Raw genomic sequence first — 57,671 nt, 5'->3', positions numbered from 1 at the left:
GTGACCTCGGCGACGCTGCCGACCGGCGATTCGTTGCCGGATCCGGACTGTTGGGTATTGCGTGCCGCGGCGGAACCAGTGGATACGGTCGGGCACAAGTTATCCAGGTGGGCCCCGGCCGATGTGGCGCTGGTGGTCGAGGTCTCCGACGAGACGGTCATGCACGATCTCGGAGTCAAAGCTCGCTTGTACGGGCGTGCGGGCTACCCCGTGTACTGGGTGGTGACCAAGGACGTCATCTACGAACACACGCAGCCCACTGCGGACGGTTACCGTACGCGCACAGAATATCGTGCGGGCGAAGCGATTCCGGTCGGTTATGCCGGGGAGACGCTGGCTGTCGACGAGCTGCTCCTCGGCCGGTAGCGGCCTAACCTTCCATTTTCTTCACCACCCGCTGCACCGTGAGCCAGGTGCGGGTGGTGATGTCCTTGCCGTAGGTCTTTTCCAGGCGTGCCATGAAGTCGGGGGTTTTGCCGGTGCTGTTGTCGATGACGGTGAGGAAGGCGCGGACTTCGCGGTCGTAGCCGATGACCCGGGTGAAGGGGTCGTCGTCGAAGGCTTTCGTATCCGCTTCGCGCATAGCGTTTTTGAAGAAGGTGACGGTGAGGTACGAGCCGCGTTCGTGGGGTAGGCCTTCGAAAGGGTCGCGGTCGAGCAGGGCGCGCAGTTCGGGGTGGCTGCGGATGATGGTGCCGCCGGGGATGCCGAGTTCGGTGTTGAGCGCGGTTTGGATGCGGTCTTCCAGGTCGGCGGGGTTGTCGGCGGTACGGAACACGATATTGCCGCTGGACAGCACCGACGCGACCTTTTCGAAGCCGAGCCCTTCGAACACCCCGCGCAACTTCTCGTTGCGCATGTTCGGGTTGGACGGCATGATCCCGCGCAGCAGCGCCGCATAGCTCTCCACGTCGCCGACGATACCGATCGCCACCGACAGAAACCATCGCATCCGTTCGCCACGTCAGCCCTATGCAGCGCCGACCAGAGGTGGCTGTCAGCTCTGTGCCGCGGCGTTCTTCTTCCGTTCGATGTCGGCCAGCGCCGCCATGTACGCCTCGCGCTCCTGCGCGCTCGCATCCCACGCCACCTTGCGGTTCTTCACGACCTTGGCGGGCGCCCCGACCGCGATGCTGTAGTCGGGGACATCCCCACGCACCACCGCGTGCGCGCCGAGCACACAGCCACGCCCCACACGGGTGTCGCGCAGGACTGTCACCTTGGCGGCGATCCAGGTGTCGGGGCCGATCCGGACGGGGCTCTTGACGATGCCCTGGTCTTTGATCGGCATGTTGATGTCGTCCATGCGGTGGTCGAAGTCGCAGATGTAGCACCAGTCCGCGACCAGCGTCGATTCGCCGATTTCGATGTCGAGGTAGGTGTTGACGACGTTGTCCTTGCCGAACACCACCTTGTCGCCGATGCGCAGCGAGCCCTCGTGGCAGCGCAGGGCGTTGCCGTCGCCGATGTGCACCCAGCGGCCGATTTCCATGCGGGCGAATTCGGGGGTCGCGTGGATTTCCACATTGCGGCCCAGGAACACCATGCCGCGCAGCACGATGTGCGGGTTGGCCAGGCGGAACTTGGCCAGACGGTAGTAACGGACCAGGTACCAGGGGGTGTAGGCGCGGTTGGCGAGCACCCAGCGCAGCGAATCCCTGGTCAGGAATCGGGCTTGCTGCGGATCGCGGCGGCGTGATCCACGCCAGCGCGCACTCAGCGGCGCGCCCCACATGCTCGTCACGAACTACTCCCTCACCAACCAAGGACAGTGATCCGCCGGGCCAGCCCCGGGGATTCGGTCATCGGCTACACAGAGTACTTTCGCAGGGCACACTTACCGTGCCATACCCCGATCAAACAGGGAGATCAGCAGGTGCGAACACGGACTCGCGTCGTCGCCTCGCTCGCTGCCGCCGGTGTGGTGGCGCTGGCAGGGTGCGGCACCGATGTGGACGACATCACCGTCGGGGCCGGAAAGGGTTGGCCCGCAGCGCATCACGACAGCGGCAATGCCGGCACCAGCCCGGTGTCGGGCGCGGATTCGATGTCGCTGAGCTGGTCACGTCCGGTGGGCGGCCCGATCGCCCAGCCGTTGACGATCGGCGCCGACGGTCAGATGTTCGTCACCACCAGCACCGGCAACTGCGCGATCTTCTCCTTCCAGATGCGCACCGGCCGCAAACGCTTCTGCAACCAACTGGGACCGTCGACGATCGAAGCGCCGACCGTGCTCGACGGGGTCAGCAACGTGTACGTCGGCGACGACGGCGCGGTGAACTCGTTCAACTACCTCGGTCAGCCGCGCTGGCGCACTCCCGTGGCGGGCGTGCCCGTGGCGATCCAGTTCACCGGCGACGGCAATGTGCTCACGGTGACCCAATCCGGCCAGGTCGACGTGCTCAGCAGGCAGACCGGCGGTCGCGAAGTGCCGACGGTGCAGTTGCTGGGCGAACCCGATTTTTTGAAGTACCCCGGTCTGACCCGGCCCGCGTCCGGTGACGGTCTCGACGACTGCCAGACCGGCGGGCCGCGCTGCGCGGTGGCCAACACGACCGCTGTCGACCCGTCGACCGGCCGGTTCTTCGTCACCGTGTGGGAGCCGGGCAAGCAGGCCGCCGCCCTGCGCGCGATGCGTTATGCCGACGGGGCGGTGACGCAGGAGTGGAATGCCGAGGTTCTCACCGGCGGCAGCGCGACCAGTCCGTCGCTGTCGGCCGACGGTGACACCGTCTACATCGGCGACAACAGCAAGCGACTGATCGCGCTGAACGCCGCCGATGGCGCTACCCGCTGGGTTCAGTCGCTGCCGTGGGCTCCGCGCGGTGGGATCTCGGTGGCGGGCGATCTGATCATTCCGGCGGGTGATGACGGGTATCTGACCGCTCTGCGCGACAGCGATGACAAGGCTGAAATCGTCTGGGAGCGTAAGGATCTCGCTCTGCGTGGCAGTCCCGCTCAGGCCGCTGGGGATATCGGTTACACCGTGGCCGCGATCGGCGCGGGTCTGAATCTGATCACCTTCGACACGACCAACGGCAACACCATCGACTCCGATCCGCTCCCGGCTGCCACCGGCTCGACCACGGGCACTTCGATCGGGCCCCAGGGTGAAGTGGTTGTCGCTACCCGGCTCGGCGAAATCTTCGCCTTCACGCCGGACGCCTGAGGTCAGTACGGGTTGGCTCGGTCCTGCCAGCGTGCGGCGAGTTCCGTCGCGTGCTGCGCGGTGAAGGAGATGCGCGTCGGGTCGCCGTCGGCGGTGTAGCGCTGGTCGGGGTTGGCGGCCAGCCAGTCCAGCCAGTGGGCCGAATCGAACGGGACCGCGCCCCGGCCCGATCGAATGCGCGGCACACCGCCGGGGTCCACCGCACCGAACGGTGACAGGGCCGGGTTGGAGCCCACCAGCATCACGGCGTCGAAGCGGTACGCGAAACCGTCCCAATTGCCAGCCGTGGCCAGCGCGTGATCGCGGGGGTAGATGCCCAGCGGCAACGCCATGGTGCGCACGGGTACGGCTTGGGCCACCGCGCGCACGTTCTGCACCAGCTCGCGTTGCACACCCTCGGCGTCCAGGCTCGCGAGATTCGCGTGATCGGCTGTGTGTGCGCCTATTTCGTGGCCGTTGGCGGCCAACCAGGGCAACGCGCGTGGGTCGCCACCGAAGGGTTCGTTGTTGACGTAGAACGTGGCCACGGGCCGGAAGTCCGGGTGGCGGGTGCCGAATTCGGCGAGGATGCCCGTGGCGCTGTCCGGGGTGACGGTGCCGGTGTCGGTGAAGCTGAGTTGGCTGCTGGTCGAATCGTCGAAGGTGAGCACGACCGGGTGGGTGCCCGCGGGGAGGTTCACGTCGCCTGCGATGTACTGGGCGGCGGTCACCGGGCGGTAGCCCTCGCGGTAGAGGCGTTCCAGTTCGTCGCGGAATTCCGTTGGGGTCTGGTCGTATTCGCCGGCGGGGTTCGGGGTGATCTGGTGGTACATCAGCACCGGGACCAGACCCAGTTCATTGGCACCGATGTCGGCCGGGTTCGGCGGCGTCGGTGTGGATGTTGTTGGGGGAGAGGCTGGTTGAGGGCTCGGTTCGTCTGCCGGTGTGCAAGCCGTGAGCGTTATCAGCGCCACCGCCGAAACGAGTCGCGACATCGTCTTCGAACCGCCCATCATCGCGCCGATATTACGGTGCGACAACCGTTTTCAGTTGATCTTGTCGATAACCCAGCAGGCCCGGCTCTGCCTGCGCGATAGTGGGCGGGACAACGGTGTGGAAGTTGGTGTGGGCGTTGGTATTGCGACTGCGGTCGTTCGGTTGGCAGCGAGTGGTGGGGATCGCCGTCGGTGCGTTGCTGATTGTCGGACTACTGGCCGGATTCGCGTTGAACGGCTCCGATGAACCGCCGGTGGTCGACACTGCGCCGCCGACATTGCAGGTGTCACCCATCGATCCTGTGACCTCCTACCGCAAGCCAGTTCTGGTGCGCGGCACAGCTGTTGACGCCGTGAAGGTATCGATCGGTTCGGACACGGTGACTCCCGCTGCGGACGGAACCTTCGAGCTGTCGGTGCGGTGGGGCCCCGCGTATGAGGTCGTCGCGGTGGATGCCGTCGGCAATCAGGCCAGCACCATCGCGGTCACGGCGATCACCCTGCCTCGTATGCGTACCGTGCACGTCACCGCTCACGCCTGGTCGCACGACGGGCTGCGCGAATCGATCCTGGACCTCGCTCGCGAAAAGCGTATCGACACCGTCCAGCTCGACATCAAGGACGAGGACGGTGTCGTCGGCTACGACTCGCAGGTGCCCCTCGCACGTGAATCCGGCGCTGCCACCGCGATTTACGATGCGCGCACGGCGCTGACCCAATTGCACGACATGGGCCTGCAGGTAGTAGGCCGCATCGTCGCCTTCCGCGACCCCACCCTGGCCACCTGGGCTTGGCACAACGGCCGACCCGACTGGGTTGTTCAAAACCCTTCGGGCCAGCCCTATTCCAGCCACTACGGCCCCGTCGCCTTCACCAACTTCGCGAACCCTGAAGTGCGCCAATACAATATCGACCTCGCCGTCGAAGCCGCACACCTCGGTTTCGACGGCGTCATGTACGACTACGTCCGCCGCCCCGACGGCAGCCTGTCCAGCATGCACTTCGCCGGTCTCACCGGCACACCCACCGAGGCGGTCGCCGCCTTCCTCGCCCAGAGCCGCTACCCGCTGCACGAAGCAGGCGCGCACCTCAGCGCCGCCGTCTACGGCATCGCGTCCACCCGCCCCGACGAGATCGCCCAGAACATCACCCTCATCGCCGGCAGCGTCGACTTCGTGGCCCCCATGATCTACCCGTCCCACTGGAACCCCGGCGAATACGGCGTCCCCAACCCCAACGCCCAGCCCTACGACATCGTCTACCGCTCCCTCCAGGACTTCCTCACCGCCACCGCAGGCACCGGCGCCACCGTCATCCCCTGGCTACAAGACTTCAGCCTCGGCGTCCCCTACGGCGACGCCGAAATCCGAGCCCAAATCGACGCCACCCGAGACGCAGGCATCCCCAGCTTCTTCCTCTGGAACGCCGCCACCCGCTACCACACCGGCGGAATCCACCCCGCCTGATATGCGCACTGCTATGACTCTCTAACAGTTTGTCGCACAACTCATTTCGTGATCGAATGAGCGGTTCGAATCGATCGGATCTCGAACCTCGAAGACATGGAGGAGTTGGCATGATGAGCGCCCGTGGAATCGGAACCGCAGTGGGGATCGTCGTCTGGGCAGGTGCGGCCGTAGTCGGAGCGGGCAACGCGACGGCGGCGCACAGCTTCCGTCTGGATCCGGCCGCAGGGGTGTTCGGAGCGAACCTGACGCACGAGGAGACGGTCGCGTTGGCGGGAACACCGATCCTGCAGTGGCTGGACGCGACGATCGACCCGGGCGCCGGCCTAATTCAGCTGGCACCGTATTCGCAGACCGAGCCATACCTGGCCGACGACGGGAAATGGCGGGTTCACATCACGCTGCACCAGGCCGCCGACGAGGCCGCCGCCCAGTCGGACGGCGGCGTCGCCATCTGGTTCACCAACCCGGTCGCCTTCGACGGCAAGATGGTCCACCTCTTGCAGACCCCTCGGTAACCCGCATGACCCCGGGCGGGGTTACTCGGCGGCCTCCGGTTTGGTGATGTCGGTTTGTTTCGGGGCCGACGCCTGCTCAGACGCGAGCACAGGTCGAACCGACTACTTCGGATCCCGTTCCGGCAGTGGGCGTTCCACGATGTCGGGGCGGCCCAGTGATGTGCGGACTCGGCGTTTGGCTGCCGAGTAGACCTGGGCGGTTTCGGCGGCTACTACGTCCCATGCGAAGTCGGCGGTGAGGCGTTCGCGGGCGGTGTGGGCTCGGGATTGGGCGGTGGTGGGGTCGTCCAGGACTGCTCGGGTGGCGTCGACGAGGCCGTCGATGTCGGCGGGGGCGAAGGAGGCGCCGGTGACGCCGTCGATGACGGCTTCGCCCAAACCGCCTGCGGTGGAAGCGATCAGAGGCACACCGGCGGCGGCGGCTTCCAGGGCGACGATGCCGAAGGGTTCGTAGCGGCTGGGCAGGACGATCGCGTCGGCGCCGTGCAGCCAGCCCAGCAGTTCGGCGTGGCCGAGGCTGCCGACGAAGTTCACCGCGCGGGCCACGCGGTGCACGCGGGCGCGTTCGCGCAACCATTCGAATTGGGTGCCAACGCCCGCGACGGTGAGGGTGGTGCCGGGGTGGGCGCGGCGGATACGGGGCAGCGCGGCGATCGCGTCCTGCACGCCCTTCTCGTATTCGAGGCGGCCGACATACAGCAGACGCGGGGGACCGGTGCGGGGTGCGCGGGGCCGGAAGGTCCAGGAGCCGACGTCAATACCGTTGCGTATCACGGTGATCGGGGCAAGCTCGGGTCCGTAGAGCCGTTCGACTTCGTCCTGCATGGAGGTCGAGCAGGTGATGAGCTGATCGGATTCGTTGGTCAGCCACCACTCCACCGAGTGGACCTGTTTGTTGACCCGGCCCGACACCCAGCCGCTGTGTCGCCCGGCCTCGGTGGCGTGGATGGTCGACACCAGCGGCACGTCGTAGAACTCCGCGAGCATGATCGACGGGTGCGCCACGAGCCAGTCGTGCGCGTGCACCACATCGGGCGTCCAGCCTTCGCCGACGCCGGGCTTGCCGAGCGCGACGCCGGCCCGCGCCATCGCGTGTCCCATAGCGAGGGTCCAGGCGAGCATGTCCTCGCCGAAGTCGAAGCACGGCGGATCTTCGGCCACCGCGACGACGAGCACGCCGTCGGCGATGTAGGAGTGGGTGGGGTGGGTGACCGAATCGGTCCCCGTCGGGCGGCGGGCCAGCACGACGACCTCGTGACCGGCCGCGGCCAGTTCCACGGCCAGGTGATGCACATGCCGACCGAGCCCACCGACCACGACCGGCGGGTACTCCCACGACACCATCAAAATCTTCATCGAAATCCTTCAGCACCGGCCGACGGGACAGCGGTCGGCAACCGCCGTGCGTCCAGACCAGGGAAGAATCCGTCGGCCGCGTTCCATCCTGCCGCTACACGTGCCGCTTTGGCGAACTGTCCGGCGCCGATGGCCTCGGCTAGTTCGCGCACGGCGTGCGCGTGTTCGTGGGCGCGATCGCGGGCGTATCCGGCGGCGGAGTCCTTGCTGACCATGAACGCCCAGTCGCTGGAGACGGTGAGAATCGCCTCACGCAGCAACTGGTCGGCGACCGGGTCGCGCAGGGAGCCGTCGCGCCGCGACTTGTCGAGGGTGTCCAGGGCCAGGCGGACGATGTCGGCATTGAGCTCGACGAGGTCGGCCACCTGGTCGCCCGCCCACACCCGCCAGTCCTTGCCCGAACCCCACGACGAGTCGTTGAGCTGCACGGGTTCGCCGACATAGCCGTTGTCGCGGGCGTCGGCGAGGGTGCCGACGTTCACGCCCGCCTCGGGCAGCGCGCGCAGAACTTGTTCGAGCCACTGCGGACCCTCGTGCCACCAATGGCCGAAAAGTTCGGTGTCGAACGCGGCCACCACCAGCGCGGGCCTGCCGATCCGCTCGGACTCCTCGATCAACCGTGCGCGGACCGTTTCGACGAAGTCCGCGACGTCGCGGGTGACCGCTTCGGCCGCCAAATCCGGATCGTAAGGGGCCTTGTCAGGACCGTCGACGGTCTTGCCGGTCACGCGGGACGGCTTGAGCCCGGTGGCGTGGTCGTAATGGTGGAAATCGCGGTACGCGCTCTGACCGGGGTAGCCCTGTTTCGGCGACCAGACCCGGTAGCTCACCGCCAGGTCGCGCCCGAACGCGACCACGTCGGATTCGCGCACGGGCCTGCCCAGGGAGGTGTCACCACGCAGGGACGGTCCGTCGACCATGAAGTGGGTGATGCCCGCGGCGTCGTAGCCGCGTTCCATGCCGGGCGTGTAGCCGCATTCGGGCGCCCAGATGCCCGTGGGCGTGCTGCCCCAGCGCAGGCGCGCGTCGGCCAGACCCTCGGTGAGCTGGAACTGGCGCATGCGCGGATCCAGCAGCGGTTGGAAGGGGTGCGCGAGCGGGCCACCGAGCAGTTCGATGGCGTCGGCGTCGATCAGTGAACGCCATACCGGCGAACCGCCGTGCTGCCAGTTCTGTTCGAAATCGGCCAAAGCCGTTGCGGCCAGGCGATGTTCGTGACGGCCCAGCGCGACATTGCCCGACATCGACGCTTCGTCGGCACGCAACTGCCAGTTGCCCAGCCAGTGGTGCATGCCCGCCAGGCAGTGCGGATCGTCGAGCTGCGCGGCGAGCACCGGCGTGATGCCCAAGCTCAACAGATGCGAACGCCCATCGGCGGCAAGGTTTTTCAGCACCCGAACCAGCGGCAGATACGAGGCGGCCCAGGACTGGTAGAGCCATTCCTCGCCGACCGGCCAACGCCCGTGATGGGCCAGCCACGGCAGGTGGGAGTGCAGGACCAGCGTGAACTGGCCCGGCACGGCGGAGCGGGAAACGGTCAACGACTTGCCTTTTCAGCGATCGCGACCAGGTCCAGGCTCGCGTCGATATCGCCTTCGCGCAGGTCGAAATCGTCGATGGTGACCGCGGCGACGTCGGCCGTGAGGTCGGCAGGCCACGGTTGCCCGGCCAGTGCCCGTTCGATCTGCGCGTCGATGAACGACCCACCGTGCTTGGCGTCCAACGCTTTCAGGCTCTCACCGTGATGCACGCCGAGCATCTCCGACACGGTGAAACCGGCTTCGACCAGCAGTTCGGTCAGTTCCGCGGCATTGAGCTCGCGCGTGTGGAACGGGTTGAGGGGAGTGTCGCGACCGGGGGAGAAGGTGATCCGATTCGGGGTGCTGATCAGCAGTTGACCGCCGGGGCGCAGCACGCGCAGGCATTCGCGCAGGAACTGGCCCTGGTCCCAAAGATGTTCGATCACTTGGAAATTCACCACGACATCGACGGATTCGTCATCCAGCGGCAGTGCTGCGAGGTTGCCCTGGATCATCTCCACCCGCGGGTAACGCGCCCGCACATGCGCGACGGCGCCCTCGTCGTAATCCAGCCCGGTGACACTGCGTGCCACACCCGCGATCATGTCGGCGCCGTAGCCCTCGCCCGAGCCCGCTTCGAGCACGACCTTGTCGGCGCAGCGGTGCAGTAGCCGGGCATAGGCGATCTCGTGCCGACGGAACCAGTAGTTCTCCTCGGCGATGCCGGGCACGGTCCGCTCGCCGGTCAACGGCAGTGGTTCATGTGTGGCGGCCACCGGTGCGGCAGGGATCACAGCCTCGCTCATTGCTCCGAGGTTACTGGTACCGCCGGTCCGCGCAGGAGTCAGGGACCTCTTGCGCAAGTAGGTTACCCACGGGTAACTTAGCGTAGGGTAGTGTTCCGAACTGAGCTAGATATCTCACCTGGACGTACGGCGCCAGCTCGTGCGGCCCCACCACACACGTGTCCCCAGAAGGAGGTCGACGAAGACCGATGCCGAACATCGTCGTACTCATCAAGCAGGTCCCCGACACCTGGTCCGAGCGCAAGCTGACCGATGGTGACTACACCCTCGACCGGGAAGCCGCCGACGCGGTGCTCGACGAGATCAACGAGCGCGCCGTCGAGGAAGCGCTGCTGATCAAGGAGGCACAGGGCGGTGAGGTCACCGTGCTGGCCGCCGGTCCCGACCGCGCCAACGAGGCCATCCGCAAGGCGCTGTCCATGGGCGCCGACAAGGCCATCCACATCAACGACCCGGCGATCCACGGCTCCGACGCCGTGCAGACCGCCTACGTGCTGGCCGCCGCGCTCGGCCAGGTCGAGGGCGTCGAGCTGGTCATCGCCGGTAACGAGGCCACCGACGGCCGCGCCGGTGCCGTGCCCGCGATCATCGCGGAGTACATCGGCATCCCGCAGCTGACGCACCTGCGCAAGCTCACCGTCGACGGCGACAAGATCACCGGCGAGCGCGAGACCGACGAGGGTGTCTTCAAGCTCGAGGCCTCCCTGCCCGCGATCGTCTCGGTCAACGAGAAGATCAACGAGCCGCGCTTCCCCTCCTTCAAGGGCATCATGGCCGCGAAGAAGAAGGAAGTTCTGGTCTTCACCCTGGCCGATCTGGGCGTCGACCCGGCGACCGTGGGTGTGGCCAACGCCGGCACCCAGGTCACCAGTGCCACCCCGAAGCCGGCTCGCACCGCGGGCGAGAAGATCGCGGACGAGGGCGAGGGCGGCAACCAGATCGCGTCCTACCTCATCGGTCAGAAGATCATCTGATCCGGCACCGTCCGAGACTTCGAAGGAGAAAGAACTAATGGCTGAAGTACTTGTGCTCGTTGAGCACGCCGACGGTGCTGTCAAGAAGGTCACCACCGAACTGCTCACCGCCGCCCGCGCACTGGGCGAGCCCGCCGCCGTCGTCACCGGCCCGGCCGGTACCGCCGACAAGCTGGCCGCCGCGCTGGCCGCCGCGGGCGCCGAGAAGATCTATGTCGCCGAGTCCGACGACATCGAAGGCTTCCTGGTCACCCCGAAGGTCGACGTGCTCGCCGGTCTGGCCGAGTCCGCCGCACCCGCCGCCGTGATCGTCGCCGCCACCGCCGAGGGCAAGGAGGTGTCGGGCCGCCTTGCCGCGCGCATCGGCTCCGGTCTGCTCGTCGACGTCATCGGCGTCAACGCCGACGGCTCCGCTGTGCACTCCATCTTCGGTGGCGCGTTCACCGTCGAGGCCAAGGCCACCGGCGACCTGCCGGTGATCTCGGTCCGTCCCGGCGCCATCGAGTCCGCTCCGCAGGCCGGTGCCGGCGAGCAGGTCGTGGTCGAGGTTCCGGCGCAGGAAGACGGCGTCGTGAAGGTCATCTCGCGTGACCCGATCGTCGGTGGCGACCGCCCCGATCTCGCCGAAGCGAGCATCGTTGTCTCCGGTGGTCGCGGTGTCGGTTCCGCCGACAACTTCGCGGTCGTCGAGGCCCTCGCGGACTCGCTGGGTGCCGCTGTCGGCGCCTCGCGTGCCGCCGTCGACTCGGGCTACTACCCGGGCCAGTTCCAGGTGGGCCAGACCGGCAAGACCGTCTCCCCGCAGCTCTACATCGCCCTCGGCATCTCCGGCGCCATCCAGCACCGCGCCGGCATGCAGACCTCGAAGACCATCGTCGCTGTCAACAAGGACGAGGAAGCACCCATCTTCGAGATCGCCGACTACGGCATCGTGGGCGACCTGTTCAACGTCTCCCCGCAGCTGACCGAAGCGGTGAAGGCCCACAAGGGCTGATCTCCTCGCGGTTGAGTTGACCTCGGCCCGCGAAACCTGTTTCTGCGCACGCGCAGCCAGGTTTCGCGGGCCGTTGGCATTCGTGCCTCGATCGTGAGCCTGAATTGTGGCCCTGCGACGTTTGACCTGCACCGTCGGTGTCGGCAGGCTGGGCTGATGTCGTTGGGACGAGTTGTATTGCCGGTCGAGGTCGAGGGAACGGTCCGGGCGAATTTCGGGCAGGCCGGAGCGCGGTGGATCGATGAATTGCCCGGTGTGGTGGCGGGTCTGGCGGCGCGTTGGGGGTTGGTGGAGTTGTCCGCGCCGTTTCGGGGCGGGACGCATGCGTATGTTGCTGCCGCGCGGCGCACGGATGGGTCGTGGGTGGTGTTGAAGGTGCCGGTGGTGGACGAGGAGAATGTCGCCGAGGCGACCGCGCTGCATGTGTACGCAGGTGACGGCGCTGTCCGGTTGCTCGACTTCGATGCCGCCAGCGGTGCCTTATTGCTCGAATGGGCGCGTCCTGGGACGGAATTGCTGAACCAGCCGGGGTTTCCGAGTCTCGAGGGGCTGCCGGAGAACGCGGCGAAGGTCGCCTTCGCGTGCGGGCTGTATCGCCGACTGCGGCGGCCCGCCGACACGATCCCCGCAGGCTTGCCGCCGTTTCCCCTCGCTACCGAGATCGTCACCGGTCTTCGCGAGCGGCTCGCCGTGCCCAATTCTGCACTGTCCGAACTACTTTCGGACCAGCTGCGTGATGCTGTCGACAGCTGGTGCGGTGAACTGTCCGCGCCCGACGGTCCCTTGCTGATCGTCAACCGTGACACCCACCTCGGCAATATCGTTGCCGCCGAACGGGAACCGTGGCTGCTGATCGACCCCAAACCCTGCCTCGGCGAGGCGGCCTTCGACGCGGGCTTCCTGCTGATGATCCAGATCCAGTCGAACCCGACGCGAGAACACGCGGATACCGTCATCGCGGCCACCGCGGCGGCTCTGGACGTCGACCCCGAACGTGCCCGTGGCTGGGCTCTGGTCCGAGTCGTGGCAGAGCTGGGGTGGGCGATCGAGGACGAGGACCACGACATGCTCACGTTGCACAGCTCTGTGGCGAATACGCTGGTAGGAGCGCCGCTGCACCGGTCCGCTGAGTCCTGACCGGGTCCCGGCTCGGGCGTCGACCGTTCGATCGCCCGTCGACTACCGCTCGGTGGCATCAGCCGTATGGTCCAAAGCTGTGCACACGGGTAGCGTGCGAGGCTGCTAACGGGACAGTGAGGAGTGGTCGTGCTGCAGGCGGGGGTGGATTTCACTGGGTACCAGGTGGAAGGTGTGCTGGGGCAGGGCGGGATGGGAACGGTCTACCTCGCCAGGCATCCTCGGCTGCCGCGCAGCGTCGCGTTGAAGCTGTTGAATCGGGAGTTCTCGGCTGATCAGGAGTTGCAGCGGCGGTTCGAGCGGGAAGCCGATGTTGTTGCGCAGCTGGATCATCCGGGCATTGTGGGGGTGTACGACCGCGGTAGCGATGACGGGTATTTGTGGATCGCGATGCAGTTTGTTCGTGGAACCGATGCTGCCGCTTGGGATTCGCGGGCACACGAGCCTGGAGTTACCGCTCGGCTGATCGGTGAGACCGCTTCCGCGCTCGACTACGCGAACCAGCACGGGGTGCTGCATCGTGACGTCAAGCCGGGCAACATTTTGATCGCCGATGCCGAGCATGGACGCGAAATCCGTGCGGTACTCACTGATTTCGGGATCGCCCGGGTCGCGAGCGCCAACACTCAGCTCACTGCCACCGGTACGTTCACCGCCACTCTCGCCTACGCCTCGCCTGAGCAGCTCTCCGGTGAGGTAGTCGACCATCGCAGCGACCAGTATTCGCTGGCCTGCACGCTTTTCGCGATGTACGCCGGGCATCCGCCCTACACCGCAACCAATCCCGGCCAGGTCGTCGCGGGGCACTTGTCGCAGCCGGTGCCGCGGCTCACGAGCATCAGACCTGACTTGCCACCAGCGGTCGACAGTGTGATCGCGCGGGCGATGGCCAAGCGGCGCGGTGAGAGATTCGGTAGTGCAACGGAATTCGCTGATGCGATGCGGGGGGCGCTCGAGGGCAGGCACGTCGCCGAGCCGACCGTGCGTCAGCCGTGGACCGATCCCGCGCAGCAGCGGCCGGGCTCCGGCGAGCACGCACAACGACCGTGGGCCGATCCCGCGCAGCAGTGGCGCGGGTCCGGCGGGCACCCGCAGCAGCCGTGGAGCGATCCCGCGCAACCGGTGCACGGTTCTGGCGATCACCGGCAGCAGCCAGTCTGGAGGAGTCTGGAACAACCTGTGCCCGTTGGTGATTCGGCGATGGCGGCCGGGAGTCAGTGGCCGATGCATGGTGCCCGGCCGCCGAAGGGCGCTGCGGTATTCGCAGGTGTCGTGTCGTTGCTCATCAGCTCGGCGATCTGGGCCTTTCTGATCTACGGAATCACCCAGGTGATCGCTGAGGCCCAGGAGGGGCAGGATCCTGGCGAATCGTTCATCGTGATCGCGGTCATCACCGGCATCGGCGCCTTCACCGGAGGTGGCGGTGTTCTGTTGCTGTGCGCTCGTACCGCCGGTCGCGTCATGTCGATCATCACCGGGGTGTTCGTTGTGGCAGTCATGATGGCGGCGATTTTCGGGGCCGCGACCTCGTCCTCGAGTAACGTCGGTCTTTCGGTCGCGGCCTGCAGTCCGGTTCTCCTTCTCGCGGCGGCACTGATCGGCTGCGCGGCCTCTCCGTCGACCGGACGATGGATCCGCTATCGCAAGGCCGTGCGCGCGAACCGGTGGTGATGGCTGGATTGCTCAGCGTTCGTGCAGTGCATCCAGCAGGGTCTGCACGATCGGGTTTTCGCGAGCGTCCTCGCGCAGCACCGCTGACACCGGGATTCGCAGGCGATGGTCGGTGAGGTCGAGGGTGAGCAAACCTTTGGTGGGTCCCTCGTAGAGGATCGTCCAGGATTCTGGGCGGTTGAGCAGTTCCATGGTGGCGGTGTGGTCGGGGGGGATCGGGGGGCCGAAGGTGGGGCCGGTGGGGAGGTCGGCGAAGGCTGTGCGGATGAGTGTGTGCAACAACACCTGCTCTTGTTCGGGGGGCAGCAGTAGGGGGTAGGGGCTCAGGTCGGCGAGGGTGACGGCTCCTCGTTCGGCCAGGGGGTGGTTGCTGGAGATGGCGATCACGAGGTCTTCGACCCACAGCTGTTCTACGGCCAGGCCGGGTTGGTTGACGCTGCCGCGGATCAGGGCCAGATCGCAGTCGCCGTCAGCTACCGCGGTGATGCGTTGGCGGAAGGGTTTGATCACGTATTCGATCTCGGCGTCGGGGTGCGCGGCGCGGGCGGTGGCGATCGCCGACAGTGACGGTGCGGCGAAAGACATGTTGGCGGCCAAGCGAATTCGCGGTCCAGTGGTGCGCACGGCGGCGCGGATCGCGGATTCGAGACTGAGCATCTGCTTGGCCAGGGGGAGCAGGCGCAGGGTGGCGTCGGTGGGCACGACGGCGCGGGTGGTGCGTTCGAACAGTTGCGCGCCGAGGTCGCGTTCCAGGCGGGCGATCTGGTGGCTGATCGCGGACTGGGAGATGAAGCAGCGGTTGGCCGCGCGGCTGAAACTGAGCTCCTCGCACACCGCTACGAAGTAGGCCATCTGACGAAGTTCCACCAGGTATCTCCCATTGATTAGTTATGCAGATAAGAGTCATCTTCATTATGCGCCCAGGCAGTGGAAACATCTACGTTCCGCATCGCGTTTACTCATAGGAAAGGATTCATTACCGATCTAGAACGCGATCTTGGAGTCAGCGATCATGGAACACACAGATGTCGTCATCGTCGGTTCGGGCTTCGGTGGCCTGGCGGCCGCCAAGCAACTGGCCAAGTCCCACGTGCGTGTCGTGCTGATCTCGAGCACGCCCGAGCATCTGTTCCAGCCGCTGCTCTACCAGGTGGCCACCGGCGTGCTCGCCCCCGAGGAGATCGCGCCGCCGATCAAGAACGTCCTGCGCCGCCACCCCGAGATCGACGTGCGTCTGGGCAAGGTCACCGGCATCGACGCGGCCAACGCCGTGCTGACCTACGAGACCGCCGACGGCCCCCGCGAGATCGCCTACGCCTCGCTGATCGCCGCCACCGGCGCCAGCCAGAGCTACTTCGGCCGCGACGACTTCGCCGAGAAGACCTTTTCGCTCAAGACCATCGACGACGCCCAGCGCCTGCGCGACCAGATCGCGCACGTGTTCGCCCTGGCCGAGAACGCCGACGAGGTGACCAGGCACAAGCTGCTCAGCTTCGTGGTGGTCGGCGCGGGCGCCACCGGTGTCGAGGTCGCGGGCCAGATCAAGGAACTCGCGAAAAGGCACTTCCACCAGCAGGTTTCGGTGACGCTGGTCGAGGGTGCGAACGCGGTGCTGCCGCCCTTCGGCGGTGGGCTGTCGGAATACGCGAAGAACTCGCTCACCGACAGCGGCGTGGAGGTGCTGCTCGGCACCTTCGTCACCGATATCGAAGAGGGCAAGGTGACGGTCAAGGACTCCGACGGCATCGAGCGTCGGATCGCCGCGGAGACCGTGGTGTGGTCGGCGGGTGTGCAGGTCGGTGGCTTCGCGACGCTGTTGGCGCAGGCCACCGGCGCGGAGACCGATCGCGCGGGCCGCATCCTGATCAACCCCGACCTGACCGTGGGCGGGCACGCCGACATCTACGCCATCGGCGACATGACCTCGCTCAACGGCTACCCCGGCCAGTCGCCGGTGGCCATGCAGGAGGGCCGCCACGCCGCCGACATCATCCGTCGCAAGAAGGCCGCCGGCACGCCGTTCGTGTACTGGGACAAGGGCAGCATGGCCGTGATCAGCCGGTTCAGCGCGGTGGTGAAGCTCAACGACCGCATCACGTTCCAGGGCACGATCGCCTGGGGGATGTGGTTGGCGGTGCACCTGATGTACCTGGTCGGGTTCCGCAATCGCTTTGCCGCGGTGGCGGGCTGGTTGGTCGCGTTCATCGGTACCGCGCGTCCGGGCTTCGACGAAGCCGCTGCGCCGGAAACGGCGAACGTGGCTGCGGACGTACCGCCGGTCGTGGAGAAGCCGCGCACCCCTGTCTCGGTCTGAGACAACGAGGACGCCCGCCGCGATCGGCGGCGGGCGAGAAGCGCAGTGTGTCAAGGCGATAACAACGCCCTGACCTGGTAACGATTGCGCAGGAACGGTAACGTGCCGTCGGCTGCTCGGCGAACTGGGATGAACAATATTCCAGCTGGGGAGCACACCATGCGGCACAACATCTTCCAACACTCCTTCCGTCGAATCGGCGTCGGCGTCGGCATCGTCTCGGTGCTGGCAGCCGGCCTGCTGCCACTGTCGACCGGCACGGCATCGGCCCAATACGGCTGGCCCCGATGCGCGGTGACGTCCTCACCGCACACCTTCGCCGCCGGTTCGGCCATCGACGACCGGTATGCCAGTGACCAAGCGCTGCGCAATCTGCTCGGCGCCCCGACCGGTCCCGAACGCGAAAGCGAGGAGGGCGGGGTGTTCCTGCGCAACTACGCGGGCCCGCCGGAAGGACCGGGAATCCTGTACTCGCGCGGCGACACCGGTGTCCACGAGGTGCACGGGCTGATCAAGCAGACGATGTGGAACGCGGGCGGGCACCGCGCGACCGGTGTCCCGATCACCGACGAGTGCCCCACGGCCGGATTCGGTGGCCGCTACAACCATTTCAGCCGCGGCGGCACCACCCCCGAATCCTCGATCTACTGGCGGCCGGGACAGTGGGCCTACTGGGTGCACGACTACGGGCAGGGCGGCTACGGCATCCACCGCAAGTGGGCCGAATCCGGTTGGGAGAACGGCCGTTACGGCTGGCCGACCACGAACACGATGGGCCTGGAGAGCGGGTGGTACAACCACTTCGCCGGCGACGACTGGCAGGGCGCGTCGATCTACTGGAGCCCGCAGACCGGCCCGCACGGCGTGAACGGCCGCATTCGGGACCGGTGGGCGTCGCTGGGCTGGGAGCGTTCGTACCTGGGCTACCCGGTCTCCGACGAGTACGACATCCCCGGCGGCAAGCGCAGCGATTTCGTCGGCGGCTGCGTCACGTGGGACCGCGCCACCGGGGTGGTCACCGATTCGGGCGGCTGCTGACACCGGCATTTCGCAACGCTCGAAATACCCGACCGTGAACCGGGTTCTCCGCCGGAAATCGGTCGTGTTCGGCTAGAAACCCGCAGGTGGGCGAACGATGGGCAGCGGATCGGTGAACGTGCGGTGTGACCCCCATCTCGTTCACCGAGCTGGCATCGACACGACACTGACGCGTCGCTCCGATGCCAGCTCGGTCAGGCTTCATCAGCAGTATGACTATTACGTCCGTGTTGACCGCCCCGGCGCCGGACTCCGGGGTGGGGAAATCTCGGTACTCCTTGGTCGTCGCCTCCGACGCGCAGCACCGGGAAGCCGCCCAGCGCCTGCGCTACCAGGTGTTCGCCTCCGAGCCCGGTTTCCAGATGCCGGAGAACGCCACCGGCCTGGACGCCGACAAGTTCGACGAGCACTGCGACCACCTGCTGGTGCGCGACGAGTTCTCCGAACAGTTCGTCGGCTGCTACCGCATGCTGCCGCCGGACAAGGTCGACGCGGCGGGCGGCTACTACACCGCCACCGAGTTCGACCTGACTCAGCTCGACCCCCGAGGTAACCGGATCGTCGAAATGGGCCGGGCGTGCGTGGTGCCCGATCACCGCAACGGCTCGGTGCTCACCCTGATGTGGGCGGGCATCCTGCACTACATCCAGCTCACCGGCTACGACTGGGTGATGGGGTGTGTGTCGGTGCCGATGCAGGACTCGCCCGAAGATCCCGCCGGGGTGAACGTGCGCGGCGTGCGCGACCAGCTGCTGGGCCGGCACGCGTGCGACCCCGAACGTCGCGTGCACCCGTACAACCCGGTTGTCGTCGACGGACTCACCCTCGACCAGATGACCCCGCCCAGCCGTCCCAAGATGCCGCCGCTGATGCGCGGATACCTGCGCCTGGGTGCCGAGATCTGTGGCGAACCCGCCCACGACCCCGATTTCGCCGTCGCCGACTTCGTCGCGCTGCTCGGCATGGAAACCATCAACACCCGGTACCTGGAGCGGCTGCAGAGCGCGGCCGCCAATTTCGACGGGAAGTAAAACCATGGTGTTCGACGCGCCGTTAGCCACTCACTCACACTCGTGGATGCCGTGCAGCCCTTGCGGTTCCGGCTGCATCGAGCCGATCGACGAGGTCGGCACCGCAACGATGATCGCCCGCCTGGCAGGTATCGCGGGGCTGGTCCTGAGCTTCCCGATCGTGACCGTGGCGACCCCGAAGGCGCGGCGCGAACAGGTGCAGCGTCGTTACGCCAGGGCGGCGCTGAGCTGCCTCGGAATGCGGTTGCGCATCATCGACAACCGCACTCCCGCACAGACTTCCGACGAGGGCTTCGCCGATACGGGCAGTCCGGTGATGATCGTGGCCGGGCACATCGGCTGGGCGGATGTGGTGGCGTTGGCGGCGGTGCAGCCGGTCAGTTTCGTGGCACGCGCGGACATGGTGCAGTGGCCGCTGCTGGGCAAGTTGGCGCAGCTCACGCGGGTCATTCCGATCGAGCGGGCGCGGCTGCGTGAGTTGCCGGGGGTCGTCGGGCAGGTGGCGGAGCGGTTGGCTTCGGGTAATCGGATCGTGGTCTTCCCGGAGGGCACCACGTGGTGCGGCCGGGCCTACGGTTCGATGCGGCCCGCGATGTTCCAGGCGGCCATCGACACCGTGACGCCGGTGCAGCCGGTTCGCCTGCGGTACCTCGACAGCGACGGAATGCCTTGTACCGTGCCGGGTTTCGTCGGTAACGACACGTTCGCCGATTCCGCGAAGCGAGTGCTGCGGAGTAAGGGCATGGTCGCGGAGATCGTGCTCGAACCGCTGGAACATCCGGGTCTGGATCGCCGCGATCTGGCTCGGCGCTGTGAGACCGCGGTGCGTGGGACGGATCGTTCGCGGCACGGCGTGGCCGATACGCAGTGGATCGAAGCGGGCAATACCCGCGTGCAGGATCCCTCGATGGGGGAGCAGGAGCAGATTCGTCGACCGGCCGGAGCTACTGTCCGGTAGCCACCTCGGTGCAACGGAAACCGGAGGCCGCGTTTGCGACCTCCGGTTTCGTCGTTCCTCGAGTCTGGCCCCACGCTGAGCGCCCACTCTTCGCCCGAATGGTCGAAAAATCGACGAAAAGTGCGATCAGTGGGCGCTCAGCGTGGTCACATCACTTGGCGTAGTCGTAGAACCCGCGGCCGGTCTTGCGGCCCAGGCGGCCCGCGTCGACCATCCGGCGCAGCAGCGCGGGCGGGGCCAGGTGCGGCTCGGCGAACTCGGCGTACAGCGACTCCGACGCCGCCAGGGCGATGTCGAGGCCGACGGTGTCGAGTAGGGTGAGCGGGCCCATCGGGTAGCCGCAGCCGCCCTTCATGGCCGCGTCGATGTCCTCGGCGGTGGCGTAGCCCGACTCGAGCATGCGGATCGCCGAACACAGGTACGGGATGAGCAGCGCGTTGACGATGAACCCGGAGCGGTCACCGGCCTGCACAGCCATCTTGCCCAGGGTGTTCTTCACGTAGTCGGTGACGGCCACGGCAGCTTCGGGCGCGGTCACCAGGGTCGAGATGATCTCGACCAGCGGCATCACCGGCACGGGGTTGAAGAAGTGCACGCCGACCACGCGCTCGGGACGCTGCGTGGCACCGGCCACCTTGATCACCGGGATCGAGGAGGTGTTGGTGGCGAGGATGCCCTCGGGCTTGACGATCTTGTCCAGCTTGCCGAAGATCTCGTACTTCAGCGACTCGATCTCCGGGGCGGCCTCGATCACCAGGTCACGATCGGCGAACTCGTCCATGTCCAGGGTCACGCGCACGCGCGCCAGCACCGCGTCGGCCTCGTCCTGGGTGATCTTGCCCTTGGTGACGGCACGGCCGATCGAGGTGGCGATCCGCTTCTGGGCGGCCTCCGCGAACTCCGGCTTGGTCTCGAGCACGAGCACCGAACTGCCCGCCTTCGCGCACACCTCCGCGATCCCCGCGCCCATCGTGCCGCCACCGATTACACCGATCAACTCCACTGGAGTACTCCCAACATCGCGTTTTCCCTGGTTGTCTCCGGCGATTATTTCACCTGAGCTGGCACGCAGTGCCACAGGCTGTCGGAAGCTGAGCCGCCCGGCGCCACCGATGCCGACAGAGCCGCCCCCGCTCGTGGTAGAGCGGGGGCGGCCCAGTGGATTTCGGTTATCGAGCCGGTGTCAACTCCGGTTCCGTCGGTTGTCGGCCGAGTAGGGAGTGGCGGCGGCCGTAGGCGAAGTAGACGATGACGCCCAGGGCCATCCAGATGAGGAAGCGCAGCCAGGTTTCGATCGAGAGGTTGACCATCAGCCACAGGCAGGCCAGGGCGCCGAGGATGGGGACTGCCGGGACGAAGGGGACGCGGAAGCCGCGGGGTAGGTCGGGGCGGGTGCGGCGCAGGACCAGGACTCCGAGGGAGACCAGGACGAAGGCGACCAGGGTGCCGATGTTGACCATTTCCTCCAGGGTGCCGAAGTCGACGAAGCCTGCCAGCAGGGCGCAGACCACGCCGACGAGCACGGTCAGGCGGACGGGGGTGCCCTTCTTGCCGGTTTTGGCCAGGCTGCGGGGGAGCAGGCCGTCGCGGGCCATGGCGAACAGCACGCGGGTCTGGCCGAGGAACATCACCATGACCACGGTGGACAGGCCGGCCAGCGCGCCGATGGAGATGATGTTCTTCACCCAGGTGTCGCCGTGGATGGCGAAAGCTGTTGCCAGCGTGGCATTTCCGTCGGCGAGTTCGGTGTAGGAGACCATGCCGGTGAGGACCACCGACACGGCGATGTAGAGCACCGTGACGATCGCCAGCGAACCGAGGATGCCGCGCGGGATGTCGCGTTGGGGGTTGCGGGTCTCCTCGGCGGTGGTGGCCACCACGTCGAAGCCGATGAAGGCGAAGAACACCAGGCTGGCCGCGGCGAGCAGGCCGTACCAGCCGTAACTGGTGCCGCCGGAGCCGGTGACGAAGGCGAACAGCGACTGGTGCATGCCCTCGGCCTTCTCCGAGGGTTGCGCGGGTGGGATGTAGGGCGTCAGGTTCGACGGCTTGAAGTAGGTCGCGCCGACCACCAGTACCAGCGCGATCACACCCAGTTTGATCGCGACGGCGATGGCCGAGATCCGCGACGACAACTTGGTTCCGGTGGCCAACAGCACGCCGACGACCGCGATGATCAGCACCGCGCCCCAGTCGAAAGTCACCGACCCGAAGTGCACCACCGGCGCCGACGATCCGAGCACTTCGCCGAGGTATTGCGACCAGCCCTTGGCCACCACCGACACCGCGAGCGCGAACTCGAGGATCAGATCCCAGCCGATGATCCAGGCGATCACCTCACCGAAGGTGGCGTAGGCGAAGGTGTACGCGCTGCCCGCCACCGGCACGGTCGAGGCGAATTCCGCGTAACACAGGGCCGTGAGCCCGCACGCGATCGCGGCGAACACGAAGGCCAGCGAGACCGCCGGTCCGGCGACGGTGCCCGCGGTGCGTGCGGTGAGGGTGAAGATGCCCGCGCCGATCACCACGGCGACGCCGAAGATCGTCAGGTCTTTGGCCGTGAGGTCCTTGCGGAGCTTGGCATCGGGATCGTCGGTGTCGCGGATGGACTGTTCAACGGATTTCGTGCGGAACAAGCCGCTCTTGATCGCCACTGTGTGGTGTCCTGTTCGAAGCTGGGGCTCAGAGCGAGCGGGGGATGGCGTCGAGGCGGCGCTCGGCGAATCGGTTTGCGGCAGCGCCGGTTCCGATGCCGGCGGTGACGGCGGCGGCGATGATCTCGCGGCAGCGCGGGTAGATGTCGGCCACCTCGACTTCGACTTCGGCCGGGGTGGCGGCGCGCAGTTCACCGGCGACTTGGATGAGGCCGCCTGCGTTGGCGACGAAGTCGGGCACCCAGGTGATTCCGCGATCGGTAAGGGCCCGTTCGGTTTCGGGGGTGGCGAGTTGGTTGTTGGCTGCGCCGCAGATCAGTTTCGCCTCGATCGTGGCGGCGCCGGCCGCGGTGAGGGTGGCGCCCATCGCGCAGGGGGCGTAGACGTCGACCGGTGCGGTGGAGACCGCCGACAGCAGTCGGACGGCGGGGTGTTCCGCGGAGATACGGTGCAGCGCTGCGTCGTTCACATCGGTGACGCACACGTCGGCACCGTCGGCCAGTAGCAGGGCGGTGAGCTCGCGGCCCACCTTGCCGACACCCTCGACACCGACCGTGCGACCGGCCAGTGTCGGTGCGCCCCAGACGGATTCGGCACCGGCACGCATCGCGTGGAAGACGCCGAGCGCGGTCAGTCGGGCGCTGTCGCCGCTGCCGCCCGCGCCGATGCTGCGGCCGGTGACGTGGCGGGTGTGCTTGCCGATCACATCGAGATCGTCGGTGTTGGTGCCCACGTCACCGGCGGTGATGTAGCGCCCGCCCAGCGTTTCGACGAAACGCGCATAGGCCGCGAGCAGTTCCTCGCTCTTCAACGTTGCCGGATCGCCGATGATCACCGCCTTGCCGCCACCGAGGTCGACGCCTGCCGCGGCGGCCTTGTACGTCATGCCCCACGACAGTCGCAGCACGTCCTGCAGCGCGGCGGATTCGTCGGCGTACGGGTAGAAGCGGGTGCCGCCGAGAGCCGGGCCGAGCGCGGTGGAGTGGATGGCGATGATCGCCTTCAGCCCGGACCTGTCGTCCTCGCAGAACACGACCTGCTCGTGGGCGCGGGCGCTGAGCTCGTGCGATCGGCCGAAGACTCCAGCCTCGGGGTGCGCAACGGTCACTGTCGATTCCTTTCCGATTCCGCGCACCAGGGTTGTGCCCTGGGCTTGCGGTGTAGTGGTGCCGCGGGTGTGCGGCGGTCAGTAGTCGATGCCGAGATCGCGCAGTCCGGCGCGGTACAGCTCGACATTGGCGAGTTTGATGTCCTCGTAGCCGCGCACCACGTCGGGCAGTGCGGCGGCCGCGGTGGCGGTGTCGTAGTTCTCGGTGGTGAGGTCGTCGGCCAGGCCGTGCACCATGGCTGTGTAGTGGGCCAGCAGTTCGCGTTCGACCTTGCGAACGTGGGCGTAGCCGAAGGGGTCGAGCTTGGTGCCGCGCAGGAACTTGGCCTTGGCCAGAACCTTCAGCGTCACATGCGATTTCGGCTTGAGCCCGATCTTCTTGTCGCGACCCATCGCGCGCAGCACCGGCGGATGCAGCTTGTAGGTGAGCTTTTCACCGCCTGGTACCTGGGCTTGCACCTCGTCGAGGAATGCTGGGTCGACCAGTAGTCGGGCTACTTCGTATTCGTCCTTATAGGCGGTGAACTTGAACAGTCCACGTGCTACGGCCTCGCTGAAGTCGGTGTGCTCGGTGACGGAACGTTCTGCGGCCCAAGCGAGTTCGACAGTGTCGATGTACCGACGGGCAACCGCGGCGTTCTGATAGCCGATCAGCTGGCCTGCTCGCAGTTCCACGAGTCGGCGTACTTCACCCTCGAAGTTGGTGTGCGCCAGCAGTTCTGTGGGCACGACAGGGGTTCGTCGCGTGGGCTTGTCGACCGCCGCAGCGAACGCCGCCGGGTCGGCGATCGCGACACGTCCCCAGCGGAAGGCCGCGATGGTGGCATCCACCGCGACGCCGTTGATCCCGATGGCTTCCTCGATCGCCGCGACGGGCAGTCGCAGTCCGCCGGTCTGGACGGCGGCGCCGACGATCAGGAAGTTGGCTGCGGCGGTGTTGCCGAACAGGGTCTTGGCGGCCTCTAGCGCGTCGAAGTGATTGATCGAATTCGTCGCTGACGCAAGGCGATCCAGCAGTGCCTCCGTCGCGGGGTAGGCGACAGACTTGTCGTAGACCATGTCGCCGGTCGGGGTCTGGCTCGTCGACGCCACGGCCACGGTGCTGTTCGCATCACCGAACTGCAGATACTTGGGATCGGTGGCGGTGAGCAGGTCGACGGCCAGCAGGCAGTCCGCGCTGCCGGGGGTGAGCCGGTTGGCGGGCTCCAATTGTGTTGCGGCGAAACGCAGGTGGGACAGCACCGGACCGGCCTTCTGGCTCAGACCGATCTGATCCAGACTCTCGACCTCGTAGCCGGCACGCAGCGCGGCGGTGGCCAGCACCTGGTTCACCGTCACGATGCCGGTGCCGCCGATGCCGGCGATCAGTACGTTCTGCGTGCGCAGTGGCACGTCCACGCCCGGATCGGCCACGGCGGGCGGCTCGATCACCGTGCGGCGCTTGGCCTTTGCCGGGTCTACCTCCACCGTCACGAACGAGGGGCAGTCGCCGTCCAGGCAGCTGTAATCGGTATTGCACGAGGTCTGATCGATGCGGGTCTTGCGCCCGAACTCGGTGTCGACGGGCTGTACCGACAGGCAGTTCGACTTGGCACCGCAGTCACCGCAGCCCTCGCAGACGGCCTCGTTGATCACGACCCGCGTGTTGCGGACCGGCAGCGTGCCGCGCTTGCGCTGCCTGCGGGCGTCGGCCGCGCAGTGCTGGTCGTAGATCAGAACCGTGACGCCCTCGACGTCACGCAGCAGTTTTTGGGCCTCATCGAGCCGGTCGCGATGCCACAGCACCGTGCCCTTGGCCAGCGCTCGCTTGCTGTGCCGCTTCGGTTCATCGGCGCAGATGATGATCTTTCGGACACCCTCGGTGGTGAGCTTGTGGGTCAGCTGCGCGACGGTGAGCCCGCCCTCCACATCCTGGGCACCGGTCATCGCGACGACCTCGTTCCACAGCAGCTTGTAGGTGATGTTCACCCCGGCCGCGACGCACGCCTGGATGGCCAGCTGTCCGGAATGGAAGAACGTGCCGTCGCCGATGTTCTGGAACAGGTGCGGCACATCGGTGAACGGCGCCTGCCCGATCCACTGACTGCCCTCACCGCCCATCTGGGTGAGCCCGGTGACCGCACTGTCTGCGCGTCCGGACAGGGTGACCAGGGTGTGGCAGCCGATGCCGCCGCCGCCGATCGAGCCCTCGGGCAGGGCGGTGGAGCGGTTGTGCGGGCAGCCGCTGCAGAAGTAGGGGGTTCGCTTGGCGGAAAGCACTTCCAGCGAAAGAGCGGGTGGCGCTGCTCTTTTCAGTTCGACATGCTCGCGCAGCACCCGGCGCAACGGCGCCAGCAGGCGGCCCGCGGTGAGTTCGCCGTCGACCGGCATCAGTCGCGCGCCGCGCTCGTCCAGCTTGCCGAGCACGCGCGGCGCATCCGGTGTGCCGTACAGGATCTCGCGGACCTGGGTTTCGATGAACGCGGTCTTGTCTTCGACCACGATCAATTGCTCGAGTCCACGGGCGAACTCGGTGAGCGCGGTGGAACCGAGCGGATACGGCATGCCGATGCGCAGCAAGCGGATTCCGGCCCGGTGCATGGCGGCTTCGTCGACGCCGAGGTCCAGCAAGGCCTGGCTGACCGCATCGAAAGTGGTGCCGGTTGCGGCGATTCCGACCTTCGCCTCGGCCGGGTCTACTTCGATCACGTCTAGGGCATTGGCCGCGCCGTAAGCGTGCACCGTCGCCCAGCGCGGCCCGTACAGGTCCGCCTCGGCGAGCACGCTGTCGGTCGGCGCCGCCATCGGACGCTGCCGGTAGACGAAAGGCTTTCCCTCCCACTGGACTTCGGGCACGGTGACAGTCAGGTCGGCCACACCCGCGCCGATCGTCCAAGCCCCGTCGGCCACATCGGCGACGATCTTCAACGCCACCACGCAACCCGACGCCCGCGACATCGCGATGCCCTGCATACCCAGTGTGATGATCTCCTCGGCATTGCGCGGGAACAGCACCGGCACCCCCACCGCGGCCAGCGAACGTTCACTCACCGCGGGCACCGTCGACGACTTCGACGCCGGATCGTCGCCCACCAGCAGCAGCACTCCGCCGCGCGGATTCACGCCATACATATTGGCGTGCCGGATCGCGTCGGTCGCGCGGTCGACGCCGGGACCCTTGCCGTACCAAACCCCGATCACGCCGTCGTGAGTCGGCTGCCCGGCGGGCAGATCGGCCTGGCTGCCCCAGACCGAGGTGGCCGCGAGCTCTTCATTGAATCCAGGCACGAAGGTGATGTCGTGCTCACTGAGCACCGCCGGCATGCCGAGCAGCATCTTGTCGACTCCGCCCAGCGGGCTGCCCTGGTAACCGGAGACGAACGTGGCGACGCGACGACCGGCGCGGATATCGCGCACATGCTGTTCCACGAGCAACCGGGCGATGGCCTGGACGCCGGTCAGCAGAACGGGGCCCGCTCCGGAGCGATAGCGGTCGGCGAGGTCATAAGGGGCGGCCGGCTGTTGGGTAGTCGGACAAGCGACGGTGGTCATGTCGTATCACCACACTTTCCACAACCCAGGTCGTGAGCTGCGCAACGAAGGAAACTTGCTATCGGTGCTGCGCAATGTCTCGTGAAAGGGTGATCTGTGTCAACAGTCAGCCGAAAAGTTGATCAGACTGCTCAAAAGTGACCTACGCCACTGACCTAAAGGTGGCAATCTGCTCGATTCTCGGAGACCTACGTCACATCACGAGGGCTGGTCAGGTGATCGACCAACGGCAGGCTGCGGTACCCGATCGGCGTGGCCAACGCGAGCATCGTCTCGGTGTGTTTCACGCCCTCGATGGCGTGCACCCGCTGGATGATCTCCAAAAGATCCTGCTGCGACTGCGCCGCGATCCGCACCAACAGATCGGCGCGCCCCGTGGTCGCGTGCACCTCGAGCACATGCGGAAACCCACGCAACGTCTCGATAATCGGATCCATCTTGTTCTGATCCAGCTCGATCCCCAGAAACGCGTGCACCGCGAACCCGATCGCCTGCACATCGATATCGGGCGGATACCCCCGCACCGCCCCCGACGCTTCGAGCCGCTTCATCCGCGCCTGCACGGTATTGCGCGCCACCCCGAGCCGCTGCGCCAACTCGAGAATCGGCGCCCGCGGGTCGCGAGCCAACTCGGCGAGCAACGCCGCATCGAGCGCATCGAACTTGATGGTCATGAATGGATCTTGACACGCCGCCATCGAGGAATTTCCCCTCCGCGCGGCCGGCGGAGTCGGCGGATCGGTCAGCACCACCCGGCTTCGCGCGGACTCGGCCGTCAGGCGCGCGGACCGCGGGAATATTCGGTTACCGACGGCGGCTATCCTTTATCAGTCATGAAGTCGGCTTATTCGGGTCCGGTCAACGGTGCACCCAAGACGGTCTACCTCGATCACGCGGCGACCACTCCGATGTTGCCTGCCGCGGTCGAGGCGATGACGGCTGCCCTCGGGTCGGTCGGAAATGCCTCGTCACTGCACGGGTCGGGGCGGGCGGCGCGGCGGTCGCTGGAAGAGGCGCGCGAGTCGATCGCGGCTGATCTGGGGGCGCGGCCGTCGGAAGTGATCTTCACTTCCGGGGGGACCGAGAGCGACAATCTGGCGGTCAAGGGGATCTTCTGGGGGCGGCGCGCGGTTGATCCGCGGCGCACCAGGATTGTCACCAGCGCGGTCGAGCATCATGCGGTGCTGGACGCGGTGGAGTGGCTCGAGAAGCACGAGGGCGCGCAGGTCAGCTGGTTGCCGGTCGACGAGGCGGGCGTGGTTTCGCCGCAGGTGCTGCGCGCGGAGCTCGCCGCGCACGGTGACGAGGTCGCGCTGGTCAGTGTGATGTGGGCCAACAACGAGGTCGGCACCATCGAACCGATCGCCGAATTGGCCGCTGTGGCACAGGAATTCGAGATTCCGATGCACAGTGACGCCATTCAGGCCGTGACGCAGGTTCCCCTCGATTTCGCCGCGAGTGGACTGGCTGCGCTCAGCGTGGCCGGGCACAAGGTCGGCGGTCCGCACGGGATCGGTGTGCTGCTGTTGGGTCGGCAGGTGCCGTGTGTGCCGTTGGTGCACGGTGGTGGACACGAGCGTGATCTGCGATCGGGGACGTCGGATGTGGCCGCGGCGATCGGGCTGGCCGCTGCCCTGCGCGACGCGGTCAGTGAGCTGCCCGCGCGTGCCGAGCGGTTGAGTGCGCTGCGCGATCAGCTGATCGCCGGTGTGTTGGCCGCGGTGCCCGACGCGGTGCTCAACGGTCCGGCGGATCGACTGCCCGGCAATGCCCACTTCACGTTCCCCGGTTGCGAGGGCGATTCGCTGCTGATGCTGCTCGACGCGGCCGGTATCGAATGCTCGACCGGTTCGGCCTGCAACGCGGGTGTCGCCTCGCCCAGCCATGTGCTGATCGCGATGGGTGTGCAACCGTGGCAGGCGCGCAGTTCGCTGCGCTTCACACTCGGTCATACGTCGACCGAGTCCGATGTCGAAACATTGTTGACCGTGCTCCCGCAGGTCATCGATCGGGCCAGGGCCGCTGGCCTGGCCGGCGCTAGAGGAGGTGCCCGATGAGAGTTCTCGCCGCGATGAGTGGTGGTGTCGATTCCGCGGTGGCCGCGGCGCGGGCCGTGGACGCCGGTCACGAGGTGGTCGGGGTGCATTTGGCGCTGTCGGCCAACCCCGGAACCCTGCGTACCGGGTCGCGTGGTTGCTGCTCCAAGGAGGACGCCGGTGACGCGCGTCGCGCCGCCGATGTGCTCGGAATCCCGTTCTACGTCTGGGATTTCGCGGATCGGTTCAAAGAGGACGTGATCGACGATTTCGTCGCCGCGTACGCCGCGGGGGAGACCCCGAACCCGTGCCTGCGCTGCAACGAGAAGATCAAGTTCTCGGCGCTGGCCGATCGTGCCGCGGCACTGGGCTTCGACGCGGTCGTCACCGGGCACTACGCCCGACTCGACGACGGTGTGCTGCGTCGCGCCGTCGACGCCGACAAGGACCAGTCCTACGTGCTGGCGGTGCTTACCGCCGAGCAGCTCGCGCGGGCGATGTTCCCGGTCGGTGACACCCCGAAGCCGCGCATCCGCGAAGAAGCGGCCGAGCGTGGGCTGGCCGTGGCGAACAAGCCCGACAGCCACGACATCTGCTTCATTCCCTCCGGCGATACGCGCGCGTTCCTCGGCGCCAAGATCGGCATCCGTCCGGGCGCGTTGGTCGATTCCGACGGCACGGTGCTCGGCAAGCACGAGGGTGTGCACGGATTCACCGTCGGCCAGCGCAAGGGTCTCGGCCTGAGCCACACCGCCGCCGACGGCAAGCCGCGCTACGTGACCGGGATCGACCCCGATTCGGGGACGGTCAAGGTGGGTTCGGTCGAGGATCTGCAGGTCGACACGATTTCCGCCGACCGGGCGATCTGGACTTCCGGCGTCCGGCCGACCGGGTCTGTCGAGTGCGTTGTGCAGGTTCGTGCGCACGGCGGCACCGCGCCCGCCGTGGTCGAGCCGCAGGGTGACGGGTTCGTGGCCCGCCTCGGTGAGCCGCTCACCGGTGTCGCGAAGGGGCAGGCCATCGTGCTGTATCTCCCCGATGTCGAGGGTGGCGACACGGTGATCGGTAGTGGCACGATCAACGGCACCGACCGCGCCGAACTCGCCGCCGACGTTTCGGCCTGATCACCTGCCGGATCAGCCCGCACCGACTTGGTGTGGGCTGACATTCGATGAATCGAAAGGTGTTGAGCGCGTGACACTCTGGCGAAGCGAGTATTCCCGGGAGACCGCGGCACCGGAGCCGGTCGAGCTGCTCGTCGGCGGCATCGCCACCGGCGTCGGCTCGTGGCCCGGCACCGACCCGCTCGAAGCCGCCGCCACGATCATCGGCGAACTCCCGGCCCTTCCGCACCTGGTCGAACTGCCCGAGCGCGGCATCGGCGCCGACATGATCGGCCGGGTCTCGGCCCTGCTGGTCGACCTGCGTTTCGATTCCACCACCCGCGGCTACCGGCTCGCCGACCGCCGCACCAACGTCTCACGCCGCGCCCGCGACTTCCTGCAGGCCGACCTCGACGCACTCGAAGAGGCGTGGGAGACAGCGGGTTTGGCCGGGACCGGCCACGTGATCAAGATCCAGTCGGCAGGGCCACTCACCCTCGCCGCGGAAGTCGAACTCCCCGGCGGCCATCGGATCCTGACCGATCACGGTGCGGTGCGCGATCTTTCGGAGTCCCTCGCCGAAGGACTGTCCCGGCACGCCGCCGAAATCCGTAAGCGATTGGGCGCCGAGGTGATCATCCAGCTCGACGAACCCCAGCTCGACACCGTCCTCGAGGGCGCGCTGCAGGGCCCGAGCATCCTGAACACCATCCGCGCCCTCCCGGAACCGGATGCCTTGCACATCCTCGACACCGTCATCAACGCCCAGTCCGCCCCGGTCCTGTTGCACACCTGCGCATCTCGCCCCCGACTCACCACGCTGGGTCGCACGGCGGCGGCCGCGATCTCCTTCGACGCTTCGACGATCACCACCGCCGACCTCGACGCTCTCGGCGAGATCATCGACTCGGGCAAGAAGATCGCCCTCGGCCTCACCCCGGCCGAACCGCCCACCGCTCCCATCACCTGGCGTGACGTCGCCGAGCCTGCCGCCCGTCTCATCGACCGCCTCGGCTTCCCCCGGACCACCCTGTCCACCCAAATCCTGGTCACACCGGCCTGCGGACTCGCCGCGGCACCGCTTTCGTGGGCCCGCAAAGCTCTCGCCCTCAGCGCCGACGTCGCCCGCGCCTTCACCGAAGACCCCGAATGGTCGCCGCAGTAGCGTCGCGCTGAGCGGTCGCTGGCACGAAAGCCGCCGAGGCGGAAGAACTCGGCGTGCAGATCCTCGACGGGGACGGCTTCGGCTACTGCTCGACACCGGACCGCTGGCGGTGCGCCCGGATTCGGCCGAGCGACACCAGCGCTGGTGAATCAGGAACGCGGACAGCGGAATCGGGCCGTCTGACTACACTGGCCGTAGACCTGTTCGAGGAGAGGCATGGGGGCGGAGTGGTTCAGCTCGTAGAGGGCCAGACCTTCGCCGACTACACGATCGAGGGAACGCTCGGCAAGGGCGGCATGGGCAGTGTCTACCTGGCCCGACATCCCCGGCTCGAGCGTCGGATCGCGCTCAAACTGCTCGCGCCAGAGGTGTCGTCCGATGCCGACCTACGACGGCGATTCGAGCAGGAAGCGCAGGCGATCGCGCGCCTGGACCATCCGAGCATCGTCGGTATCCACGATCGCGGGATGCACGAGGGGCAACTGTGGATCGCCATGCAATACGTGCAGGGCACCGATGCCTCGGCGCTCGATCCGCGAGATGTCGGGGTGCGCCGGGCATTGCGGATCGTCGCCGAGACGGCGTCCGCGCTCGACTACGCCCACAGTCGCGCGGTGCTGCATCGCGACGTGAAACCCGCCAACATCCTGTTGTCCGCGCCTGACACCGGTCGTGACGAGCGGGCGGTGCTCACCGATTTCGGCATCGCCCGCCTGCTCGATGCCACCACCGAACTCACTGCCACCGGAATGGTCACCGCCACTGTGGCTTTCGCGTCCCCCGAACAGCTCGGCGGTACCCCGGTCGATCACCGTGCCGACCAATACTCGCTGGCCTGCACACTGTTCGCGTTGCTCACCGGACGGCCCCCTTTCGCCGGGCGCGGCCCCGGTGAGATCGTCGCTGCCCACTTGGGGCAGCCGTTGCCCGCGCTGAGTCGGCTTCGAAACGATGCCCCGGCACAACTCGACGAGGTGATCGCTCGCGCCACGGCCAAACGCCGCGAGGACCGCTTCGCCAACTGCACAGAATTCTCGGCCGCCGCCGTCGCGGCAGTCGACGGGGCATCGATGGACGCGCGGCGGGCACCCACGCGGGTCGCGCCCCACGAGCAGGTGACGGCGTCCGCCCGGTCGGTGCCGCGCGAATCGCCCGGGCCACGGGAACAGTCCGCGGCGATGGCGCGACCCGCACCGCCCGCGATGCGCGGCCCGCGGCCTGCCCACCCGGCGTCGTTCCCACTGCCGCAGGACAGGGTCGCGCCAGGGGGCCGATCCGCGAGGCAACCGTCCGCGCCACGCACCCCGCCTCGGGTACGGCCGGACGAACGGGTGCGGTCCGACCAACAGACGCGATCGGATGAACGGGTGCGGTCGGACGAGCGGGAGCGGCCGGATCGGTCGGTGGCACGCTCCGCTTCGGTGTCCCGGGATTCGCGCGCGCCGCGTCAGGCCGGATCCGAACTTGCCCAGCGAAACCCGGTCCGCCGCTCGACGCGGTCAAGTCGGGTGGTCATCGCACTGAGTTGCGTCGCGCTCGCCGGTGGCCTGTACGCGGCTTTCGGGGCGTACCGACTGTGGGCGCAGATCCGCGCGAGGGACGAAGGTGGGCCCTCGTATCAGATGACCGGTGGGTACGGTCCGCTGCCGGTCGAGTATCTCGCTGTGTTGACCGTGGGGGTGGCCGCCGTCGCGGTCCTGTTGTCGATCGGCGCGGCCGGACTGCTGGCGAGGAAGGGATTCGGCCGGTGGGCGGTTGCCCTCGGCAGCGCCGGTCTGGTCGGGATCACGATCTTGCAGTCGCTGCAACTGTACTCGTGGGATCTGAAGTTCAAGATCCTGCGGGACACCACCATCGATCCGTACGTCCCCGACGTGCCCGGCGCCGTGGTCTACAGCATCGTGGCGATCACCGCCGTGACAACAGGATTGATGGCGCTGTGGCGGCACCCGGGCCGGTGACCGGCCGCGCGACGGTCAGTTGGCGGTGACGGTGACCGTGTTGCCGATCTGGGTCTTCATGTCGAAGGACGCGCACTGGCCGTTGCTCAGTTCCTGGGTGCGCAGGGGGCGCTTCTTGATGTTGGTGCGGATCTCGACGGTCACGTCGGTGCCCGACATCGAGCAGACCTTCGACACGGGGGCGTCGGTGTAGGACACCGAGCCGGCGCCCTGGCAGGAGTTGGTCGAGTTCCCCAGGAACACGCGGGCGGTGCCGGTGGGGCACGGGTCGGCCATTGCGCTGGGTGCGGTCAACAGGGCGGCGGGAACCAGTGTTCCAGCCGTCGCCGCCGCAACGATCACTCCGCGAACCATCATCCGAACCGCCATCACGCGCACCTGTCCTCATCGCCGAACGTCCACACCGCGACATGCCAGCCGCAGTGCCCAGCACCTTAGTCCTTCCGGCCGTGTCCCGCCCGACCATCGCCACACCCGGCACCGTGCGCTGACCTCGCCACGCCCGACCGCCTGCCGCGTCGGTAAGTCCTACCGTCCCTTAGTCTTGCCAAGAATCTCGGAGAGGCGGACCCTTGCTGCGCAGTTTTCAGGTGACCAACCATGGATCGTTGGCGCAGGCTCAGCAGTTGCGGCTGACGAAGGGGGGCGGGCCGCTGGCGGTGCCGGTCACGGCCGTGCACGGGGTGGCGGCTTCGGGGAAGACGAGCTTGATCGACGCGCTCGGGCAGATGCGCGACGCGGTGTTGCATTCGGTGAGCGGGTGGGATCCGTACGCGGGGCCGGTGCGGCGACCGCATCTCGGGTTCGCTGATCAGCCAACGGAATTCGTGGCCGGGTTCGTCGCGGAGGGCGTGCCCTACACCTATGGGTTCCGGCTCGACAACGCCGATGTGGTCGCGGAGTGGTTGCATACGCATCCGCGGTCGCGCAAGCGGATCGTGTTCGAGCGTGAAGACGACGAGGTGAAGATCGGGCCGATGTTCGAAGCGGCCCGGTACGGGGTGGCGGCGTTGGTGCCGTTGTTGCGGCCCAACGCGTTGCTGTTGAGTTTGGCCGGGCAGATGTACGCGGAGGCGTTGGTGCCCGCCTATCGGTGGTTCGCCGCGAATCTTGTTGTGCAGCAGGGTGATATCGACAGCGATGCGCTCGCCCATGACCTCGGCAGTCACATCTCGCGTTCGCCCGACAATGCCGCGCGGCTGCTGATGCTGTTGCGCACGGCTGATCTGGGGATCGAGGATCTGCTTGTCGCCGAACATGATCCGATGTACGCCGATTACCTGCGTGACCTCGATGCCGAAATCGGCGCGTTGGCAGGGCATCTCGATCGTGGTGACGCCGATCCGATTCTGGTGGAACGTGAGCTCAGCACGTTGCGTGCGGCGCGGGACGCGCTGTACCGGCGGATGGTGGACCGTCGCGGCGCGGGCCTGAGTCTGGTGCACGAGGGCATCGACGTGCCGTTCGAACTGGCCGATGAATCCACCGCCACCCGCTCGCTGCTGCGTGTGCTGCCCGCCATGCTGGAAGCTCTCGACACCGGTCAGGTGCTCGCGGTCGACGATCTCGGTGCGGGCCTGCCGGTGGAGGAGACCGATCGCCTGGTCCAACTGTTCCAGAACCCCGAGACCAATGCCCGTGGCGCGCAACTGATCTACACCACTGCCAACCGCACCCTGATCGACCGCGGCAACGGGCGCTCGCAGCGCACCCGCACCGCGGTGTGGCAGGTGCGGCGGGAGTCGGGCGTCAGCGAGCTCACGCCGCTGTAGACCGGCGTAATCGACCAATCGGCCGTCCGCTACCCCCGATTTTCGACCCAACGGCGACGAAGTGGACGAAAATGCCGGGGCATAGCATGAGCGCATGCTCGAAGTGGTGATGGCGGTCGCGATGGTGACGATGCTGGCGGTGACGATCGGCGCCGTTGTCGCCGGACGGTCCGGCCGGCCGAGGGCGAGCCTGGAACACGGCTCGCTGTACATCACCGGCGTCAGCCCGCTGCCCGAGATGACCGGCGAGCACTACGTGACGATCACCGGCACCATCACCGGCCCCACGATCACCGGCAAGGTCGTCTACCGCCGCTTCGCCTGGGACGCCGCCCACTGGCCCGCCATTGGCGACCACCTCACCATCGCCTACCCACCCCACAACCCCGACAACTGGCACGCCGACCACCCGGGACTTCGCCCCTACCTGGGCTCCTGAATCGGGCCTGGCGGGTTTTCCGTCGCATTCGTAGCGAGTTACTCCGGGTGCGGTCGGGGTCACATTTGTTCGGGTGCGATCATGCCTGGATGCATGGCAACCACGACCGAGCCGGACTGTTGATCCGTTCCGCTCATCCTGACGAGTACGACGCGATCGCCGCGCTGACCGTTGAGGTGTATGTAGGGGACGGGTACGTCACCGATGGGGACGACTATGTGCGCGAACTCGCTGATGTCGGGCATCGGGCGGCGGAGGCCGAGGTGCTTGTCGCCGTGCACGAGGGGCAGGTTGTCGGGTCGTTGACTGTGGCCAGGCCCGGTACGCCTTATGCGGAGATCGCGCGGCCGGGGGAGCTCGAGTTCCGGATGCTGGCTGTGTCGAAGCAGGCGCGGGGGCTCGGGGTTGGTACCGAGCTGGTGCGCGCTGTCATCGACGAGGCGAAAACGGGTGGGTACGAAGCGGTGGCGTTGACCACCATGTTCTCGATGGTCGACGCGCATCGGCTGTATGAGCGGCTGGGGTTTGTCGCTGTGCCGGAACGCAATTGGGCCACCCATGACGGGTTGCAGCTGTTCGTGATGCGACTTGCCTTGAGCTGACGGCTGACTCGCGGCGGCAGTCTTCGGTCAGTTCAGGACGGTCGCCACGATGCCCGCGAGGTAACCGAGTCGGGCTACCTCCGACGGGCGGAAGTCCGGCCCACCGGGTCGGCCGAGCAGCAGTGCCTTGCCCGTGCTGCCCAGCGGAGCGGCGGCGAGTTTGGTGTCCATGTCGCGCCAGATCTGCGGCACCCACTCGGCGTCACCGTCGAGCCACAGCGGCTTCTGGATCGGCATCCAGGGGGCTGAACCCGCTTGTGTCTCAGGCGCACTCGGGCTGCCCACGATCCGGTACGCGCCGGTGGGCCCCATGCCGATGATCGTGGACCAGCCCACGCGCAGCACGCGGGGGCAGCCGTCGACCAGGACCTGGAGGCGGTCGTCGCGGGCGCTGGCGACCTGATCGATCAGCTCGAGCTCGCGGTGGGTGTCGAGTACGCCGGAGTACGGGCGGATCGAGTCCACGCTCACATCGCGCACGGATTCCGCGGCGGTGATCAGGGTGTCGGGCAGTGCGCCGGTGGGCACTTCCACGACCAGATCGTCGATGGCGAAACCGGCGCCGCGTTCCACGACGTCCAGCGAGAGAATGTCCGCGCCGACCCCGCCGAGGGCGAGTGCGAGGGAGCCGAGGCTTCCCGGTCGATCCGGAAGTTGCACGCGGAGCAGGTATGACACGTGCGTTCCTTTCCTTGCCGGCCGGGGCTGTTCGAGACGAATACCCGGTGAAGCAATACTTACACCCCTGAACGCGGGTTATCGACCCGAAGTATGACCCCATCGACGCGACATGCGCGAACTTTCGTGTGAGGCGGGTGCGTCCGACGTCTGGGACGGGCGCGTCAAAACCTGTCGGCGCGGCCAATTAGGCTGTACCGACTACTGCCCACCGAAGCCGAAAGGGGTCCCGCGGTGCCCGCAATCTCCCGTGACGAGGTCGCTCACCTCGCCCGGCTGTCCCGGCTGGCGTTGACCGACGCCGAACTCGACCAGTTCGCCGGTCAGCTGGATTCGATCCTCAGCCACGTGCAGACCATTACCGAGGTCGCCGCCGACGTCCCCGCCACCGCGTCGCCGAACCCGACGACCAATGTGACCAGGCCCGATGTGGTCATCCCGGGCCTGACCCCCGAGCAGGCGCTGGACCAGGCGCCTGCGGTGGAAGAACAGCGTTTCCTGGTCCCGCAGATTCTGGGAGAGGGCGAATGACGGATTTGACGCAGCTGTCGGCGGCGCAGCTGGCGAGCAAGATCCACGGCGGCGAGGTGTCCTCGACCGAGGTCACCCAGGCGCATCTGGACCGCATCGGCAAGGTCGACGGCGAACTGAACGCCTTCCTGCACGTGGCCGGTGACGAAGCTCTCGCCGCGGCTGCTGTGGTGGACGCGTCGCTGGCCGCGGGGGAGACGCCCGCCTCGTCGCTGGCGGGAGTTCCGTTGGCGCTCAAGGACGTTTTCACCACCACCGACATGCCGACCACGGCCGCCTCGAAGATCCTCGAAGGCTGGATGTCGCCGTACGACGCCACGGTCACCGCGCGGCTGCGCGCCGCGGGCATCCCGATTCTGGGCAAGACCAACATGGACGAGTTCGCGATGGGTTCGTCCACCGAGAACTCCGCCTACGGCCCGACCCGCAACCCGTGGGACACCACCCGCATCCCCGGTGGCTCCGGTGGCGGTTCGGCGGCGGCGCTGGCCTCGTTCCAGGCGCCGCTTGCCATCGGCACCGATACCGGTGGCTCGATTCGTCAGCCCGCCGCGGTCACCGCCACGGTCGGCGTCAAGCCCACCTACGGCACCGTGTCCCGGTACGGCCTGATCGCGTGCGCGTCGTCGCTGGATCAGGGTGGCCCGTGTGGTCGCACCGTGCTGGACACCGCGCTGCTGCACGAGGTGATCGCCGGGCACGACCCGCGCGACTCCACCTCGCGCGATGTGCCGGTCGCGCCGGTCGTGCAGGCCGCGCTGCAGGGCGCCAACGGTGACCTGACCGGTGTGCGGGTCGGTGTGGTGCGCGAATTGCATTCCGACAGTTACCAATCCGGCGTGCTGGCCTCCTTCGATGCCGCGGTCGCGGTGCTGAAGGAACTGGGCGCCGAGGTGATCGAGGTGTCGTGCCCGAGCTTCGAGTACGCGCTGTCCTCGTACTACCTGGTGATGCCGTCGGAGGTGTCGTCGAACCTGGCGCGCTTCGACGCCATGCGCTACGGCCTGCGCGTCGGCGACGACGGTAGCCACAGCGCCGACCAGGTGATGTCGGCGACCCGCGAGGCCGGTTTCGGCCCGGAGGTCAAGCGCCGCATCATGATCGGCACCTACGCGTTGTCGGCGGGCTACTACGACGCCTACTACGGTCAGGCGCTGAAGGTCCGCACGATGATCGCGCGCGACTTCGACGCGGCCTACGAGAAGGTCGACGTGCTCGTCTCGCCGACCAGCCCGTTCACGCCGTGGAAGCTGGGCGAGAAGGTCGACGATCCGCTGGCCATGTACCTGTCGGATCTGTGCACGTTGCCCACCAACCTGGCGGGGCATCCCGGCATGTCGGTGCCGTCGGGTCTGTCGGCCGACGACAACCTGCCGGTGGGTCTGCAGATCATGGCACCCGCGTTGGCCGACGACCGCCTGTACCGGGTCGGTGCTGCCTACGAGGTGGCGCGCGGGGCGCTGCCGACGCCTGGCGCGGTCTGAGAAAAGCTGTCCCGAAGCGGGGCGTATCGGGCTGAAACAGCCTGGTGCGCCCCGCTTTTCGTGCACGGCCGTCGCGGTACAACGAGACGTGCATCCCAAAGGAGCGTCCGCCCCTGCACTACCTCCCGCGCATGAGCCGAGCGCTGTGTTACCCCCACAGCCGGACGCCAGCTTGACGGTTGCGCGCTCTGCCGGCGCGGTCCGCTGGTGGGTCACCACGCTGAGCGCCCACTATTCGACGAAACGGTCGAAATCGGAACCGTTTGTGCCGATAGTGTCCGCTCAGCGTGGGTGCCGACGACTCAGGCGACAGCCCGGTCGGCAACGCCCCGCGTCATCGCGCCGAACCCCGCGCGCAGGTGCTTGCCGAGCGCCAGGTTCACCACGGGGCTCAGCCAGCCGGCGAGGGTGAAGCGGGACTCGTAGCGGCAACGGTCAGGACCGAGGGGGACCACGGTGTGGGAGCGCAGGCTGTGCAGGGCGCCCAGCGGCACCGGCTTCATCGTGTAGCTGAACTCGACGCCGGGGGTGTGGGTGCGGATCCACTCGCGTTGGGGGCGGCGGTTGGCGCCCAGCTGGACCCGCATGTCGATGGTCGAGCCGGGTTCGAGGGTGCTCGCGGCCTCGTAGCAGAAGGTGTTCCACTCGCCGTAGCGCTCGAAATCGGTGAGCACCTCCCACACCTTCGTGGCGGGTGCGTCGATCTCGATCGTTTCGTCGATGACTAGAGACATGCGTGAAAACTAGGACATGTTCTAGTTTTCGGCAAGTGGTCAGACGAAGCGGCGACGCAGTTTGCGCAGCGCGTCGATGATCACGGCCGAGGCGGCGGTCACCGCGAACAAACCCAGCACCGTGCGGGCCAGCGGCCACAGGTTGGGGCGGTCGGCGGGGTCGGTCTGGGCGAAGACGTTCTCCACCACCGGTGCCGCGTACTCCTGGCGGCGTGAGTTCACGTCGACGGCGGTGAACGCGATGTCGGCCATCACATTGCACCGGGCCCGGGAGAACTCGTCGTCGCGCAGTTCGCAGGCCGCGTGGATGCGCCGGTTCAGCGCCGCGTCCACCGAGCGGCGGGCCCACGGACCCAGCGGTTCGTCGAGGCGTTCGGCATAGCGCAGCATGTCGTAGCCCAGGTCGTGCGCCTTGCAGGCGGGCTCGAACTCGGCGGGCAGGGTCACCGGCGAGGAGCAGTCACCGTTCGGGTTCACCAGCAGACCGGCCTGGTCGGCGGGGTCGTAGCCGAACTTGTAGCCGAAGTCGCGCGGGATCAGCGAGGTGGCGTCGGGGCTGTCGTCGATCAGCGCGTGCACCGCGGCGGCGGCCACGGCGTTCTCGGTGTTCGGCGTGGTGCCACCCATGGCACCGGGTGCCGACATGACCACGGCGGCGGCCATGGCCAGCCCGGCCGTGCACAGGGCAACGCCACTGCGACGGCGGTGCTGCGCGGGAACGGAGGCGGAATCTGCGGTACGGGCGTCGGAAGAGGCGGGTACCTGGCGAAGCGGGGTGTTCATGGCCTCCGACGATAAAGAGCACGTCACGCGGTGGGCATCCCACTGCGGACTGGTTCAACGGGGCGCGCGGGTGGCAGACCCGGCGCCGGGGTCACACCAGGGTAGGGGGTCGCATTCGGTTCGTGGGTATGAGGTCCGCTGACCGGACGGTTCGTAGGCTTCGGAGTATGACCGCACCACAGCTGCCCGCCGCGCGCCGAATATCTCCGCAAACCTGGTTCGATTTCGCAACGGTGCTGGTCGCGTTGGTTTTGTACAGCATCGCCTGGCCGACGCTGTTCGTCACGCACGAGGTGTCGCCGGTCGCCGCGCCGCTGTTGTCGGCGCTGGCGGTGTTCCCGATTCTGTTCGTTCGGGTCAACCCGGCGATGGGGTGGGCGCTGTCCGCGGGCGCGGCGCTGCTGATCTCGGTCGGTGTGCAACCGGGCGCGGACAACGATCTGCCGTTCCAGGTGGTGCACGTGATCGTGCTGTTCGTGCTGCTGTTCGCGGTGGCACTGCGTGCCTCGGTGCCGATCGTGGTGATCGCCTGGGCGGCCACCTCGATGCTGTTCGCCACGACCATGCCCGGGTCCGCGGAGGGTCCGCTGTGGGGGTGGGCGATCGGGTTCGGGGCGCTGGCGCTGTTCGGCTATCTGGTGCGGATCCTGCTGGCGTCGCGGCGCAAGCTGGAACGTCAGGAAGAGGTGACCGAGCTCGAGCGGGCACGCCGGGCGATCCTCGAGGAGAAGGCGCGCATCGCCCGTGACCTGCACGATGTGGTCGCGCATCACATGTCGATGGTGGTGGTGCAGGCGCAGACCGCGCCGTACCGGATCGCGGATCTGGACCCGGCCGCGCGCGCGGAATTCGAATCCATCGGGGCCACGGCGCGCACCGCGCTCAACGAGATCCGTGGGCTGTTGGGGGTGTTGCGCAGCGACGGTCAGTTGCCCGAGCACGCACCGCAGCCGCGGGCGGCGGACGTGGTGGCGCTGTGTGAGTCGGCGTTGCGGGCTGGATTGCCGGTGCGGTGGTCGGTGAGCGGGGAGTTGGCATCGGTGCCGGACACGACCGGGTTGGTGGTGTACCGGGTGGTGCAGGAGTCGATGGCCAACTGTGCTCGGCACGCGCCGGGGGCGGCGGTGCACGTCGAGTTGGCGGTCGAACCGGGGATGGTCTCGGTGCGGGTGCGCAATGACGCGACGGCCACGGTGTCGCAGCCGGGTGCGGGCGGCGGGCACGGGATCGAGGGGATGCGCACGCGGGTGGTGGCGGTCGGCGGTGAGCTGCACGCGGGGTCTACTGCGGCCGGCGGGTTCGAGGTCGCGGTGAAACTGCCCACCGCGTAAGGCATTACGTGGGCTGCTGCCCTGCGAACGTAATACGTCGCGGCAGTGCCATGAAACCTTCGCCGCGGGCCGTGCGCGAAAGCCTTGGGCCGCGTCCTGGCTGTGCCCATTATCCGAAACCTTCGCGTTGCCGCAGCCGTGCCCGGAAGACGGGGGAACACTCGGCGTCTGGGCGCATTAAGGTGGGCCGGGTGGCTATAACCGTGTTGATCGCCGACGACCAGGCGATGGTGCGCCAGGGTTTCGGTGCTCTGTTGGGTGCGCAGACCGATATCAGCGTCGTCGGCGACGCGCCCGACGGGAAAGTGGCGGTGGCCGAGGCCAAGCGGCTGCGCCCCGACGTGGTGCTCATGGATGTGCGGATGCCGCAGATGAACGGTCTCGACGCCGCGCGCGCGATCCTGTCCGCGAATTTCGATCCGCCGGTGCGGGTGCTGATGTTGACCACCTTCGACATCGACGACTACGTCTACGAGGCGTTGAGCATCGGTGCGAGCGGGTTCCTGCTCAAGGACGCGCCCGCCGAGGAGTTGGTGCGCGCGGTGCGGGTGGTCGCCGACGGTGAGGCGCTGCTGGCGCCGACCATCACGCGCAGGCTCATCGCCGACGTCACCCGCAGGCGCAACACCGTGCGCACCGCCCCCTCGCCCGCGCTGGGCACACTGACCCCGCGCGAACGCGAGGTGCTGGAACTGGTGGCCAAGGGCCTGTCCAACACCGAGATCGCCGCGGCGTTGTTCGTGGCCGAGCAGACCGTGAAAACCCATGTGTCCAAGGTGTTCTCGAAGCTGGGGCTGCGTGACCGCGCCCAGGCGGTGGTGCTGGCGTATGAATCGGGCCTGGTCGTTCCCGGCTGAGCCGGTGTGCTCAGCGCGGGCAGACCCCGCCGCGCAGGTTCGGCAGGTGCCGGGCCAGCAGCAGCGCCATGCGGTCCAGCAGGGCGGTGGTGTCGTCGAACGAGCCCGAATCCGCCTGTGCGGCAAGGGCTACCGCGAGCTGCCCGCTACCGACGGGAATGAGGCCGAACTGGCGCACCGTGTAGACCCCGGTGACGTCGTCGGGACCCCAGCCGCCCTTGAACTCGGTGTTGTCGAGCAGGCCCAGACCCCAGCTCTGGTCCTCGCTGATCTCGCCCATCAGGGAGGTGACCACCTCGGCCTGCGGCAGGCACGGCAGCCGCGACGCGAACCGGACCTGGTTGGCCAGCGACCATTCGGTGCCGCCGAACGCGGTGTCGTCGAGTTCGGTGTGCGTGCCCGCCGCGCCGGTGGGGGTGTCGCCGGCCTCGTCCAGGATCTGCTGCACGGCCTGCGCGGCTTCGGGTGCGTTACCCAGCGATTCCCACAGGCCGTAGGCGGCGTCGTTGTCCGACACCGTGATCGCGGCCTGCACCATCTCGAAGATCGACTGATCCTGGTCGTGACGCAACGCCGCCACCGCCAGCGGGATCTTGATCGTGGACCAGGCGATGCCGGTGGACCAGTCGCCGTAGATGGTCATCCGGCCGCCGCCGACCGGCATCAACGCCATGCCCACCTGCCCGGGCAGCCTGCCCTGCAACTGGGTGAACTCCGAGGCCAGCGAGTCGGGCTGCTTGATGGAAAGCCCAGGGTGCCAAGAGTTCTCGCTGTTGACGGTGACCGTGGGGGCGCTCATCGGGGTCGGGGTGCCCGACTGGGCGCACGAGGTGGACAGCGCGGCGGTCGCCAGCATCACACACAGCAGCAGCCTGCGACAGGCAGCCGCCTTTCCGGTCGACTTCACTACCGAATCCTCCCCACCACCCATCACGCGTGCTCCGGCGGTGCAAACTTCTCGTCGAGCGCGTCCGGAAACTCCCGGACGACTATCAGCAAGTTTCACCGATTTTCGGCGAGAATTCGAATGAACGTGGTCACACGGTTGGAAGGGGGTCGTGGTGCACGACATCGGTGAGGTGTTCGCCGGGTTCACCATCGAGGCGATGTTGGGCCAGGGCGGCATGGGGACGGTGTATCTGGCCCGGCATCCGCGCCTGGATCGGCTGACCGCGCTCAAGCTGTTGAACCGGGATCTGTTCGCCGACGAGCGGGTTCGAGCCAGGTTCGAACGGGAGGCCGACCTCGCGGCGGGACTGGACCACCCCGGCATCGTCACGGTGTTCGATCGTGGGACCGAGGGGGAGCAGCTGTGGATCAGCATGCAGTACGTCGACGGGATCGACGCTGCCACTGTCGATCCGATGGCTCTGCCGCCCGAACGTGCGGTGCAGATCATCGAAGGTGTCGCCGACGCATTGGATTACGCGCACGGCAGGGGAGTGCTGCACCGAGATGTGAAGCCCGCCAACATCTTGCTGGCTCGGTCGAGTGGGGGGCAGGGAGAGCGGGTGTTTCTCACCGACTTCGGCATCGCCCGTCTGCGCGCGGACTCCACGCACCTGACGCAGCAGGGAATGTTCACCGCCACACTGGCTTACGCATCTCCTGAGCAGATGACGGGTTCGGAACTGGATCACCGGTCGGATCAGTATTCGTTGGCTTGTTCGCTGTACTGGTTGTTCACCGGGATCGCGCCGTTCGATTCGGTCGATCCGAACGAGATCATCCGCGGGACGCTGTACGGTCCGCCACCGCCACTTGCGCTGCGGCGGGCTGGGCTGCCGCCGAGCATGGACGCTGTGCTCGCTGCCGCGATGGCGAAACATCCTGCGGCGCGGTTCGATTCGTGCGTGGCGTTTGCCAAGGCGGCTCGTCAGGCGCTGACCTCCACGACGCCGCCTGTCTTGCCGCGGCCACCGGCGAATCCTGCGGCTGGGTACTACCCTCCTGCGGGCGGGCCCGCGCCGTTCCCGCAGCCGGGGATGGCGCCTCCGGGCTATCAGGGGTCGCCGATGCAGCCTGCGCCACAACCTAATTGGCAGCCTCCGCGCCCGCCCGCTGCTGTCCCACCGCCGGCGGCCCCGGCTCAGGCTTCTGCACCGCCGCCAGTCGTGCCGGCTGCCGCGGTCGCGTCGCCTGCTGCAGCACCGCCTGTTGAGGTTGCGCCTTCCGGGCCGAGCGGCGACGCCGCGGCGATGTCCACGCCACCATCTCTGGAGAAAAAGCCGAAGTCGGACGCGAAGACATCCGGTACCGCAGAAGAGGTATCTGCCACGGCGGCAACGGATGTCCTGGCGACGCCTGGTGCCGGTGATGTGGACGCGGCGAACGCGGCGGCCTTGACCACAGTGACGTCGCTCGCGGGCCCGTCAGAGGCGGCTCCCGCGGGCATTGTGCCGAAGCTGGGTCAGCCGGGCCTGGTGAACCAGGTGGGTCAGCAGGTCGGTCCACCACAGGTGAGCGGTTCGGGGCAACCCGGCGGGCCCCTGCCGCTCGGAACTGCGGGCGGGCCAGTACCTGGGGGTCCTGTGCGGGGGGCGTGGGTTGGTCCGCATCGGGGGCATTGGCCGGTGCCACGGCGGGTTTCGGGGATGCGGCGGTTCGGGTGGGTGTTGTTGGTGGCGCTTGTTGTGGTGTTGGTGGCGTTGGCCGGGATCGTGGTGGTGGCGTTTCTCGGCGATGACGACGGTGACTTCGAGTCGAGTGCGGGTGCGCACGGGCCGTCGAGTTCGGTGGTGGCCGTGGGGGATTCGTTCGCGGGTAGTCGGCGGGTGTTTCCGACCCTGGTGCCGCAGGGGCAGATGAGCGATGGGATGGGGTATCAGGGGGCGCGGTGTGTGGGGGTGCGGCATGTCAGCGAGTTGGAGTGGAAAGAGACTGCGCTGCAATGGAGTCCGATCACGGTCGGGTGGCAGTGCAGGGGAGCCGAGGGTCAGCCGGGTGCGGTGAGCTATCTCGTTCTGGAGTACGCCGACGCCGGGCAGGCGCGATCGGTGGCGGAGGCCATGCCGGGGCCGATTCGCAGCGAGGGGGACAAGGACGGGGTGCCGTTCTCGTTGCGGCGGTGGGTCATTCAAGACCCGGCCAATCCCCGCACCCAGACCGCGCACCAGGTGCTGAGCTTCCCCGAGGACTCCGACCGCGCCAATTATGTTGTCGTGGTGAGTCGTCGGGGAAGCAGCGGTGCGGCAGGTGCCCCGCGCCCCACCGCACAGGACGACGTCATCGCGTGGTGGAACGACGTCGACCTGTGATCGCGACGTGAAACCTCAGTCCACCGCCAGCGCCGCCACGATCGGCATCCTGGCGGCTCGCAGTGCGGGCGGAATCGACCCCAGCAGCGCGAGGCCGAGTGCGACCGCCCCGTAGACCGCGATCATCGGGCTCGGGCGGTAGATGATGTCGATGGTCATCGCGTGCCCGATCGCCACCGTGGCCAGGTATTGCACCGCGATGCCGACGACGAGTCCGATTGCGGCGCCGATGATGCCGATACCTGCCGCTTCGGCCAGCACCGAGCGCAGCAGGAACTTGCGGTTGGTGCCCATCGCGCGCAGCACCCCCAGTTCCCTGCGACGTTCCAGCACCGACAGCATCAGGGTGTTCAGCAGTGCCACTGTGGCCACCAGCACCACGATCCACAGGATCATGTTGCTCATCGCCGCACCCTGCTCGATGCCCGAGGTGATCCCGCTCAGCATCTCGTCGCCGGAATCGACATGGATGTCCGCGGGGACTGCCGCGCGCACGGCGGCACGGACCTGCTCGGGGTCGGCGCCGTCGGCGAAGCGGACCGACAGGGTCGTTTCGCCGGGCCGCTGATACCACTCCCGCATCTGGTCCAGGTTCATCATCACCACACCGGACACGGCGGTGAAGTACGGAATCACCTGCAGCACAGTGGTTGTCTGCGCACCGGCGGGTGTGGGCATGGTGATCCGGTCACCAGCCGACAGCGACAACGACCGTGCCACATCGCGGGTGATTACCACGCCTTCGCGCCGTTCCATCTGATCGATCACCGCCGGATCGACCGCCCCGAGCCGGGCATTGGAGGGGCTGGGCGGGTACCCCTGCAACATGACCCGACCGCTGCCGATGGTCGCGAACGCCATCTGGGCGGGATATACCTTCGCCACGCCCGGCACCGCCGCGACCCGGTCGGCCAGCCCGGCGGGCAGCACAGGTCCGGTGGGGAACTCCTCGATGGGGGTAGGACTCACGTAAAGGTCTGTGTCAGCAAGGCTTTGGAACGAGTCGGTCGCCGACTTCACCATGTTGCCCGCCGCCCCACCCAGCGCGACCACCGCCGCGACGCCGATCATCACCGTCATCGCCGTCGCCCACACCCGCCGCGGCGCCCGCTCGAGCGTGGTCGCGCCGAGCGCACCCGGCGCTCCGAACCAGCGGGCGATCGCCGCGGACCCGCGCACGATCGGCCCGGTGGCGGCGAAACACAGCAACACCGTCGCGGTGAACGACATCGTGATCGAGGCCAACGACAACCGGCCGAGATCGAGGAAGGCGACCACGACGGCCCCCGCACCCAGCAGCAGCCCGAGCGCCAGCGCCACCCAGCGCAACGCGGAACTGGTGGCCGCGACATCACTGGACTCCACCGGCGCGAGTGCCTCGACCGGCGCGACCTTGTAGACCTGCCGAGCAGCCACCGATGCGGCGAGCACCGTCGCCACCACGCACGCCAGAATCGCCAGGGGGATAGCGTAATTCGGCACCTGGAACTCGGTCCGCGCCTCGACCGACTGCACGATCGCCGCAGGCAACCTGTCGATCGCGAACCGCCCCATCAACGCCCCGATCCCGGCACCGATCGCCCCACCGACCAGCCCGAGCAACGCCGCTTCCACGACCAGATCGCGCACCATCGGCCCCCGCTTGCCGCCGATCGCGCGCAACAGCGACAGCGTCGGCCTGCGTTGTGCCACAGCCATACTCATCGCGTTGTAGATCAGGAACGCCGACACGATCAACGCCGCCGCCGAGGACATCAGCGTGGAGTACCGCACGATCTGAATCGCCCCGCCCGCCTGCACGGTGCGCAGACTCGGCTCGGCCACCACCGCCCGCCCGTCCACCGCGTCGGTGAGCGCGGTCCGCAACGTGGCGATGTCGGTGCCGGGGTGCACGACGATCTGCACCGAGTCGAGCTTGCCAACCCGGTTGGTGAGGAACTGGGCCAGCGGCAGCGGCGCGGCCACCAGGTGGCCGCCGTTGAGCCGGTTGCTCGCCTCGGCGTCCAGCACCGCGGCCACCGTGGCCGTGCCGGACCCGATCGGCACCGGGTCGCCCTCGCGCAGACCCATCGCGGCCCCGACCAGCACGCCACGCGGCGTGCTGAGCAGCTTGGCCGTGTACTGCGACATCGGCCCGGTCAGATCGCTACCCAGCGCGGCGATGGTCTGATCGGCCCCGATCAACAGCGCCCGATCCGGCCCCGCGCCCAGGGTGCTGCGCAGCATCGGCACCGCTGTCGCGACCCCGGGTGTCGCGGCGATCCCAGGCAGCAGCGACTGTTCGAAACCTGCGTCGGTGATGCCGGTGATCTCGAGCTCGGCGGTGCCGGCCAGCCCCTTGGTGAGTTTGTCGACCGACCCGGTGACCGAACCGGAAATGCTCAGCACCGCCACGATCAGCGCCGCCGACACCCCCATCACCGCGCCGGACAAAAACGTTCGGCCGGGATGACGCAGCAGTTCACCGAAGTTGAACAGCCACAACCGATTCCAGGCGGCGATCACGCGTCCACCCGCGATCCGATGCGTTCGTCCGCGCCGATCTGCCCGTCGCGCAACGTGATCACCCGGTCGCAGTAGTCGACCGAACTCATGTCGTGCGTGACCATCACCACCGAATTGCCCTGCGCCGTAATGTCACCCAGCAGCGAGAGAATCGCGGCACCGGTTTTGGAGTCGAGGTTGCCGGTCGGCTCGTCGGCCAGGATCAGCGGCGGATCCATGATCAAGGCCCGCGCCACCGCCACCCGCTGCATCTGCCCACCCGACAGTTCCGCGGGCCGGTGGTCGGCCCGATCACCGAGGCCCACCAGCTCCAGCAGTTCCAACGCGCGCGGCTTGGCCTTGCGTAAACCGGTGCCGTCCAACAGTTTCGGCACCGCGACGTTCTCCCACGCCGACAAAGTGGGCAGCAGATTGAAGAACTGGAACACGAACCCCACCTGCTGCAGCCGGAACGCGGCCTGCGCGTCCTCGTTCAGATCGCCGATCTCGGTGCCGCGGAACCGAATCGACCCCTCGTCGGGTCGGTCCAGCGCGCCGAGTAGGTGCAGCAGGGTGCTCTTGCCGGAACCGGAAGGGCCGATGATCGAGGTGAACCGGCCCGCGTCGATGCGCATGCTCACCCCGTCGAGTGCGCGTACTTCCTGGTCGCCGACGCGGTACTGCTTGACCACCCGCGTCAGCTCCAGCATCGGCAGTTCGAGTTCCGGCATAGCTTGTCCCCCTGAGGAGTTCGAGTGTCAGCGAGCGAGTGCGCGGTCGCGGAAGTGCTGCGCGACCGGCGAACGTGCGTCGAGTAGAGCACGCAGTGCGGGTTGTTCGGCGGCCAATTCGAGATAGGCCTCGAGCGGTGTGCGGCCATCGATTTCGGCCAGTTCCAGTTTGACGCGCAGGTGGTTGTCCCAGCGGTTGGCCAGGGACAGCAGCAGGCCGTCGATGCCGCCGAACAGGCGATCCAGGTCGGCGATGTCGTCGAACAGCGCGGGATCGTTCGGATCGATCGCGGCCCTGGCGAGCACGGTGTGCGTGATCTCGGTGCGGTGGTGCAGGTCGGTCCAGGTCATGGGCTTCACCTTCCGTGGGCTGGTGAGTCAAACGCTACGGTCGGCGAAACGGTGAAACGTCGTGCCGGGGACCCGACTTCTTCTCCTACCCCGGTAGGAGATCGGCCCCGTTCCCGGGACGATGCCCGGCCGGTAGACGGCGACTAGCCTTACATCATGGATGTGAGCCACGCCATCCCTGCGGAGGCGCCGGAGCGGGAGAGTCGCCGGCAGCGGCTGCTCGCCTGGTCGGGGCTGTCGCGGGTGCTCGCCGACGCGCGCGAGCGCATGGAGTCGCTGCCCTACGACTACCCGCCCGCGGTGGTTCTCGGTGCCGACCTCGCGTTGCTGATGGTGACCACCGCGGCGGTGATCCAACGACACACCTACTTCCCGAGCCTGCTGCCGTGGTTGGCGATGGCCGTGGTGTTCCTTCCGGTGCCGCTGTTCGTGTTCTTCCGCGTGAACCCGCATCCGATGCTGTTGGGTTCCAGTGCGCTGCTGTCGTGTGCGCTGTTCCTGTTGCAGCCGGTCAGCGGCGATTTCGCGCCGTTCGTGTTGGTGATCGTCGTCGGCGAAGTGGCGGCGGTGGGCTCGCGTCGGATGGGGGTGGGGTTCGCGCTGGTCGCGCTGCTGGAACTGGTCGCGTTCGACGTGGTCGGGCACCTGCAGTGGGGTGAGACCGGGCGGCGGCTGGAAGGGCTGCCGATGTACGTCATCGGCGTGATTCTCGGCATGATGGTCGGAGTGCTGCTGCAGTACCAGCGCCGGTTCCTCTACCAGGAACGCGAGACCCAAGCGATTCGCTCCAGCCACGCCGCCGACGAGGAACGCCGCCGCATCGCTCGCGAGGTCCACGATGTGATCGCGCATTCGCTGTCGATCACCCTGCTGCACCTGACCGCCGCCCGCCGCGCGTTGCAGACCGACGACGACCCCGCCGAGGCCACCGAGGCGTTGGTCGAGGCCGAACGACTCGGCCGTCAGGCAATGGCCGATATCCGGCGCACCGTCGGGATGCTCGACGCCGGCCCGGCGCAAACCGCCCCCGAGCCCAGCGCCGCCGATATCGACGAGCTCGTCGGCGACTTCCGCCGCGCGGGCCTGACCGTCGACTACGCCCGCACCGGCGAACTCGCTGCCGTCAGCGGTGCCATCGGCCACGCGCTGTACCGGATCGGCCAGGAATCGCTGGCCAATGTCACCAAGCACGCCCCGGGCACCGTGGCCACCGTGCGTCTGGACGTCACGCCCGACGCCGCCACGCTGCTCGTATCGAACCCACTCCCGCCCGGACCCGCGCCCCGCCGCGACACCGGCATGGGACTGCGCGGGATGCGCAAACGCACCGAACTGCTCGGCGGCGCGATCAGTGCCGGAAACGGCGACGACGGCTGGACCGTGCGCGCCGGATTCCCCCTGAAATCGGGCTCATGTCTGTCGAGCGTGCTGCCGGGCCTGCTCCGCACCAAACCCCAGGAGGACGCGTGACCACCGCTTCACCGATCGAGCAGCTGATGACCGTGCTCGTGGTCGACGACCAGGAACTCGTGCGCGGCGGACTGCGCCGCATCCTGCGCCGCCGCGACGGCTTCACCATCGACGAATGCGCCGACGGCGACGAGGTGGTCGCCGCGGTCGCCGCGCAACGCCCCGATGTGGTGCTGATGGACCTGCGAATGAAACGGGTCGGCGGCATCGATGCGACCAAGTTGCTGCGCGCGCGCCCGGACGCCCCGCCGGTGCTGGTGCTGACCACGTTCGACGACGACCAACTGCTGTCGGGCGCGTTGCGCGCGGGCGCGGCGGGCTTCCTGCTCAAGGATTCACCGGCCGAAGACCTGATTCGCGCGGTCCGCACGGTCGCCGCCGGTGGGGCGTGGCTCGACCCGTCGGTGACCGGACGGGTGCTGTCGGCCTACCGAACAGTGAAACCGGTCGGTACGCGCACCGACCGCCGACTGGGCGAACTGACCGCCCGCGAGTACGAAGTGCTCGAATTGATGGGTTCCGGCCGGGTCAACAGCGAGATCGCCGCCGAACTCGGGATCTCCGAAGTGACGGTGAAAAGCCACGTCGGACACATATTCGGCAAGCTGGATCTGCGCGATCGAGCCGCCGCGATCGTGTTCGCGTTTGACCACGGCGTAGTCACACCGGGAGAATCTTCCTACTGAGAAGCAGGTCCGGCGGACCTGCCAGAAGTGGGAGGCGGACGCTGGTGCACGCACCTGGGTCACGAGCGGGGACCAGATTCGGCCCGTACGAGTTGCGGTCGATGCTGGGCAAAGGCGGGATGGGTGAGGTCTACGAGGCCTACGACACCGGCAAAGACCGCGTGGTCGCTCTGAAGTTGCTGGCGCCCGAACTCGCTCAGGACCCGGCCTACCAGGTCCGTTTCCGCCGCGAATCCCAAGCCGCGGCCAAGCTGGCCGAACCGCACGTCATCCCCATCCACGACTGGGGCGTGATCGACGGGGTCCTGTTCATCGACATGCGCCTGGTCCCCGGCGACGACCTGCGCACCGTGCTGCGCGCGAGCGGGCCGATGAGCCCCGAGCGCGCGGTGGCCGTGGTCGAGCAGATCGCCGCCGCGCTGGACGCCGCGCACACCGGTGGGCTGGTGCACCGCGACGTGAAACCCGCCAACATCCTGGTCACCCCCGCCGACTTCGCCTACCTCGCCGACTTCGGCATCGCGCACACCGAAGGTGACAGCGCGATGACCCAAGCCGGAATGGCGGTCGGCTCCTACATCTACATGGCGCCCGAACGCTTCGACGTCGGCCCGATCTCGCACCGCGCCGACATCTACTCCCTGGCCTGCGTACTCCACGAATGCCTCACCGGCGCTTCACCTTTCCCCGCCGCGAGCATGAGCGTGCTGGTGCGCGCGCACCTGTCGGAGGCACCGCCGCGACCCAGTGAACTGCTGCACGGGATCCCCGCCGGGCTCGACGACGTCATCGCGACCGGCATGGCCAAGGATCCGGCTGACCGCTACGCGACCGCCGGTGAACTGGCCGTCGCCGCGCGCCGCGCGTTGGCCTCGGCGGTACCGGGCGGGGGCGCGTTCGCAGCGAATCCGTCGGCCATGCAGGGTGGGGGAGCGTTCGCCGCCAGCCCTTCGGCCATGCAGGGCGGGGGAGCGTTCGCTGCCAACCCCTCGGCCACGCAGGGCGGGGGAGCGTTCGCTGCCAACCCTGGGGCCGCACCGGCCCTCCCACGTCGTGATGTGAACTCCGGTTCTGCTGAGGGTGCGCCGTACCGTGCCCCCGCTCGCCCGACATCCGCACCCGGCCCCCTGCCCGCCGCAGGGCGCGGATTCGCCGCCGCGGCCGGTTTCGCCGCCGGGGCGGGACGCACTCGTCAGACTGGCCCTGACTCGGATGAGTCGGGGAAGGAGCAGCCGCCGACTCCGACGGGGGAGTTCCGGGTGATCGGAGCCGTAACCGCTACTGGTGGCGTGGAGACTTCGCGCAGTCAGTCGACCGCGACCGGTGCGCAGCCGACGTTGATCATTCGGCCGCCCGAGTCGCGGCCCGGTGGACCGGATACGACCGGTTTCCGTCGGGTGCCGACCGAGGGCACCGGTGAGATCTCCGCGGTGATCCAGCCGACCGGCCCCGCCGAGATCCGCCCCGCCGACACCTACTTCGCCCCGCTCCCGACCACCGAGGAACCGGAAGCCCCCCAGCCGCCCCCGGCCTACACCCCCGACCAGGGGCTGCCGCGGATGCGCCCCTTCCCGGACGCGCACCTCTACGACGGCGGAGCCCAGCCCGGCGAAACCTCCGCGCCGCTGCTGCAACCACAGCGCCCCACCGGGGCCACCCCCTACCCTGCGCCCACCGGTCCCCACGGCCTCCCGCCCCAGAACCGAGCGGCCCCCACCCAGCGCTACTCCGCCGAACACCCCATCCCGGCCCCCTTCACCCCGCCGACGGAGCAGTACAACCCTCCGGCGTCGAACCCGAACCCGCGTTTCCCGTCGCCTGCAACGCAATTCGGTGATGACCGCACCGAGGCGTCCGCGTTCACTCCGCCGACGGAGCAATACAACCCTCCGGCGTCGAACCCGAGGTTCCCGTCGCCCGCACCGCAATTCGGTGACGATCGCGTCGACCCGCCCGCGTTCACCCCGCCGACGGAGCAGTACTCCGCTCCCGCAGCGCAATTCGATGACGACCGCACGAACCCGCCTGCCCGCCGCACGGATCCGACGCAGCATGTCGGCGGCGGCTTCGATGATCCGCGAGACCGCTTCGGTGGTCCGGCCGGTCAATTCGGTGGGCGCGACGAACCGCAGGACGGTATCGATCCCCAAAGATTCGCTGCCACACAGCATTACGGTGGCGCCCCCGAGGGGAACTTCGCCCCGGCGACCGAGCAGTTCGACCCCGCCGATCAGCAGCGGTCCGCGCCGACCCAGCACTACGGCGCCAACCCCGCCGACGAACCGGACCCGCGTCGTTCCAAGCCCACCCACCAATACCGTGGCGGCGCAGCACCTTTCGGCGCACACCAGGCCGAGGACCCGGCTCGGTCGGCCGACGCCCGGCCGTACGCGGGACAAGAGAACGCATACTCCAACTACGACGAACCGCCCAGCGCCTACGGCGATCACGCGTATCGCGATCCCGGTTACGGACCGGCCTACGGACCCGACCCTGCCTACGGACCGGACCCCGCGTACGGACCAGATCCCGCATGGGGACACCAGGATTCGGGCCGCAACCGCTCCTACCTGCTACCCGCCCTGGTCGGCTTCTTCGCCGTAGTCGTGCTCGTGATCGGTGGCGCGATCGGCTGGCGCATCATGTCCGCCGCGGAACCCGAACAAACCACCGCCGCCGCACCGACCTCACTGGTCACCGCGGGCTCGGGCAAACCCTCCACCCCGCGCGCGACCACCGCCGCACCGACCACCTCGGCAGGCCCCGTCACCCTGCCCGTGGGTGCCCAACCCTGCGAATCCGGCGCTGCCTCCGGCACTTTCAGCAAGGTCGCGGTCGGCAGTTCGGTCACCAGCTGCGGTTTCGCCGAAGCCGTTCGACAGGCCTACGCGGGCGGCGGCGCCAGCGGTGCGCGCCCGGTGGTGGCGACCAGCCCGGTCACCGGTCGCACCTACACGATGAACTGCGCCCCGGAAGGCAAACTCGTCACCTGCACCGGCGGCGAGAACGCCGTGGTCTACGTGTACTGACATAAAAAGGCCGCGGCCTCATGAAAGAGGCCGCGGCCGAACACCTCTCAACCCGCCGAAGCCACCGCCACCACGGTATCCCCGAGCCGATTCAACGTGTCGGGATCACTCCACGACCCGGTGATCGACACCCCGTCGGCCACCACATCGGCGCCGGCCTTGCGCAACCGATCCGCCATGTCCTGATTGATCACCTCGCCGGGCCCCACCGTGATCACCGCGACCGGTTTCCCACCGATCGTGGGCGCGGATTCGGGATTGGCCAGCCATGCGATCACACTGGCGGCCAGCGGCGGCACCGAGTCACCTTCGGCGGCGAACAGCAGCACCCCGTCGGCCTCGATGGTGGAGCGCCGCAACTGATTAGCGATCAGCGGCCGCCCGTCCTCGGTGTCGATGGCGGCACTGTAGGTGGGCAGGGTGTCGAGCTCGGCCAAGGTCACCACGTCGACATTGTTGCGAATCGCGACCCGCTGGGCCTCGGTCGCCAGCTGCGCCGACGTGGAATTGTCGCCGGGTTCGGCGACCAGTGCGAGCAGATATGACATCCGTGGTCCTTTCTACTTCGCGTTCTTCATGATTTTCTGGGCCGCGGATTCGATGGCCGCGTCATTGGCCGCGCTGAGGTCGATCACGCCGACCCCGGCGATCCGCTTCGCCAACGGCGGATTGATCTCCTTCAACCGTTTCACGAAATCGTCGGCCACATCGGAATTGCCGCGCCCGTGCCCGAGCAGCACGAAATCCTCGGTGCCGATCTCCTCGATCAACGCCACCGCGATGTCGTCGAAGTACTTGAGAAATACCTGCGGGTCGTCGTGCCCGGTGTGATGTTCGACGGTGCGAATGTGGTGCGCGACTTTGTCGTGATTGATGACGTCGTGCTCGGTGTCGGTCACGCCCGGAGTCGCGAGATCGAAATGCAGGACCCGAGCCTTCTCGCTGTCCATCGCCACCACGAACATGTCACCGGAACCCTTGAGTTCGGGATGGTCTTTGAGCAGTTGGCGCGCGTGCTCGATGTCGCCGATCGACACCCGCCCGTTGTGCTGACGGTGGAACACCTCGCGGTGCCCGTTCATCTTCACCGCCAGTCGGTCGCCGTGTTCCTGTTCGACCTCGTCGGCGATGTCCTCCCACATCGTGATGAACTGCGTCCATTCGATATCGGTGGGCGCGGGATGCCCCTTGATCGAAGCCAGGGTCTTGCGCGTGTGCTGGTTCATGCGGGATCTCCTCAGCGAAGAATTCAGCTCGACGGTGTGACTGTCACTTTCACGCTCTTCATCAGCGGTTGGTCGCTTTCGGTGCTGTAATCGCCGATCGCGCACAGCACGTTCATCTCCGGCATGTACCCGGCCGCGCACCCCACCGGAATGTCGTATTCGACGACCTTGTATTTGTACAGCGAGCGCTTCGACCCGTCGCGGGCGGTGCTGGTGATATCGACGGGATCGAATTCCTTCAGGCCGCGCTCGTGCATATCGTGTTTGTTCATGAAGATCAGCGTGCGCAGGTTCTTCACCCCGCGGTAGCGATCGTTGTTGGTGTAGATGGTGGTGTTCCACTGATCCTGCGAACGCTGCGTGGCCAAGGTGAGCACGCCGGGCGGATTGGTGGTGTCGGGCAGTGTCACCGCGGAGAATTCGGCCTTGCTCGACGGCGTGAGGAAGATCAGTTCGCGCGCGGGCTGCCGAATGCGGAAACCCAGACCCAGGCGCACGCGGCGGTTGTAGTCCTCGAACCCCTCGAGCACCTTCGACATGGTGTCGCGGATGCGGTCGTAGTCCTCGACGTAGTACTCCCAGCGCGTATTCGTCTCCGGCAGTGCGGCTTTGGCGATACCGGCCAGAATCGCGGGCTCCGACAGCAGGTGCGGCGAGGCAGGTTTGCGCATGCCACGCGACAGGTGTACCACGGCCATGCCGTTCTCCATCGAGATCACCTGCTTGCCGCTGCGCTGGTGGTCGTGTTCGGTGCGCGCGATGCAGGGCAGGATCAGCGCGCGTTTGCCGTGCACGACGTGGCTGCGGTTGAGCTTGGTGGACACGATCACGGTCATGTCGGTCTTCTGGAACGCCTCGAAGGTGTAGGCGCTGTCGGGCGCGGCCTGCACGAAGTTGCCGCCCATGCTCATGAAGAACTTGAGCTTGCCCTTCTGCATGGCCTCGATGGTGGCCACCACGTCGTACCCGTCGGCGCGCGGCACGTCGATCTCGCAGACCTTGGCCAGCCGGTCCAGGAATTCCGCGGGCGGGTTGTTGTCGATGCCGCAGGTGCGGTTGCCCTGCACGTTGCTGTGCCCGCGCACCGGCGAGGGGCCCGCGCCTTCGCGACCGAGGTTGCCGCGCATCAGCAGCAGGTTCACGATCTCGCGGATGGTCTCCACGCCGTGTTCGTGCTGGGTGATGCCCAGGCACCAGCTGATGATGCTGCGGTCGGCGTCGCAGTACACGCGCGCTGCCTTGCGCACCTCGGCTTCGCTCAGGCCCGACTGGGTCTGGATGTCGGCCCAGGTGGTGGCCTTGACTTCGTTGACGTAGTCGTCGAAGCCGACGGTGTAGCGCTCGATGAACTCGTGGTCCAGCGCCTTGGGGTTGGTCTCGGCTTCCTCGAGCACGGCCTTGGCCATGCCGCGGATCAGCGCGAAGTCACCGCCGATGCGCACCTGCAGGTTCAACGTGCCGGTCTTGGTGGGGTGGAAGGTGGCCATGGCGACGAAGTTGTGCGGAATGATCGTGTCGCGCGCGCCCGCCTCGATCAGCGGGTTGACGTGCACCACCTGCGCGCCGCGCTTGTACGCCTTGGCCAGTGCGGTGAGCATGCGGGGCGCGTTGGACGCGGCGTTGATGCCCATGATGAACAGCGCGTCGGCCTTGTCCCAGTCCTCGAGATCGCAGGTGCCCTTGCCGGTGCCCAGCGACGCCTGCAGGCCGCGACCGCTGGCCTCGTGGCACATGTTGGAACA

The 57,671-nt window shown here is 67.6% G+C and carries 50 protein-coding genes (2 of these 50 running past the window's edge); 27 read left to right on the top strand and 23 right to left on the bottom strand.

The window, feature by feature from the left end:
* Positions 1-366: the 3' portion of a Uma2 family endonuclease gene (locus ACFWU5_RS02475; RefSeq protein WP_379265898.1), read on the top strand. 183 nt of this gene lie to the left of the window's left edge; the window shows 366 of its 549 coding nt (coding positions 184-549); its start codon lies beyond the left edge, outside the window; it ends in the stop codon at positions 364-366.
* A 4-nt stretch (positions 367-370) separates the two neighbouring features.
* Here the strand turns inward: ACFWU5_RS02475 and ACFWU5_RS02470 are convergent, their stop codons facing one another.
* Together ACFWU5_RS02470 and ACFWU5_RS02465 are read right to left on the bottom strand one after the other, a co-directional pair.
* On the bottom strand, positions 371-934 hold the full coding sequence (locus ACFWU5_RS02470; protein WP_379265897.1) for a DUF1697 domain-containing protein: 564 nt from the start codon (positions 932-934) through the stop codon (positions 371-373).
* 63 nt (positions 935-997) lie between these two features.
* Complete coding sequence (locus tag ACFWU5_RS02465) at positions 998-1,744, bottom strand: acyltransferase (RefSeq protein WP_379240484.1); 747 nt, start codon at positions 1,742-1,744, stop codon at positions 998-1,000.
* A 132-nt stretch (positions 1,745-1,876) separates the two neighbouring features.
* On the opposite strand from ACFWU5_RS02465, the gene ACFWU5_RS02460 reads away from it, so the two are divergent.
* Entirely contained in the window at positions 1,877-3,169 is a 1,293-nt protein-coding gene (locus ACFWU5_RS02460) for a PQQ-binding-like beta-propeller repeat protein (RefSeq protein WP_379265896.1), read from the top strand.
* Between the two features lie 2 nt (positions 3,170-3,171).
* Here the strand turns inward: ACFWU5_RS02460 and ACFWU5_RS02455 are convergent, their stop codons facing one another.
* Entirely contained in the window at positions 3,172-4,164 is a 993-nt protein-coding gene (locus ACFWU5_RS02455; RefSeq protein WP_379265895.1) for a polysaccharide deacetylase family protein, read from the bottom strand.
* 107 nt (positions 4,165-4,271) lie between these two features.
* Between ACFWU5_RS02455 and ACFWU5_RS02450 the strand changes: the two genes are divergently transcribed.
* Positions 4,272-5,609: a putative glycoside hydrolase gene (locus ACFWU5_RS02450; protein ID WP_379266202.1), complete on the top strand. Its 1,338-nt coding sequence runs from the start codon at positions 4,272-4,274 to the stop codon at positions 5,607-5,609.
* Between the two features lie 113 nt (positions 5,610-5,722).
* Positions 5,723-6,127, top strand: a complete 405-nt coding sequence (locus ACFWU5_RS02445) for a hypothetical protein (protein ID WP_379265894.1) — start codon at positions 5,723-5,725, stop codon at positions 6,125-6,127.
* Between the two features lie 102 nt (positions 6,128-6,229).
* Here ACFWU5_RS02445 and ACFWU5_RS02440 read toward each other — a convergent pair whose 3' ends face one another.
* The 3 genes from ACFWU5_RS02440 to ACFWU5_RS02430 are packed head-to-tail and all read right to left on the bottom strand — an operon-like array spanning position 6,230 to position 9,809.
* Positions 6,230-7,483: a glycosyltransferase family 4 protein gene (locus tag ACFWU5_RS02440; protein WP_379265893.1), complete on the bottom strand. Its 1,254-nt coding sequence runs from the start codon at positions 7,481-7,483 to the stop codon at positions 6,230-6,232.
* Positions 7,480-9,024: a 1,4-alpha-glucan branching protein domain-containing protein gene (locus ACFWU5_RS02435; protein ID WP_379265892.1), complete on the bottom strand. Its 1,545-nt coding sequence runs from the start codon at positions 9,022-9,024 to the stop codon at positions 7,480-7,482. Before ACFWU5_RS02435 ends, ACFWU5_RS02440 begins: the two co-directional genes overlap by 4 nt.
* Positions 9,021-9,809: a class I SAM-dependent methyltransferase gene (locus ACFWU5_RS02430; protein ID WP_379265891.1), complete on the bottom strand. Its 789-nt coding sequence runs from the start codon at positions 9,807-9,809 to the stop codon at positions 9,021-9,023. Before ACFWU5_RS02430 ends, ACFWU5_RS02435 begins: the two co-directional genes overlap by 4 nt.
* Before the next feature lie 188 nt (positions 9,810-9,997).
* Here ACFWU5_RS02430 and ACFWU5_RS02425 point away from each other — a divergent pair, with 188 nt between their 5' ends.
* From ACFWU5_RS02425 to ACFWU5_RS02410, 4 genes are all read left to right on the top strand, one after another.
* Complete coding sequence (locus ACFWU5_RS02425; protein ID WP_379233472.1) at positions 9,998-10,783, top strand: electron transfer flavoprotein subunit beta/FixA family protein; 786 nt, start codon at positions 9,998-10,000, stop codon at positions 10,781-10,783.
* 37 nt (positions 10,784-10,820) lie between these two features.
* Positions 10,821-11,777 (top strand): electron transfer flavoprotein subunit alpha/FixB family protein, encoded by a 957-nt coding sequence (locus ACFWU5_RS02420; protein ID WP_379240493.1) that lies wholly within the window; start codon positions 10,821-10,823, stop codon positions 11,775-11,777.
* A 156-nt stretch (positions 11,778-11,933) separates the two neighbouring features.
* The gene (locus ACFWU5_RS02415) at positions 11,934-12,914 is read left to right on the top strand and encodes an aminoglycoside phosphotransferase family protein (protein ID WP_379265890.1); all 981 of its coding nucleotides are present in this window, start codon (positions 11,934-11,936) and stop codon (positions 12,912-12,914) included.
* Positions 12,915-13,043: 129 nt separating this feature from the next.
* Positions 13,044-14,585 carry a serine/threonine-protein kinase gene (locus tag ACFWU5_RS02410; RefSeq protein WP_379265889.1) on the top strand — a complete coding sequence of 514 codons (1,542 nt, stop codon included), beginning with the start codon at positions 13,044-13,046 and terminating at the stop codon, positions 14,583-14,585.
* A gap of 12 nt (positions 14,586-14,597) precedes the next feature.
* Here the strand turns inward: ACFWU5_RS02410 and ACFWU5_RS02405 are convergent, their stop codons facing one another.
* A complete protein-coding gene (locus tag ACFWU5_RS02405) occupies positions 14,598-15,452 on the bottom strand; it encodes a LysR family transcriptional regulator (protein WP_379265888.1) in 855 nt (284 codons plus the stop codon).
* A gap of 145 nt (positions 15,453-15,597) precedes the next feature.
* On the opposite strand from ACFWU5_RS02405, the gene ACFWU5_RS02400 reads away from it, so the two are divergent.
* The 4 genes from ACFWU5_RS02400 to ACFWU5_RS02385 all read left to right on the top strand — a co-directional run bounded on the left by ACFWU5_RS02400 (position 15,598) and on the right by ACFWU5_RS02385 (position 19,926).
* Entirely contained in the window at positions 15,598-16,899 is a 1,302-nt protein-coding gene (locus ACFWU5_RS02400; protein WP_379265887.1) for an NAD(P)/FAD-dependent oxidoreductase, read from the top strand.
* Positions 16,900-17,058: 159 nt separating this feature from the next.
* A complete protein-coding gene (locus ACFWU5_RS02395; protein ID WP_379265886.1) occupies positions 17,059-17,937 on the top strand; it encodes an LGFP repeat-containing protein in 879 nt (292 codons plus the stop codon).
* Between the two features lie 212 nt (positions 17,938-18,149).
* Positions 18,150-18,968, top strand: a complete 819-nt coding sequence (locus tag ACFWU5_RS02390; RefSeq protein ID WP_379240498.1) for a GNAT family N-acetyltransferase — start codon at positions 18,150-18,152, stop codon at positions 18,966-18,968.
* 46 nt (positions 18,969-19,014) lie between these two features.
* Positions 19,015-19,926 carry a lysophospholipid acyltransferase family protein gene (locus tag ACFWU5_RS02385; protein WP_379265884.1) on the top strand — a complete coding sequence of 304 codons (912 nt, stop codon included), beginning with the start codon at positions 19,015-19,017 and terminating at the stop codon, positions 19,924-19,926.
* A gap of 151 nt (positions 19,927-20,077) precedes the next feature.
* Here ACFWU5_RS02385 and ACFWU5_RS02380 read toward each other — a convergent pair whose 3' ends face one another.
* The 5 genes from ACFWU5_RS02380 to ACFWU5_RS02360 form a co-directional block, all read right to left on the bottom strand.
* Positions 20,078-20,929: a 3-hydroxybutyryl-CoA dehydrogenase gene (locus ACFWU5_RS02380; protein WP_379265883.1), complete on the bottom strand. Its 852-nt coding sequence runs from the start codon at positions 20,927-20,929 to the stop codon at positions 20,078-20,080.
* Positions 20,930-21,095: 166 nt separating this feature from the next.
* Positions 21,096-22,580 carry an amino acid permease gene (locus ACFWU5_RS02375; protein ID WP_379265882.1) on the bottom strand — a complete coding sequence of 495 codons (1,485 nt, stop codon included), beginning with the start codon at positions 22,578-22,580 and terminating at the stop codon, positions 21,096-21,098.
* A 28-nt stretch (positions 22,581-22,608) separates the two neighbouring features.
* Positions 22,609-23,688, bottom strand: coding sequence for a Glu/Leu/Phe/Val dehydrogenase dimerization domain-containing protein (locus ACFWU5_RS02370; protein WP_379265881.1), 1,080 nt, complete (start codon positions 23,686-23,688; stop codon positions 22,609-22,611).
* 78 nt (positions 23,689-23,766) lie between these two features.
* Complete coding sequence (locus ACFWU5_RS02365; RefSeq protein WP_379265880.1) at positions 23,767-27,219, bottom strand: indolepyruvate ferredoxin oxidoreductase family protein; 3,453 nt, start codon at positions 27,217-27,219, stop codon at positions 23,767-23,769.
* Between the two features lie 188 nt (positions 27,220-27,407).
* Positions 27,408-27,893 carry an Lrp/AsnC family transcriptional regulator gene (locus ACFWU5_RS02360; RefSeq protein ID WP_379265879.1) on the bottom strand — a complete coding sequence of 162 codons (486 nt, stop codon included), beginning with the start codon at positions 27,891-27,893 and terminating at the stop codon, positions 27,408-27,410.
* Between the two features lie 159 nt (positions 27,894-28,052).
* Here ACFWU5_RS02360 and ACFWU5_RS02355 point away from each other — a divergent pair, with 159 nt between their 5' ends.
* The 4 genes from ACFWU5_RS02355 (at position 28,053) to ACFWU5_RS02340 (ending at position 33,484) form a co-directional block, all read left to right on the top strand.
* Positions 28,053-29,276 (top strand): cysteine desulfurase family protein, encoded by a 1,224-nt coding sequence (locus tag ACFWU5_RS02355; RefSeq protein ID WP_379265878.1) that lies wholly within the window; start codon positions 28,053-28,055, stop codon positions 29,274-29,276.
* Entirely contained in the window at positions 29,273-30,379 is a 1,107-nt protein-coding gene (gene mnmA / locus ACFWU5_RS02350) for a tRNA 2-thiouridine(34) synthase MnmA (RefSeq protein WP_379265877.1), read from the top strand. The genes ACFWU5_RS02355 and mnmA overlap by 4 nt, the downstream gene beginning before the upstream one ends.
* Before the next feature lie 70 nt (positions 30,380-30,449).
* Positions 30,450-31,523 (top strand): methionine synthase, encoded by a 1,074-nt coding sequence (locus ACFWU5_RS02345; protein ID WP_379265876.1) that lies wholly within the window; start codon positions 30,450-30,452, stop codon positions 31,521-31,523.
* Between the two features lie 227 nt (positions 31,524-31,750).
* On the top strand, positions 31,751-33,484 hold the full coding sequence (locus ACFWU5_RS02340) for a protein kinase (RefSeq protein ID WP_379265875.1): 1,734 nt from the start codon (positions 31,751-31,753) through the stop codon (positions 33,482-33,484).
* 15 nt (positions 33,485-33,499) lie between these two features.
* On the opposite strand, the gene ACFWU5_RS02335 is transcribed toward ACFWU5_RS02340, so the two are convergent.
* On the bottom strand, positions 33,500-33,853 hold the full coding sequence (locus ACFWU5_RS02335) for a hypothetical protein (RefSeq protein ID WP_379240515.1): 354 nt from the start codon (positions 33,851-33,853) through the stop codon (positions 33,500-33,502).
* A gap of 203 nt (positions 33,854-34,056) precedes the next feature.
* On the opposite strand from ACFWU5_RS02335, the gene ACFWU5_RS02330 reads away from it, so the two are divergent.
* From ACFWU5_RS02330 to ACFWU5_RS02320, 3 genes are all read left to right on the top strand, one after another.
* Positions 34,057-35,256 carry an ATP/GTP-binding protein gene (locus tag ACFWU5_RS02330; protein ID WP_379265874.1) on the top strand — a complete coding sequence of 400 codons (1,200 nt, stop codon included), beginning with the start codon at positions 34,057-34,059 and terminating at the stop codon, positions 35,254-35,256.
* A 94-nt stretch (positions 35,257-35,350) separates the two neighbouring features.
* The gene (locus ACFWU5_RS02325) at positions 35,351-35,695 is read left to right on the top strand and encodes a hypothetical protein (protein ID WP_379265873.1); all 345 of its coding nucleotides are present in this window, start codon (positions 35,351-35,353) and stop codon (positions 35,693-35,695) included.
* A gap of 89 nt (positions 35,696-35,784) precedes the next feature.
* A complete protein-coding gene (locus tag ACFWU5_RS02320) occupies positions 35,785-36,297 on the top strand; it encodes a GNAT family N-acetyltransferase (RefSeq protein WP_379265872.1) in 513 nt (170 codons plus the stop codon).
* A 27-nt stretch (positions 36,298-36,324) separates the two neighbouring features.
* Here the strand turns inward: ACFWU5_RS02320 and ACFWU5_RS02315 are convergent, their stop codons facing one another.
* A complete protein-coding gene (locus ACFWU5_RS02315; protein ID WP_379265871.1) occupies positions 36,325-36,975 on the bottom strand; it encodes an amino acid-binding protein in 651 nt (216 codons plus the stop codon).
* A 234-nt stretch (positions 36,976-37,209) separates the two neighbouring features.
* Between ACFWU5_RS02315 and gatC the strand changes: the two genes are divergently transcribed.
* Entirely contained in the window at positions 37,210-37,506 is a 297-nt protein-coding gene (gatC, locus tag ACFWU5_RS02310) for an Asp-tRNA(Asn)/Glu-tRNA(Gln) amidotransferase subunit GatC (protein ID WP_266291832.1), read from the top strand.
* The gene (gatA, locus tag ACFWU5_RS02305) at positions 37,503-38,990 is read left to right on the top strand and encodes an Asp-tRNA(Asn)/Glu-tRNA(Gln) amidotransferase subunit GatA (protein ID WP_379265870.1); all 1,488 of its coding nucleotides are present in this window, start codon (positions 37,503-37,505) and stop codon (positions 38,988-38,990) included. Before gatC ends, gatA begins: the two co-directional genes overlap by 4 nt.
* A gap of 302 nt (positions 38,991-39,292) precedes the next feature.
* On the opposite strand, the gene ACFWU5_RS02300 is transcribed toward gatA, so the two are convergent.
* Complete coding sequence (locus ACFWU5_RS02300; protein ID WP_379265869.1) at positions 39,293-39,724, bottom strand: SRPBCC family protein; 432 nt, start codon at positions 39,722-39,724, stop codon at positions 39,293-39,295.
* Between the two features lie 39 nt (positions 39,725-39,763).
* Positions 39,764-40,507, bottom strand: a complete 744-nt coding sequence (locus tag ACFWU5_RS02295) for a hypothetical protein (RefSeq protein ID WP_379240523.1) — start codon at positions 40,505-40,507, stop codon at positions 39,764-39,766.
* Positions 40,508-40,674: 167 nt separating this feature from the next.
* Between ACFWU5_RS02295 and ACFWU5_RS02290 the strand changes: the two genes are divergently transcribed.
* Positions 40,675-41,838, top strand: coding sequence for a sensor histidine kinase (locus ACFWU5_RS02290; RefSeq protein WP_379265868.1), 1,164 nt, complete (start codon positions 40,675-40,677; stop codon positions 41,836-41,838).
* Between the two features lie 191 nt (positions 41,839-42,029).
* The gene (locus tag ACFWU5_RS02285) at positions 42,030-42,695 is read left to right on the top strand and encodes a response regulator (RefSeq protein ID WP_379265867.1); all 666 of its coding nucleotides are present in this window, start codon (positions 42,030-42,032) and stop codon (positions 42,693-42,695) included.
* A 10-nt stretch (positions 42,696-42,705) separates the two neighbouring features.
* Here ACFWU5_RS02285 and ACFWU5_RS02280 read toward each other — a convergent pair whose 3' ends face one another.
* Positions 42,706-43,602 carry a hypothetical protein gene (locus ACFWU5_RS02280; RefSeq protein ID WP_379265866.1) on the bottom strand — a complete coding sequence of 299 codons (897 nt, stop codon included), beginning with the start codon at positions 43,600-43,602 and terminating at the stop codon, positions 42,706-42,708.
* A gap of 154 nt (positions 43,603-43,756) precedes the next feature.
* Between ACFWU5_RS02280 and ACFWU5_RS02275 the strand changes: the two genes are divergently transcribed.
* On the top strand, positions 43,757-45,952 hold the full coding sequence (locus ACFWU5_RS02275) for a protein kinase (RefSeq protein WP_379240527.1): 2,196 nt from the start codon (positions 43,757-43,759) through the stop codon (positions 45,950-45,952).
* Between the two features lie 15 nt (positions 45,953-45,967).
* On the opposite strand, the gene ACFWU5_RS02270 is transcribed toward ACFWU5_RS02275, so the two are convergent.
* From ACFWU5_RS02270 to ACFWU5_RS02260, 3 genes are read right to left on the bottom strand one after another with little or no spacing between them, the layout of a single operon-like run.
* Positions 45,968-48,457, bottom strand: a complete 2,490-nt coding sequence (locus tag ACFWU5_RS02270; RefSeq protein WP_379265865.1) for an ABC transporter permease — start codon at positions 48,455-48,457, stop codon at positions 45,968-45,970.
* Positions 48,454-49,167 (bottom strand): ABC transporter ATP-binding protein, encoded by a 714-nt coding sequence (locus tag ACFWU5_RS02265; RefSeq protein ID WP_379265864.1) that lies wholly within the window; start codon positions 49,165-49,167, stop codon positions 48,454-48,456. Before ACFWU5_RS02265 ends, ACFWU5_RS02270 begins: the two co-directional genes overlap by 4 nt.
* A 27-nt stretch (positions 49,168-49,194) precedes the next feature.
* Positions 49,195-49,518 (bottom strand): hypothetical protein, encoded by a 324-nt coding sequence (locus ACFWU5_RS02260; protein ID WP_379265863.1) that lies wholly within the window; start codon positions 49,516-49,518, stop codon positions 49,195-49,197.
* 156 nt (positions 49,519-49,674) lie between these two features.
* Here ACFWU5_RS02260 and ACFWU5_RS02255 point away from each other — a divergent pair, with 156 nt between their 5' ends.
* From ACFWU5_RS02255 to ACFWU5_RS02245, 3 genes are read left to right on the top strand one after another with little or no spacing between them, the layout of a single operon-like run.
* Positions 49,675-50,988, top strand: coding sequence for a sensor histidine kinase (locus tag ACFWU5_RS02255; RefSeq protein ID WP_379265862.1), 1,314 nt, complete (start codon positions 49,675-49,677; stop codon positions 50,986-50,988).
* Positions 50,989-51,014: 26 nt separating this feature from the next.
* On the top strand, positions 51,015-51,674 hold the full coding sequence (locus tag ACFWU5_RS02250) for a response regulator (RefSeq protein WP_379266201.1): 660 nt from the start codon (positions 51,015-51,017) through the stop codon (positions 51,672-51,674).
* Between the two features lie 44 nt (positions 51,675-51,718).
* Positions 51,719-54,703, top strand: a complete 2,985-nt coding sequence (locus tag ACFWU5_RS02245) for a protein kinase (protein ID WP_379265861.1) — start codon at positions 51,719-51,721, stop codon at positions 54,701-54,703.
* Between the two features lie 47 nt (positions 54,704-54,750).
* On the opposite strand, the gene ACFWU5_RS02240 is transcribed toward ACFWU5_RS02245, so the two are convergent.
* The 3 genes in view from ACFWU5_RS02240 to ACFWU5_RS02230 are tightly spaced (at most 23 nt apart) and all read right to left on the bottom strand, a layout consistent with a single transcriptional unit that may run on beyond the window.
* On the bottom strand, positions 54,751-55,251 hold the full coding sequence (locus tag ACFWU5_RS02240; protein WP_379265860.1) for an NADPH-dependent FMN reductase: 501 nt from the start codon (positions 55,249-55,251) through the stop codon (positions 54,751-54,753).
* 12 nt (positions 55,252-55,263) lie between these two features.
* The gene (locus ACFWU5_RS02235) at positions 55,264-55,929 is read right to left on the bottom strand and encodes a hypothetical protein (protein WP_379265859.1); all 666 of its coding nucleotides are present in this window, start codon (positions 55,927-55,929) and stop codon (positions 55,264-55,266) included.
* A gap of 23 nt (positions 55,930-55,952) precedes the next feature.
* Positions 55,953-57,671 carry the 3' portion of an FdhF/YdeP family oxidoreductase gene (locus ACFWU5_RS02230; RefSeq protein WP_379265858.1) on the bottom strand. The gene runs 606 nt beyond the window's last position, so 1,719 of the gene's 2,325 nt are visible here — the last part of the coding sequence; its start codon lies beyond the right edge, outside the window — the gene reads right to left on this strand; it ends in the stop codon at positions 55,953-55,955.

The sequence above is a fragment of the Nocardia sp. NPDC058640 genome (assembly GCF_042716995.1).
In the GTDB taxonomy this organism is placed as follows: Bacteria; Actinomycetota; Actinomycetes; order Mycobacteriales; family Mycobacteriaceae; genus Nocardia.
This window is presented reverse-complemented; position numbering and strand designations above follow the sequence as displayed.

Bases quoted from the DNA above. Each gene is read 5' to 3' on its own strand.
- ACFWU5_RS02455 (WP_379265895.1), bottom strand. From the start codon at position 4,164: ATGATGGGCGGTTCGAAGACGATGTCGCGACTCGTTTCGGCGGTGGCG.
- ACFWU5_RS02445 (WP_379265894.1), top strand. From the start codon at position 5,723: ATGAGCGCCCGTGGAATCGGAACCGCAGTGGGGATCGTCGTCTGGGCA.
- ACFWU5_RS02440 (WP_379265893.1), bottom strand. From the start codon at position 7,483: ATGAAGATTTTGATGGTGTCGTGGGAGTACCCGCCGGTCGTGGTCGGT.
- ACFWU5_RS02430 (WP_379265891.1), bottom strand. From the start codon at position 9,809: ATGAGCGAGGCTGTGATCCCTGCCGCACCGGTGGCCGCCACACATGAA.
- ACFWU5_RS02425 (WP_379233472.1), top strand. From the start codon at position 9,998: ATGCCGAACATCGTCGTACTCATCAAGCAGGTCCCCGACACCTGGTCC.
- ACFWU5_RS02420 (WP_379240493.1), top strand. From the start codon at position 10,821: ATGGCTGAAGTACTTGTGCTCGTTGAGCACGCCGACGGTGCTGTCAAG.
- ACFWU5_RS02415 (WP_379265890.1), top strand. From the start codon at position 11,934: ATGTCGTTGGGACGAGTTGTATTGCCGGTCGAGGTCGAGGGAACGGTC.
- ACFWU5_RS02400 (WP_379265887.1), top strand. From the start codon at position 15,598: ATGGAACACACAGATGTCGTCATCGTCGGTTCGGGCTTCGGTGGCCTG.
- ACFWU5_RS02395 (WP_379265886.1), top strand. From the start codon at position 17,059: ATGCGGCACAACATCTTCCAACACTCCTTCCGTCGAATCGGCGTCGGC.
- ACFWU5_RS02390 (WP_379240498.1), top strand. From the start codon at position 18,150: ATGACTATTACGTCCGTGTTGACCGCCCCGGCGCCGGACTCCGGGGTG.
- ACFWU5_RS02385 (WP_379265884.1), top strand. From the start codon at position 19,015: ATGCCGTGCAGCCCTTGCGGTTCCGGCTGCATCGAGCCGATCGACGAG.
- ACFWU5_RS02365 (WP_379265880.1), bottom strand. From the start codon at position 27,219: ATGACCACCGTCGCTTGTCCGACTACCCAACAGCCGGCCGCCCCTTAT.
- ACFWU5_RS02360 (WP_379265879.1), bottom strand. From the start codon at position 27,893: ATGACCATCAAGTTCGATGCGCTCGATGCGGCGTTGCTCGCCGAGTTG.
- ACFWU5_RS02355 (WP_379265878.1), top strand. From the start codon at position 28,053: ATGAAGTCGGCTTATTCGGGTCCGGTCAACGGTGCACCCAAGACGGTC.
- mnmA (WP_379265877.1), top strand. From the start codon at position 29,273: ATGAGAGTTCTCGCCGCGATGAGTGGTGGTGTCGATTCCGCGGTGGCC.
- ACFWU5_RS02335 (WP_379240515.1), bottom strand. From the start codon at position 33,853: ATGGCGGTTCGGATGATGGTTCGCGGAGTGATCGTTGCGGCGGCGACG.
- ACFWU5_RS02325 (WP_379265873.1), top strand. From the start codon at position 35,351: ATGCTCGAAGTGGTGATGGCGGTCGCGATGGTGACGATGCTGGCGGTG.
- ACFWU5_RS02320 (WP_379265872.1), top strand. From the start codon at position 35,785: ATGCATGGCAACCACGACCGAGCCGGACTGTTGATCCGTTCCGCTCAT.
- gatA (WP_379265870.1), top strand. From the start codon at position 37,503: ATGACGGATTTGACGCAGCTGTCGGCGGCGCAGCTGGCGAGCAAGATC.
- ACFWU5_RS02300 (WP_379265869.1), bottom strand. From the start codon at position 39,724: ATGTCTCTAGTCATCGACGAAACGATCGAGATCGACGCACCCGCCACG.
- ACFWU5_RS02295 (WP_379240523.1), bottom strand. From the start codon at position 40,507: ATGAACACCCCGCTTCGCCAGGTACCCGCCTCTTCCGACGCCCGTACC.
- ACFWU5_RS02290 (WP_379265868.1), top strand. From the start codon at position 40,675: ATGACCGCACCACAGCTGCCCGCCGCGCGCCGAATATCTCCGCAAACC.
- ACFWU5_RS02265 (WP_379265864.1), bottom strand. From the start codon at position 49,167: ATGCCGGAACTCGAACTGCCGATGCTGGAGCTGACGCGGGTGGTCAAG.
- ACFWU5_RS02260 (WP_379265863.1), bottom strand. From the start codon at position 49,518: ATGACCTGGACCGACCTGCACCACCGCACCGAGATCACGCACACCGTG.
- ACFWU5_RS02255 (WP_379265862.1), top strand. From the start codon at position 49,675: ATGGATGTGAGCCACGCCATCCCTGCGGAGGCGCCGGAGCGGGAGAGT.
- ACFWU5_RS02250 (WP_379266201.1), top strand. From the start codon at position 51,015: ATGACCGTGCTCGTGGTCGACGACCAGGAACTCGTGCGCGGCGGACTG.
- ACFWU5_RS02240 (WP_379265860.1), bottom strand. From the start codon at position 55,251: ATGTCATATCTGCTCGCACTGGTCGCCGAACCCGGCGACAATTCCACG.
- ACFWU5_RS02235 (WP_379265859.1), bottom strand. From the start codon at position 55,929: ATGAACCAGCACACGCGCAAGACCCTGGCTTCGATCAAGGGGCATCCC.